This window comes from Vibrio tapetis subsp. quintayensis (genome assembly GCF_030409945.1).
Lineage (GTDB): Bacteria > Pseudomonadota > Gammaproteobacteria > Enterobacterales > Vibrionaceae > Vibrio > Vibrio quintayensis.
Genome location: NZ_JAUFQV010000014.1, coordinates 1 through 57671, shown reverse-complemented (window position 1 = coordinate 57671; position 57671 = coordinate 1). Strand labels below are relative to the sequence as shown.

53 protein-coding genes (1 of these 53 running past the window's edge) are annotated in these 57671 nt (G+C 44.1%); 36 read left to right on the top strand and 17 right to left on the bottom strand.

Annotated elements, in window-relative coordinates; all coding sequences use genetic code 11:
• Window positions 1–989: the 3' portion of a molecular chaperone DnaK gene (gene dnaK / locus QWZ04_RS06970; protein WP_290326372.1), read on the top strand. The gene continues 922 nt to the left of window position 1, outside the view; only the last 989 of its 1911 coding nucleotides appear in the window; its start codon lies beyond the left edge, outside the window; the stop codon is at window positions 987–989.
• Window positions 990–1327: 338 nt separating this feature from the next.
• Window positions 1328–2473: a molecular chaperone DnaJ gene (dnaJ, locus tag QWZ04_RS06965; RefSeq protein WP_290326369.1), complete on the top strand. Its 1146-nt coding sequence runs from the start codon at window positions 1328–1330 to the stop codon at window positions 2471–2473.
• Between the two features lie 89 nt (window positions 2474–2562).
• Here dnaJ and QWZ04_RS06960 read toward each other — a convergent pair whose 3' ends face one another.
• A complete protein-coding gene (locus QWZ04_RS06960; RefSeq protein WP_290326367.1) occupies window positions 2563–2973 on the bottom strand; it encodes a type IV pilin protein in 411 nt (136 codons plus the stop codon).
• A gap of 102 nt (window positions 2974–3075) precedes the next feature.
• On the opposite strand from QWZ04_RS06960, the gene QWZ04_RS06955 reads away from it, so the two are divergent.
• From QWZ04_RS06955 to QWZ04_RS06935, 5 genes are all read left to right on the top strand, one after another.
• Window positions 3076–3576, top strand: a complete 501-nt coding sequence (locus tag QWZ04_RS06955; RefSeq protein WP_290326365.1) for a GspH/FimT family pseudopilin — start codon at window positions 3076–3078, stop codon at window positions 3574–3576.
• Window positions 3563–4147 carry a pilus assembly protein PilW gene (locus QWZ04_RS06950; protein ID WP_290326363.1) on the top strand — a complete coding sequence of 195 codons (585 nt, stop codon included), beginning with the start codon at window positions 3563–3565 and terminating at the stop codon, window positions 4145–4147. The genes QWZ04_RS06955 and QWZ04_RS06950 overlap by 14 nt, the downstream gene beginning before the upstream one ends.
• Window positions 4144–5352 carry a hypothetical protein gene (locus tag QWZ04_RS06945; RefSeq protein WP_290326361.1) on the top strand — a complete coding sequence of 403 codons (1209 nt, stop codon included), beginning with the start codon at window positions 4144–4146 and terminating at the stop codon, window positions 5350–5352. Before QWZ04_RS06950 ends, QWZ04_RS06945 begins: the two co-directional genes overlap by 4 nt.
• The gene (locus QWZ04_RS06940) at window positions 5342–5770 is read left to right on the top strand and encodes a type IV pilus modification PilV family protein (RefSeq protein ID WP_290326359.1); all 429 of its coding nucleotides are present in this window, start codon (window positions 5342–5344) and stop codon (window positions 5768–5770) included. The genes QWZ04_RS06945 and QWZ04_RS06940 overlap by 11 nt, the downstream gene beginning before the upstream one ends.
• Before the next feature lie 309 nt (window positions 5771–6079).
• Window positions 6080–7639 (top strand): AbgT family transporter, encoded by a 1560-nt coding sequence (locus tag QWZ04_RS06935; protein ID WP_290326357.1) that lies wholly within the window; start codon window positions 6080–6082, stop codon window positions 7637–7639.
• An 87-nt stretch (window positions 7640–7726) separates the two neighbouring features.
• Here QWZ04_RS06935 and fghA read toward each other — a convergent pair whose 3' ends face one another.
• Complete coding sequence (gene fghA, locus QWZ04_RS06930) at window positions 7727–8572, bottom strand: S-formylglutathione hydrolase (RefSeq protein ID WP_290326355.1); 846 nt, start codon at window positions 8570–8572, stop codon at window positions 7727–7729.
• Window positions 8573–8667: 95 nt separating this feature from the next.
• Complete coding sequence (locus QWZ04_RS06925; protein ID WP_290326353.1) at window positions 8668–9798, bottom strand: S-(hydroxymethyl)glutathione dehydrogenase/class III alcohol dehydrogenase; 1131 nt, start codon at window positions 9796–9798, stop codon at window positions 8668–8670.
• Window positions 9799–10025: 227 nt separating this feature from the next.
• Here QWZ04_RS06925 and QWZ04_RS06920 point away from each other — a divergent pair, with 227 nt between their 5' ends.
• Window positions 10026–10892: a LysR substrate-binding domain-containing protein gene (locus QWZ04_RS06920; protein WP_290326351.1), complete on the top strand. Its 867-nt coding sequence runs from the start codon at window positions 10026–10028 to the stop codon at window positions 10890–10892.
• Between the two features lie 84 nt (window positions 10893–10976).
• Window positions 10977–11516, top strand: a complete 540-nt coding sequence (gene tadA / locus QWZ04_RS06915; protein WP_290326348.1) for a tRNA adenosine(34) deaminase TadA — start codon at window positions 10977–10979, stop codon at window positions 11514–11516.
• 133 nt (window positions 11517–11649) lie between these two features.
• Here tadA and QWZ04_RS06910 read toward each other — a convergent pair whose 3' ends face one another.
• Entirely contained in the window at window positions 11650–11787 is a 138-nt protein-coding gene (locus QWZ04_RS06910; protein WP_290326346.1) for a hypothetical protein, read from the bottom strand.
• Between the two features lie 471 nt (window positions 11788–12258).
• Window positions 12259–13746 carry a membrane-bound lytic murein transglycosylase MltF gene (mltF, locus tag QWZ04_RS06905; protein WP_290326519.1) on the bottom strand — a complete coding sequence of 496 codons (1488 nt, stop codon included), beginning with the start codon at window positions 13744–13746 and terminating at the stop codon, window positions 12259–12261.
• 304 nt (window positions 13747–14050) lie between these two features.
• Between mltF and purL the strand changes: the two genes are divergently transcribed.
• A complete protein-coding gene (purL, locus tag QWZ04_RS06900) occupies window positions 14051–17962 on the top strand; it encodes a phosphoribosylformylglycinamidine synthase (RefSeq protein WP_290326344.1) in 3912 nt (1303 codons plus the stop codon).
• Between the two features lie 222 nt (window positions 17963–18184).
• Complete coding sequence (locus tag QWZ04_RS06895) at window positions 18185–18490, top strand: DUF3622 domain-containing protein (RefSeq protein WP_290326342.1); 306 nt, start codon at window positions 18185–18187, stop codon at window positions 18488–18490.
• 173 nt (window positions 18491–18663) lie between these two features.
• Here QWZ04_RS06895 and QWZ04_RS06890 read toward each other — a convergent pair whose 3' ends face one another.
• Complete coding sequence (locus tag QWZ04_RS06890; protein WP_290326340.1) at window positions 18664–20136, bottom strand: aminoacyl-histidine dipeptidase; 1473 nt, start codon at window positions 20134–20136, stop codon at window positions 18664–18666.
• 1088 nt (window positions 20137–21224) lie between these two features.
• On the opposite strand from QWZ04_RS06890, the gene QWZ04_RS06885 reads away from it, so the two are divergent.
• From QWZ04_RS06885 to pgpA, 14 genes are all read left to right on the top strand, one after another.
• Window positions 21225–22520 (top strand): NCS2 family permease, encoded by a 1296-nt coding sequence (locus tag QWZ04_RS06885; RefSeq protein WP_290326338.1) that lies wholly within the window; start codon window positions 21225–21227, stop codon window positions 22518–22520.
• A gap of 26 nt (window positions 22521–22546) precedes the next feature.
• The gene (gpt, locus tag QWZ04_RS06880) at window positions 22547–23005 is read left to right on the top strand and encodes a xanthine phosphoribosyltransferase (RefSeq protein ID WP_290326336.1); all 459 of its coding nucleotides are present in this window, start codon (window positions 22547–22549) and stop codon (window positions 23003–23005) included.
• 93 nt (window positions 23006–23098) lie between these two features.
• Window positions 23099–24346 carry an esterase FrsA gene (gene frsA / locus QWZ04_RS06875; protein WP_290326334.1) on the top strand — a complete coding sequence of 416 codons (1248 nt, stop codon included), beginning with the start codon at window positions 23099–23101 and terminating at the stop codon, window positions 24344–24346.
• Window positions 24347–24455: 109 nt separating this feature from the next.
• Window positions 24456–24848 (top strand): sigma factor-binding protein Crl, encoded by a 393-nt coding sequence (crl, locus tag QWZ04_RS06870; protein WP_290326332.1) that lies wholly within the window; start codon window positions 24456–24458, stop codon window positions 24846–24848.
• A gap of 118 nt (window positions 24849–24966) precedes the next feature.
• Window positions 24967–26100: a glutamate 5-kinase gene (proB, locus tag QWZ04_RS06865; protein ID WP_290326330.1), complete on the top strand. Its 1134-nt coding sequence runs from the start codon at window positions 24967–24969 to the stop codon at window positions 26098–26100.
• 44 nt (window positions 26101–26144) lie between these two features.
• The gene (locus QWZ04_RS06860; RefSeq protein WP_290326328.1) at window positions 26145–27395 is read left to right on the top strand and encodes a glutamate-5-semialdehyde dehydrogenase; all 1251 of its coding nucleotides are present in this window, start codon (window positions 26145–26147) and stop codon (window positions 27393–27395) included.
• A 154-nt stretch (window positions 27396–27549) separates the two neighbouring features.
• Window positions 27550–27999: a transcriptional regulator NrdR gene (gene nrdR, locus QWZ04_RS06855; protein ID WP_102522869.1), complete on the top strand. Its 450-nt coding sequence runs from the start codon at window positions 27550–27552 to the stop codon at window positions 27997–27999.
• Window positions 27999–29111, top strand: a complete 1113-nt coding sequence (gene ribD / locus QWZ04_RS06850) for a bifunctional diaminohydroxyphosphoribosylaminopyrimidine deaminase/5-amino-6-(5-phosphoribosylamino)uracil reductase RibD (protein WP_290326325.1) — start codon at window positions 27999–28001, stop codon at window positions 29109–29111. Before nrdR ends, ribD begins: the two co-directional genes overlap by 1 nt.
• Window positions 29112–29117: 6 nt before the next feature.
• Window positions 29118–29768, top strand: coding sequence for a riboflavin synthase (locus QWZ04_RS06845; RefSeq protein ID WP_290326324.1), 651 nt, complete (start codon window positions 29118–29120; stop codon window positions 29766–29768).
• A gap of 86 nt (window positions 29769–29854) precedes the next feature.
• Window positions 29855–30967: a bifunctional 3,4-dihydroxy-2-butanone-4-phosphate synthase/GTP cyclohydrolase II gene (gene ribBA, locus QWZ04_RS06840; RefSeq protein ID WP_290326322.1), complete on the top strand. Its 1113-nt coding sequence runs from the start codon at window positions 29855–29857 to the stop codon at window positions 30965–30967.
• A 241-nt stretch (window positions 30968–31208) separates the two neighbouring features.
• Complete coding sequence (gene ribH / locus QWZ04_RS06835; RefSeq protein ID WP_102522865.1) at window positions 31209–31679, top strand: 6,7-dimethyl-8-ribityllumazine synthase; 471 nt, start codon at window positions 31209–31211, stop codon at window positions 31677–31679.
• The gene (gene nusB, locus QWZ04_RS06830) at window positions 31679–32149 is read left to right on the top strand and encodes a transcription antitermination factor NusB (RefSeq protein WP_102522864.1); all 471 of its coding nucleotides are present in this window, start codon (window positions 31679–31681) and stop codon (window positions 32147–32149) included. Before ribH ends, nusB begins: the two co-directional genes overlap by 1 nt.
• Before the next feature lie 84 nt (window positions 32150–32233).
• Window positions 32234–33205: a thiamine-phosphate kinase gene (thiL, locus tag QWZ04_RS06825; RefSeq protein WP_290326317.1), complete on the top strand. Its 972-nt coding sequence runs from the start codon at window positions 32234–32236 to the stop codon at window positions 33203–33205.
• 3 nt (window positions 33206–33208) lie between these two features.
• The gene (pgpA, locus tag QWZ04_RS06820; RefSeq protein WP_290326315.1) at window positions 33209–33712 is read left to right on the top strand and encodes a phosphatidylglycerophosphatase A; all 504 of its coding nucleotides are present in this window, start codon (window positions 33209–33211) and stop codon (window positions 33710–33712) included.
• 113 nt (window positions 33713–33825) lie between these two features.
• On the opposite strand, the gene dxs is transcribed toward pgpA, so the two are convergent.
• From dxs to xseB, 3 genes are read right to left on the bottom strand one after another with little or no spacing between them, the layout of a single operon-like run.
• Entirely contained in the window at window positions 33826–35709 is a 1884-nt protein-coding gene (dxs, locus tag QWZ04_RS06815) for a 1-deoxy-D-xylulose-5-phosphate synthase (protein WP_290326313.1), read from the bottom strand.
• 23 nt (window positions 35710–35732) lie between these two features.
• Window positions 35733–36617 (bottom strand): (2E,6E)-farnesyl diphosphate synthase, encoded by an 885-nt coding sequence (gene ispA, locus QWZ04_RS06810; RefSeq protein WP_290326312.1) that lies wholly within the window; start codon window positions 36615–36617, stop codon window positions 35733–35735.
• 3 nt (window positions 36618–36620) lie between these two features.
• Window positions 36621–36884: an exodeoxyribonuclease VII small subunit gene (gene xseB, locus QWZ04_RS06805; RefSeq protein WP_290326311.1), complete on the bottom strand. Its 264-nt coding sequence runs from the start codon at window positions 36882–36884 to the stop codon at window positions 36621–36623.
• A 344-nt stretch (window positions 36885–37228) separates the two neighbouring features.
• Here xseB and pomA point away from each other — a divergent pair, with 344 nt between their 5' ends.
• The 7 genes from pomA to rlmM all read left to right on the top strand — a co-directional run bounded on the left by pomA (window position 37229) and on the right by rlmM (window position 44209).
• A complete protein-coding gene (pomA, locus tag QWZ04_RS06800) occupies window positions 37229–37993 on the top strand; it encodes a flagellar motor protein PomA (RefSeq protein ID WP_290326309.1) in 765 nt (254 codons plus the stop codon).
• Between the two features lie 10 nt (window positions 37994–38003).
• A complete protein-coding gene (locus QWZ04_RS06795) occupies window positions 38004–38960 on the top strand; it encodes a flagellar motor protein MotB (RefSeq protein WP_290326307.1) in 957 nt (318 codons plus the stop codon).
• A 138-nt stretch (window positions 38961–39098) separates the two neighbouring features.
• Entirely contained in the window at window positions 39099–40547 is a 1449-nt protein-coding gene (gene thiI / locus QWZ04_RS06790) for a tRNA uracil 4-sulfurtransferase ThiI (protein ID WP_290326304.1), read from the top strand.
• Between the two features lie 603 nt (window positions 40548–41150).
• Window positions 41151–42053 carry a transcriptional regulator GcvA gene (locus tag QWZ04_RS06785; protein ID WP_290326302.1) on the top strand — a complete coding sequence of 301 codons (903 nt, stop codon included), beginning with the start codon at window positions 41151–41153 and terminating at the stop codon, window positions 42051–42053.
• Entirely contained in the window at window positions 42053–42733 is a 681-nt protein-coding gene (locus QWZ04_RS06780) for an alpha/beta family hydrolase (protein WP_290326300.1), read from the top strand. The genes QWZ04_RS06785 and QWZ04_RS06780 overlap by 1 nt, the downstream gene beginning before the upstream one ends.
• Window positions 42723–43121, top strand: coding sequence for a DUF423 domain-containing protein (locus QWZ04_RS06775; protein ID WP_290326298.1), 399 nt, complete (start codon window positions 42723–42725; stop codon window positions 43119–43121). The genes QWZ04_RS06780 and QWZ04_RS06775 overlap by 11 nt, the downstream gene beginning before the upstream one ends.
• Window positions 43118–44209 (top strand): 23S rRNA (cytidine(2498)-2'-O)-methyltransferase RlmM, encoded by a 1092-nt coding sequence (gene rlmM, locus QWZ04_RS06770; protein WP_290326296.1) that lies wholly within the window; start codon window positions 43118–43120, stop codon window positions 44207–44209. Before QWZ04_RS06775 ends, rlmM begins: the two co-directional genes overlap by 4 nt.
• A gap of 138 nt (window positions 44210–44347) precedes the next feature.
• On the opposite strand, the gene QWZ04_RS06765 is transcribed toward rlmM, so the two are convergent.
• On the bottom strand, window positions 44348–45097 hold the full coding sequence (locus QWZ04_RS06765) for a DNA/RNA non-specific endonuclease (protein ID WP_290326295.1): 750 nt from the start codon (window positions 45095–45097) through the stop codon (window positions 44348–44350).
• A gap of 289 nt (window positions 45098–45386) precedes the next feature.
• Between QWZ04_RS06765 and QWZ04_RS06760 the strand changes: the two genes are divergently transcribed.
• Window positions 45387–47087, top strand: coding sequence for a methyl-accepting chemotaxis protein (locus QWZ04_RS06760; protein WP_290326293.1), 1701 nt, complete (start codon window positions 45387–45389; stop codon window positions 47085–47087).
• A gap of 110 nt (window positions 47088–47197) precedes the next feature.
• Here the strand turns inward: QWZ04_RS06760 and xni are convergent, their stop codons facing one another.
• From xni to queF, 5 genes are all read right to left on the bottom strand, one after another.
• Complete coding sequence (gene xni, locus QWZ04_RS06755; RefSeq protein ID WP_290326291.1) at window positions 47198–47968, bottom strand: flap endonuclease Xni; 771 nt, start codon at window positions 47966–47968, stop codon at window positions 47198–47200.
• Between the two features lie 102 nt (window positions 47969–48070).
• Complete coding sequence (gene ppnN / locus QWZ04_RS06750; protein ID WP_290326289.1) at window positions 48071–49429, bottom strand: nucleotide 5'-monophosphate nucleosidase PpnN; 1359 nt, start codon at window positions 49427–49429, stop codon at window positions 48071–48073.
• 156 nt (window positions 49430–49585) lie between these two features.
• On the bottom strand, window positions 49586–51148 hold the full coding sequence (locus tag QWZ04_RS06745) for a GGDEF domain-containing protein (protein ID WP_290326517.1): 1563 nt from the start codon (window positions 51146–51148) through the stop codon (window positions 49586–49588).
• A gap of 109 nt (window positions 51149–51257) precedes the next feature.
• Complete coding sequence (locus QWZ04_RS06740) at window positions 51258–53528, bottom strand: tetratricopeptide repeat protein (protein ID WP_290326287.1); 2271 nt, start codon at window positions 53526–53528, stop codon at window positions 51258–51260.
• A 28-nt stretch (window positions 53529–53556) separates the two neighbouring features.
• The gene (gene queF, locus QWZ04_RS06735) at window positions 53557–54402 is read right to left on the bottom strand and encodes an NADPH-dependent 7-cyano-7-deazaguanine reductase QueF (protein ID WP_290326285.1); all 846 of its coding nucleotides are present in this window, start codon (window positions 54400–54402) and stop codon (window positions 53557–53559) included.
• 111 nt (window positions 54403–54513) lie between these two features.
• On the opposite strand from queF, the gene syd reads away from it, so the two are divergent.
• The 3 genes from syd to QWZ04_RS06720 all read left to right on the top strand — a co-directional run bounded on the left by syd (window position 54514) and on the right by QWZ04_RS06720 (window position 56333).
• Window positions 54514–55065, top strand: a complete 552-nt coding sequence (gene syd / locus QWZ04_RS06730) for a SecY-interacting protein (protein WP_290326283.1) — start codon at window positions 54514–54516, stop codon at window positions 55063–55065.
• 3 nt (window positions 55066–55068) lie between these two features.
• A complete protein-coding gene (locus QWZ04_RS06725; protein WP_290326281.1) occupies window positions 55069–55842 on the top strand; it encodes a Zn-ribbon-containing protein in 774 nt (257 codons plus the stop codon).
• 77 nt (window positions 55843–55919) lie between these two features.
• Window positions 55920–56333 (top strand): globin domain-containing protein, encoded by a 414-nt coding sequence (locus tag QWZ04_RS06720; protein WP_290326279.1) that lies wholly within the window; start codon window positions 55920–55922, stop codon window positions 56331–56333.
• A gap of 142 nt (window positions 56334–56475) precedes the next feature.
• Here QWZ04_RS06720 and QWZ04_RS06715 read toward each other — a convergent pair whose 3' ends face one another.
• Both QWZ04_RS06715 and QWZ04_RS06710 read right to left on the bottom strand, forming a co-directional pair.
• Window positions 56476–56931 (bottom strand): YaiI/YqxD family protein, encoded by a 456-nt coding sequence (locus QWZ04_RS06715; RefSeq protein ID WP_290326277.1) that lies wholly within the window; start codon window positions 56929–56931, stop codon window positions 56476–56478.
• 1 nt (window position 56932) lies between these two features.
• A complete protein-coding gene (locus QWZ04_RS06710) occupies window positions 56933–57208 on the bottom strand; it encodes a hypothetical protein (protein WP_290326275.1) in 276 nt (91 codons plus the stop codon).
• Between the last annotated feature and the right edge of the window lie 463 nt (window positions 57209–57671).

Here is a 57671-nt window from a genome sequence, read left to right as displayed (position 1 = left end):
TTGAAGACCTAGTTCAACGTTCTCTTGAGCCTCTAAAAGTTGCTCTAGCGGATTCTGAACTGTCTGTTGGCGAAATCACTGACGTTATCCTAGTTGGTGGTCAAACACGTATGCCTATGGTTCAAGCTAAAGTAGCTGAATTCTTCGGTAAAGAAGCTCGTAAAGACGTTAACCCTGATGAAGCAGTAGCGATGGGCGCGGCCGTTCAAGGTGGTGTTCTTGCTGGTGAAGTGAAAGACGTTCTTCTACTAGACGTTACGCCACTTTCTCTAGGTATCGAAACTATGGGCGGTGTAATGACGGCTCTAGTTGAGAAAAACACAACGGTTCCTACTAAAGCGAACCAAGTGTTCTCTACTGCTGAAGATAACCAAAACGCGGTAACTATCCACGTTCTTCAAGGTGAGCGTAAGCAAGCTAGCTACAACAAGTCTCTAGGTCAATTTAACCTAGAAGGCATTCAAGCTGCACCACGTGGTATGCCACAAATCGAAGTAACTTTCGACCTAGATGCGGATGGTATCCTTCACGTATCTGCGAAAGACAAGTCAACAGGTAAAGAGCAGAAGATCACTATCCAAGCTTCTGGCGGCCTAAGCGACGAAGATATCGAAAAAATGGTTCAAGAAGCAGAAGCTAACAAAGACGCGGACAAAAAGTTCGAAGAGCTAGTGACTACTCGTAACCAAGCTGACCAAATGATCCACGGTACTCGTAAGCAAATGGATGAAGCTGGTGAAGCACTTCCTGCTGAAGAGAAAGAGAAAATTGAAGCAGCAATCAAAGAACTTGAAGATGTGAAGAGTGGCGACGACAAAGAAGCTATCGACACAAAAGTTCAAGCGCTTATGACTGCAGCTCAAAAGCTGATGGAAATGGCACAGCAACAAGCTCAACAAGCTGAAGGCGCTGAAGCAGGCGAACAACCTAAGCAAGACGACGATGTTGTTGATGCTGAGTTTGAAGAAGTGAAAGAAGACAAGAAATAATTTTTCGTCGCTATAACGAGTCATTTCTGCGTCGAAGGTGCTCACTTACACTTGTAAGCTCCGTGCCTTCTTCTTGAACTGAATCGTTCTAGCTTAGAAAAATCGATCTTTCGATTATAGTCTTGCGGGCGTTCGAGGAAACTCAAACGCCCGCAATCTTGTAAATAACGAATCAATCTAGATGAGTGAAGTGCGAAGTACTAAATACGAAGTTCTAAGTAGTAGAGCTTTTAATACTTCGCTTTTCGCACTTAGCCTTTAGTACTTTTCTCATCTAGATTGATACAAACACGCGAGTGAAGTGTTTCACTTGTAGAAAAAAATTGGTGATTTAGAACATGTCAAAACGTGATTTTTACGAAGTATTAGGCGTTGCCCGCGATGCATCAGAGCGCGATATTAAAAAGGCGTACAAACGTCTTGCGATGAAATTTCACCCAGACCGTAATCAGGGTGATGAATCTTCAGCGGAGAAGTTTAAAGAAGTAAAAGAAGCGTACGAAATTCTAACTGATGGCCAGAAAAAAGCCGCGTACGACCAATACGGGCATGCTGCTTTTGAACAAGGCGGCGGTTTTGGTGGTGGTCACGGTGGCCATGGTCAGGGCGACTTCGGCGATATTTTTGGCGATGTTTTTGGTGATATTTTTGGTGGCGGTCGCCGTGGTGGTGGTCAATCTCGTGCTCAACGTGGTGCGGATTTACGCTACAACATGGAACTATCATTAGAAGAAGCCGTACGCGGTTGTTCTAAAGAAATTGAAGTACCAACTCTTGTTGAGTGTGATACTTGTGACGGCAGTGGCGCTAAAAAAGGTTCATCTGCGACGACATGTGGTACGTGTCATGGTCATGGTCAAGTTCAAATGCGTCAAGGTTTCTTCGCTGTACAGCAGACGTGTCCTACCTGTCATGGTAAAGGCAAAATCATTAAAGATCCTTGTAACTCATGCCACGGTCAAGGCCGTAAGCAGAAGACTAAGACGCTTAATGTTAAGATCCCTGCTGGCGTAGATACTGGCGATCGCATTCGTCTTTCTGGTGAAGGTGAAGCCGGAGAAATGGGCGCACCAGCGGGTGACTTGTATGTTCAAGTTCACGTCCGTGAACACCACATTTTTGAGCGTGACGGCAGCAACTTGTACTGTGAAGTACCAGTAAGCTTTGCTCAAGCGGCACTTGGTGGTGAAGTTGAAGTCCCAACACTAGATGGCCGTGTAAGCCTGAAAGTACCGTCTGAAACCCAAACTGGTCGTATGTTCCGCATGCGTGGCAAGGGCGTTAAGGGAGTTCGTGGCGGCGCAATGGGTGACTTAATTGTTAAATTGGTTATCGAAACACCAGTGAAACTAAGTGCTCGTCAGAAAGAGCTACTTAAAGAGTTTGAAGAAACCTGTGGTGGTGAAGCGGGTAATAAACATAACCCGAAATCAGATGGTTTCTTTAAAGGCGTGAAGAAGTTCTTCGATGACCTAACTAGCTAATCAAAATTTATGTTAATTAAAAAACCGAGCTAATTTTAGCTCGGTTTTTTTTTGGAAAAAGAATACCGAATTTACTTCACTTTTTAACTTTACCAACACGCCTCAGGCCGTTTTTCCCCGTTTGCTTTTAACGTTAAGCTCCCGCATTGATCGTTACTTTGCCCCTTGGTTGATTGTGGCGTCGCGACGATGGTGTACCCCCCAGCACTGGTCACAGCAAAGTGGTATCTATCGGTACTCGTTTCGCAAAGTAAGCATTGGCTACCGGATATGATGTGGTTCCATTGATAACTGGTATCGAAATGGTTTTCCAGTTCAAGCTGGATTTTTATCAGATCGGTCATCGCTTGGTGGCGGTGCCCTTTGTAAACGTACTGGCTATAAGATGGATAAGCGATCATCGAGATGATCCCTACGATGGCTAGGGCAATCAGGGTTTCGAGTAATGTCATTCCTTTTTGTTGTATTGCGGTTTTCATACATACATTTATTCGAATCATTTCCAACACTTCCATCAAACATAGGTCTTCATTTTTATGGGGTGTTAGCATTCGCGCAAGTGCATTTTTGTTTATGTGGAATGTTTCATAAGGTTATGGGAAATGACTCGCGGTTTTACGCTTATTGAAGTGCTGGTAATGCTCATTATTATGGGGGCATTAACTGCTGGGGTCGCCCCACAGTATAGGCAGATAGTAGAGAAAAATGAGATGAAAGGATTTGCAAACGATTTGTATTCTTTCTTCGCTCAGTCTCGATCTGAAGCTGTATTTAGAAATCGTGACCTTTATTGTTTTTTCAAGCGTTCAGGCAATCGAAATGATGAGTGGACACTGAGCTTACATCTGGAGGATTTAGCAACGAGTGACACGATCAGTCAATTATCTGGGAAGTCATACAAGCGATTGTTTGTTAATAGTAATTTTACTAATGATAGGTTCAAAGTCGGTGGTGTGACGGGTAAGGTTCAACAAAATGGCAATTTTGAATTTGGTTTGTCTGAGAACGATTTGAAAGGACTCAAGTTAGTGGCTCATTCAGTTACTGGCCGTATTAGGTTATGCGGGGTAAGCCAAAATGGGTATGGCTATGACAAGTGCTAAGCATTCACGGCAAGTTGGCAGTTCGTTAATTGAGTTCCTCATTGCTTCGTCGTTGAGTTTGATTGCCATTTCGAGCATCGGCAGCGTCTATTTAGCAGGTGCCAAATATGCGAACCAACGCAGTCAAGAGCTGGTGGTACTACAGAGCATGCGAAATACGTTGAGTTACATGGCGAGGGATGCTCAACGAGCTGGGTTTCGTCCTTTGTCAGCGGCCCATGTGACCATTTTATCGGGTGCAAGCCGTGTTTGGCACACAACATCTTCATCTATTGCTTACAGCTATTTTGACGGTCATGACTTTGAAAACGTTTTTTTTAAGTTTGTCGATGAGTCCGTGAAAGTCTGTACTTCCAACAGAGCTCAAGTAGAAAGTGTTGATAGCTGTAATGTGTATTTTCACTTTATGGATCAAAACAAAATAAAAGTGACCGATTTCTCTATTGAGCAGGCTGATCTAGGTAGTTCTGTCAGTTCTGCATTCTTATCCATTTCTCTTTCTGCCTCGTTACGAGATGGCAGTTACCCACACACAATGACAACGTCGATTAAGCAAAGGAACTGGCAATGAAACGTCAGCAAGGAATATCTAGCTTAATGGTAGTGAGCTTATTGCTCGTCGCGGTGTTGATGTTGTCACTCGCCAGTTATCGGCACGTATTCCTGCAAATAAAAATGGCCAAAAACCAAGTTCAGTCTGCGCAGCAACGTTGGCTGGCAGAGGGCGGGCTAGAGTGTGCATTTGCTCAAATGATAGCAGGAGAATGGAATCAAAATAGTTGGCATCAATGTGGAGGAGCCGCCGATATATCCGTCAATAAAGCCGATGTCAGTGAAGGCGTCTACCAATTAACGTCGATTTTCAAGAACCAGAGAGTGAATAAGAATGTGTCCGTGGGAGGAGGGGTAAAAGGGGCGATTCAATCGAGCGCAAACATTGCTATGCATGCATCTTTAGCCATTTCAACACCGGAGCCCGGAAAGCTGACGTCTGCGGGTTGGGAGTGTACGGCCATTACCTATCGAGACAAGTTGCATGTACCCGCAGGCTTGGTTAATCAAGGCGTGATCCACGGTGATGTGCCATGGGTGGGATTTGATGCTCAAGGGAAAGATTGCGTATCTACCCACCTGACTAATGGAACAAGTTTTCGCTCCGATATCGTCAAAAATGCGAACGTTAAACCTTTCGAAAGCTATTTTAATGTCCCAGTTAATGAATTTGCCTCTGTACGTGATGGCGGCAAATTTAAGCGTTTAGAGGGCCGTGGGGCGCCTAAAGTACTAGCTAATTGTGGCAAAAAAATCACAGACCAAATTAATGCGGGACACGAGTTCGTTTGGGTGGAGGGGGGCTGTGAAATTGAGGCTTCAGATTACTCTGCCATTACCGCAGCCTCTCAAAATACAGATGGAGTTTTATTGGTGGTTCATGATGGACCAATGTCGCTAATGGGAGGAGGGGCGATATTCAAAGGCAGTATGGTCCATTTCAACACCAATTATTCCCCTAAACTATCCGACTGGGCTGGTTTTGAAGCCTATACATATTTAAATCATACTCCTTCTTTATTCGCTCAAGCACATATTGCGAGCGCGTCATTCTACCAGCACGGCGCATTCAATTTCAGTGGCAGTCAATTGTTTGATTCTCCCGAACATTTTTCACTTTTTTATGCTTCTTACAACATGCGTTTCAACCGAGATGTTATAGAACACGCTCGCTCGAAATTGGTAAAACCAAGATGGCAAAAGGGGAGTTGGCGTGATTTCTAAGACACACTATAAAAATAAGAAGCAGTGTGGCTTCAGCCTTATTGAGGTGCTAATTTCGTTTCTGTTGTTGGGCGTAGGTGTATTGGGCTTACTAAAAATGCAAAACACATTAGCTGTGCAATCTGAATATGCAAGCCGCAGTTTGGTCGCATTAGATTTAGCGCAAAGTAAAATGCACTGGTTTCGAACCCGGTCTATCAGTGGCGCGAATAACACCATAGCATTCAGTTCAATTGCCGATAATAGCGTAATCACCCTTGACGGCTATCATGTACGTTGGGAAGTGGAAGCGGGTTTAGGTAGTACTCTGCAGTCAATTAAGCGAGTTCGCGTCATTTCGTCATGGCAAGATCGGTTTGATGTAACGCAGCAAGTGACGCTCGAAACTATGATATCTCAGCATAGTGAATTTCAATAAATGTAACAAATTGTAAGTTTGTGGTTCTTGTTGTGTCATGGTTATTTTGTATGCTTTAGCGTGTTAAAATAAGTACCGATCGGCCCAGTTAACTTTTTTGTATATCGTATTATATGTGCTAGTTAAATTGTTGTTTTTATGTTGTTGCTAAATTATGAACAAAGAAAAAACTTTTGACTGGTATTGGATATTTGGATGGTTTTTTGTGCTTTTCTGATCGGTATTAATTAGAATATGTCATTGACGAATTGAGCAATAAGAAAAATATAAACCTGCTCTTACATTACAACATCGAAAATGAGGTTACTAATGAGTAACGAAGCTGTAAAGCAAGCACAAAGTGAAAAGCTGTCAATGATGGACAGGTTTTTAAACGGTATAGAACGAGCGGGTAATAAAATACCCGATCCTGCAATCTTGTTTTTTTGGGCACTTGTCATAGTTTGGGTTGCATCAGCATTACTTTCTAATGTTTCTTTTGATCTGATCAACCCTCGTACTGGCGAAGCTCTTATTGTTCAGAACCTGCTAACAGGTGAAGCGCTTGCGAGTTTCCTCGCGAATATGGTGACAACGTTTACCAGTTTTGCTCCTTTAGGTATTGTTCTGGTTGCTATGTTAGGTGTTGGTGTTGCTGACTCATCAGGCTTCATCACAACTGGCCTTAAGAAGATGCTTAACTTCACACCAGCAAAACTGCTAACGCCGATGCTGATTTTAGTAGCGATCGTATCGCATACCGCAGCGGATGCCGGCTACGTATTGGTTATTCCACTAGGTGGTATCATATTCCACGCGGCGGGTCGTCACCCATTAGCGGGTATTGCTGCAGCATTTGCGGGTGTTTCTGGTGGTTTCTCTGCTAACTTCATCCCGTCAGGTATTGATCCACTTCTAGCTGGCTTTACTCAAACGGCTGCTCAAGTACTTGACCCGACTTACGTTATTAACCCGTTAGCAAATATTTTCTTTACCGGTTTATCTTCAATTTTGATTGTTGGTATTGGTTGGTACGTAACAGAGAAAATCATTGAACCGCGTTTAGCGAAAACGCCAGTTGATGAAGATGCTGAAGTAGCACCGGATCTTGGTACGTTCACCGCAATTGAATCAAAAGCATTCCGTTATGCGGGTTGGGCAATGGTTGCGGGTATTGGTTTATTGATTGCAGCACTGATGCCTGAAACGTCAGCACTTCGTTCGCCAGAGGGTGAATTAACGTCGTTCAGCGCGCCTGTTATGAAGTCGATTGTTCCGCTGATCTTCATTTTGTTCATTATCCCGGGCATCGTCTATGGCCGAGTTGCGGGTACGTTCAAAAACAGCAATGACATCATTAAAGCAATGTCTGAAACAATGGCAACGATGGGCGCATACATTGTAATGTCGTTCTTCTGTGCTCAGTTCCTATCAGCATTCGCTCAATCTAACATTGGCACTATGCTTGCTCTGTACGGCGCTGAAGGTTTGAAGGCGATGGATCTTCCAGGTCAAGCAACGGTTGTCGGTATGATTCTACTTACTGCTTGCGTTAACCTGTTGGTTGGCTCTGCATCGGCTAAATGGGCATTGATTGGTCCAATCCTAGTGCCTATGTTAATGGCTGTCGGCATTTCTCCTGAGCTATCTCAGGCAGCTTACCGTGTCGGTGATTCTGTCTCTAACATCATTTCACCACTAATGGTGTTCTTCCCTCTGGTTGTTGTTTACTGTCAGCGCTACGTGAAGTCGACGGGTATTGGTACGCTTGCTTCATTAATGATGCCATTCTCGATTGCTATGTTAATCGGTTGGACCATCTTCCTACTAGGTTACTGGGCTCTAGGTATTCCACTAGGCATCCAAGCTCCGTACACATACACTATGTAGCGTGAAGCTTTAACCTAAAAAACCTCGCAGTGATGCGAGGTTTTTTTGTATGCACGGAAAGATCCATCTAAAAAATAAGCCGTAGGATTAATCGTTCAGATGTTGATGATGAAAACGTAAGTGCTCTTCAATGAAACTGCTGATGAAAAAGTAACTATGATCGTAACCAGGTTGCATTCTTAAGGTGATATCACTACCTGATTGCTTAGCCGCATCAACAATAAATTGTGGTTTAAGTTGGTCGAGCAAAAAGTTATCTCTGTCACCTTGATCGATTAGGATCGGCAAGTTGGTGCGTGATGACTTGATAAGCTCACAACTATCATATTGCTTCCATGTTTCTTGGTTTGAGCCAAGGTAGTTTTGAAACGCTTTTTGTCCCCAAGGCACATGCGTTGGGTGAACAATTGGGCTGAATGCAGAAATAGATCGATAGTGGTCTGAATTTCTTAGACCTATAGTCAGTGCACCATGACCACCCATGCTGTGCCCCGCAATCGATCGTACATTGCTTACCGGGAAATGGGCTTCGATTAGCTTCGGTAGCTCATCAACCACATAGCTGTACATCTGATAATGATCACTCCAAGGCTTTTGTGTCGCATTGACATAAAATCCAGCGCCAAGCCCTAAATCGTAGCTGCCGTCTGGGTCGTCGGCAACCCCTTCACCTCGAGGGCTAGTATCTGGCGCGACAATAGCAATACCTAGCTCTGCTGCCGCTTTAAAAGCGCCGGACTTTTGCATGAAATTTTCATCAGTGCAGGTCAATCCTGACAACCAATAAAGTACGGGAACAGGGGTGTCACTACTGGCGTTGGGCGGAAGGTAAATCGCAAATCGCATATCACAATTGAGAGACTGAGCTGTGTGGCTATATTGTTTATGCCAACCGCCAAAGGCTTTGGTTTGGCTAATATTGGTAATGGTCATTTGTACCTGCCGCTTAAATATTACGTTGAATTCCCATTTAACGCTGTTGAGCATTAAATGGGAACGTTCAGGTGTGCCGCTATGTTAAACGACGATTACTTGTCGAAATGAATAACAGTTCGAATACTTTCACCTTTGTGCATTAGGTCGAAAGATTCATTAATGGTTTCCAGTGGCATTGTGTGTGTGATGAATTCTTGTAGACCAAACTCACCTGCCATGTAACGGTTTACGATTTCTGGTAATTCAGAGCGGCCTTTAACACCACCAAAAGCACTACCACGCCATACTCGACCCGTTACCAGTTGGAATGGTCGGGTTGAAATTTCTTGGCCGGCACCAGCAACACCAATAATCACCGATTCGCCCCAACCTTTATGGCAACATTCTAGTGCGCTTCGCATGACGTCAACGTTGCCAATACACTCGAACGAGAAATCCACCCCGCCATCGGTCATTTCGACAATAACGTCTTGGATTGGTTTATCGAAGTTTTTAGGGTTAATGCAATCTGTCGCACCAAGCTTCGTCGCTAGTTCGTATTTGCTTTCATTGATATCCACACCAATGATGCGGCTTGCGCCCGCCATTTGAGCACCAATAATCGCAGACAGACCGATACCGCCTAAGCCGAAGATAGCAACAGTGTCGCCTTTTTGTACTTTCGCCGTATTAAGTACAGCGCCCATACCGGTTGTTACGCCACAACCCAATAGGCAAATTTCTTCAAGGGGTGCTTCTTTGTTTACTTTCGCCAGCGATATTTCAGGTAATACTGTGTACTCAGAGAAAGTAGAGCAACCCATATAGTGGTAGATAGGCTGGCCGTCTTTGTAAAAACGAGTGGTGCCATCGGGCATCAAGCCTTTGCCTTGTGTTTCACGAACCGCTTGGCAAAGGTTCGTTTTGCCTGATTTACAGAACTTACATTCGCCACATTCTGCTGTATAAAGAGGAATAACATGGTCGCCGACAGAAACACTGGTTACGCCTTCGCCGATCATTTCCACAATACCACCGCCTTCATGGCCTAGAATTGAAGGGAAAATGCCTTCAGGATCTTCGCCAGACAGCGTGAATGCATCGGTATGGCAAACACCCGTCGCAACGATTTTAACTAACACTTCACCTGCTCTTGGCAGCATGACATCCACTTCTTCCACTGATAAAGGTTGGTTTGGACCCCAAGCAATGGCCGCACGTGATTTGATAAATTGGTCAGTCATATTGATGCCTTAATTCCTAATGTGAATAGAATGATTGGCTACCCATTCAGTAAATTTACTGGAGTGCCAAGTGAGCCGTCAGTTGTTTACGAATAACTGGGTGACTCAATATAGGATGAAGTTTAGTACTTTTTTCAGATTTGATAATCCAACTAAATAGAAAATAACTATTACATATATGTAATAATAGTAATGACGGTGAATGTTTTTGATGTGTGAGGGCAATAATGGATAAGTGGGAAGGGGTGATTGAATTTGTTGCAGTGGCCGAAGTAGCTAGCTTTACTGAAGCCGCAAATCGTCTTTCAACCTCTGTCGCTCAGGTGAGCCGTAAAGTGGGTCGTTTGGAGCAGCGTTTATCGAGTAAGTTGCTTAACAGAACAACCCGTAAGGTGACATTAACGGAAGTTGGGCAAACCTATTATCAGCATTGCCGGCATTTGGTCGATGGCTTAGACGCCGCAGAAAGAGCCGTTACGGATCTTCGAACAAGCCTAAGTGGTAAAATTAAAATTACCGCGCCAGTAACGTATGGGGAACAAAAACTGACACGGCATTTGAATCAGTTTCTACTGCAACATCCAGACGTTAGTTTGGAAGTGGTGCTGTCGAACAGAAAGTTGGATCTGTTGGAACACGGCTTTGACCTGGCTATTCGGTTGGGTAACCTTGATGATTCCAGTGCGATAGCGAAACGCTTGTCGTCTAGGCAAATGCACGTGTGTGCCAGCCCTGAGTATTTGCAACGTTACGGTGAGCCGCATTCCTTGTTAGAGCTTAATCATCATCAATGTTTGCAGGGTAGCAATGCCTATTGGCGCTTTATCGAAAATGGTGAGAAGCGACAGTTAAAAGTCCAAGGCCGAATGCAATGCAATAGTGGCAAGGCGTTGGTAGAGTCAGCATTGCAAGGGCTAGGTATTGTGCAGTTGCCAAATTATTATCTTGAAGAGCACCTAGCGAACGGTGAACTAGTAGAATTGCTGACCCAATATAAAGATGAGCAAGAAGGGATTTGGGCGCTGTACCCACATAATCGATTTTTAACTGCTAAGGTAAGAAGCTTAGTGGATTACCTGTCCGACGCCTTGTGAAAGCCGCAAGGCTGCAGAACTCAATGCAAGTGAATAACGAGATTGCTATAATCCGACTTAAACCAAATTCGATGAGATAAAGCCGTGAGTGAGCAACCTTTACCAAGTTTTAGTGCCCAAGATGAAGCTTACATGCGCCGAGCAATGGAGCTGGCCGAACACGCAGAGTCTGAAGGTGAAGTTCCCATTGGTGCATTATTGGTGAAAGACGATCAAATTATTGCGGAAGGGTGGAACCAGTCTATATCTACTCACGATGCGAGCGCGCACGCTGAAATGCAGGTATTGAGAAAAGCAGGGCAGGTACTGCAAAACTATCGTTTATTGGATACCACTTTGTACGTGACGTTAGAACCTTGCCCAATGTGTGCAGGGGCTTTATTACATAGCCGAGTTAAAAGAGTCGTTTATGGTGCTAGCGATCCAAAAGCGGGGGCTGCGGGCAGTGTACTCAATTTATTTGAAAGCCAAGCGTCTTATCATTATGCCGAAGTTGAATCTGGATTGTGTGAGCAAGCATGCCGAGAGCAGCTACAGGCATTTTTTAAAAGACGTCGGAAAGAAAAGAAAGCGCTGAAACAAGCGAGTAAGTTGGAATTGGATCAAAATAACCGTTCTGTGTGAACGTCATGTAACGGGAAACATTTACTGAGCGATAGAGGGGCAGGTGTTTGAAATTGCGAAGTTTGAAGCCTAGAGATTTTTCAGATGAAAGATTATAAAGGCAAACACCGGGCGGCGTTTGCCAATTGGGTTGTTACTCTTCTAGAGTCATTGCAAAGCCACGAGAACGCCAAATAACTTTCTTTTTGTTATTTGATAGCATGCGCTTACGACGATTAGAAGATACTGATTGTTGTTTTAGTCGGTTTGCCGACCTTTTCTTAGAGAACATAAAATTCCCCTTATCATTATCACCTTAAAAGCTAAGCCTCTGAGTTGGGGCCTACAGTCAGGTGTTATCTAGTTAACTAACTGGCCTTAAACTTTGAACAATTAATTACCTCTGAGCTTCTCCTGCTCCAATTGTAGAGTGTAACTAACGTTCTAATTGATACCTGAAATTGTACAAGTATAAGCTTAATGCCAAGCCTTCTTTCACTTGAAAGTGAACCTTAGTTATAGGCGGTATTTGTTACCGTTCTATGAATTCATCTTAGAAGTGATGATGCTTTTTTAATTCAATTTTAGTGAGTCAAATGGGCATCATGTGACATAACGTTTTTGGTCACAAATTTAATGTATGGCTTTACTGGTTACTTTGCAAGAGGTGATGCATGGCACATATTGTGGAAGTGTGAGGCATGCCACCTATTTAAAGGTGGCATGTCTAATTTAAGCTTAAAACTCGTGTTATTAGAGTGGACTATTTACTTGGTTTTGCAGCCTCGGCACTGGATGTCTCAGCATCAGGCGAAGCAGCTGCACTGGCGGCAGAGATAGGGATATCGATCACTTGAAGATCATCCATTGATATCTGCTGATCAATAATGCGCTTTTTATCGATATGGCCAATGATTGACTGGTAATAACGGCGAATGTTTTCAACATAATTCCGAGCTTCATCGCCACGCGCGTAACCATAACGAGTCGTACTGTAGTACTTTTTCTTTTTCAGAAGCGGCAGTCTGTCTTTCACATCAGCCCAAGAATCTGGGTCTGCACCTTGAGCTTTTGTTAGGCGTCTTGCATCCATCATATGGCCATAACCGACATTGTATGATGCGAGCGCAAACCAAATTTTTTCATGCTCAGAGATAGAGTCGGGCACTCGGGCCACGATTCGGCGTAGGTATTCTGCGCCACCTCGAACCGATTGCTCAGGATCGAGTCTATTCGTCACGCCAACAATTTTGGCAGTAGGCAACGTAAGCATCATCATGCCACGTACACCTGTTGGCGATTTAGCGACAGGGTTCCAGTGAGACTCTTGATATGCCAGTGCCGCAATTAAACGCCAATCAAAATCTTTGGCGTATTTTTTAAATAGCGGTTCCCATTTTGGCAACGTCTTATCAAGCGCACGAATGAAAGCACGTGTGTCCACGAAGTCAAAGCTTTCAACATGGCCAAAGTATTTCTCTTCCAACTTAGCAAGCTTGCCAGACTGCTTTAGATTGCCAAAAAACTCGATCAAAAGGGCATAAAGGCCTTCGTCATCAGAGCGGCGCATAAACCAAGAAATAGGCTGATCTTCGGTAACTTCAAAAGCGACGGCTAAAGAGGGATAAATACGTTGAGCCAGTGAAAGCTCGACAGAGTCAGCCATGGTGAGGGGTAACTCTCCTTTAGAGACCTTTAGCATAAGATCATTGACGTCGGAATTATCGTCGGTACGAAAAATGATACCGGGCTCGTCTTGCTGCATTTTCGCAAGGCTATTTTCGAAGTGTGAGCCTTTGACTACCACTAAAGGAATTTGCCTCTCGACCAGTTGGTTTAGGTTACGAGGGCGCCATTGGCCTTTCTTGTATACAACTTGTTGGCTTACGTAGTAGTAAGTTGGGCCTGCTCGAAATTGCGTTAGGCGCTGAGGGGTGTGGCTTAATCCAGCAGCAATCATGTCTATTTCGCCCCTCTCTAGCGCAGGAAATAACTCAGCTAGGCGATAGGCAGGTTTCATTTCAAGTTTTACATCTAGGCTTTTAGCAAAGCGAGTCGCGAGCTCGTAATCCAGACCAGTAGGGCCATCTGGGCCGATGTAATAGGAAAGTTGATTGTTAAGCGTACCCACGCGCAGTGTGCCGCGTTCACGGATTTGGTCTAGCTCACTTTTGGGATCAGACTCGATCTGACAACCAGACAGTCCAGCGGCAACCGCTAGCCAAAAAGTAAGGGAGAATAGCCAAGAAATCGGGGCTTTTGTCTTCAATTCTAAATACTCATACTAAATCAGAGGCTTCTTTATACCAAAGCCGTAATCGGTGGCATAGCACCATTAAATAAAACAGTGAAAAGCCGCTTAAAAAAGGCGTATTTTCAATAGAAAGCAAAAAAAAGACGCAAACGGTTGCTTTTGATGGTTACGTCACAAAAAAATTAATCTATAATACGCCCGCAAACGTAGAGGAGAAATTGGCATAAGTTTGGGTGTTAATCCTAACTAATTGAATTTATTCCAATATCACCTTAATCAATTGCAAAAGAGACCTAAGCACATGAAAATTATGCGTGGCTCCCCAGCTCTATCTGAGTTTCGAGTTAACAAGCTTATCGAGCTTTGTCGTGAATTAAGCCTACCTGTATCTGGTATTTATGCTGAGTTTATGCATTTTGCTGACGTGTCGGCTGACTTAGATGCGTCTGAAGTTGAGAAGCTTGAAAAGCTACTGACTTACGGACCAACCATCCAAGAGCACGAGCCTGAAGGTCTTTTACTTCTTGTGACGCCTCGTCCTGGCACGATTTCTCCGTGGTCTTCAAAATCAACTGATATTGCTAATAATTGTGGTCTAGATAAAGTGAAACGTCTAGAACGCGGTACGGCATTTTATGTTGAAACTGAACAAGCGCTAACGGAACTTCAAATCGTTGAACTCAAAGCTGTTCTACACGATCGCATGATGGAAGTTGTTTTCAATGATGAGAACCAAGCCAATGCATTGTTCGCCGTTGCTGAGCCAGCACCGGTTGCAGACGTCGACCTGCTTACTGGCGGCCGTAAGGCGCTAGAGAAAGCAAACGTAACTTTAGGTTTGGCACTTGCTGAAGATGAAATTGATTACTTAGTTGATAGCTTTGTAAACAAGTTGGGTCGTAACCCAACAGATATTGAACTTATGATGTTTGCTCAAGCTAACTCAGAGCATTGTCGTCACAAGATCTTCAACGCTGATTGGACGATTGATGGTGTTAAACAAGAGAAGTCTCTGTTTAAGATGATCAAAAACACGTTCGAAACGACGCCAGAACATGTGTTATCAGCATACAAAGATAACGCAGCGGTAATGACAGGTTCAACTGTTGGCCGTTTCTTCCCAGACCCGAAAACGCGTGAATACAACTATCACCAAGAAAAAACACACATCTTGATGAAAGTAGAAACGCACAACCACCCAACGGCAATTTCTCCTTGGCCGGGCGCTTCTACAGGTTCAGGCGGTGAAATTCGTGATGAAGGTGCAACTGGTATTGGTGGCAAACCAAAAGCAGGTTTGGTGGGTTTCTCGGTATCTAACCTTAAAATCCCTAACTTCGTACAGCCATGGGAAACGGATTTTGGTAAGCCAAGCCGTATCGTGACTGCCCTTGATATTATGCTCGAAGGCCCGCTAGGTGGTGCAGCATTCAATAACGAGTTTGGCCGTCCAAACCTATTAGGTTACTTCCGTACTTACGAAGAAAAAGTTAACTCGCACAACGGTGAAGAAGTACGTGGTTACCATAAGCCAATCATGCTGGCTGGTGGCCTGGGTAATATCCGTGATGATCATGTTCAGAAGAAAGAGATCCCAGTAGGCGCAAGCTTAGTTGTTCTTGGTGGTCCAGCAATGAACATAGGCCTTGGTGGCGGTGCCGCTTCTTCAATGGATTCTGGTTCTTCTTCTGAAGATCTAGATTTTGCTTCTGTACAGCGTGAAAACCCAGAAATGGAGCGTCGTTGTCAGGAAGTGATCGACCGTTGTTGGCAGCTAGGTGACGATAACCCAATCGCATTTATCCACGATGTGGGCGCGGGTGGTATCTCTAACGCATTACCAGAGCTTGTCGATGACGGCGAGCGTGGCGGTATCTTCAACCTACGTGACGTACCAAATGATGAGCCGGGCATGAGCCCACTTGAAATTTGGTGTAACGAATCTCAAGAACGTTACGTAATGGCGATTGCCGATAAAGACATGCCAGCATTCGACGCGATTTGTAAGCGTGAGCGCGCACCATACGCAGTGGTTGGTAAGGCAACAGAAGAACGTAATCTTAAGTTAGAAGATTCACATTTCGACAATACGCCTATCGACATGCCAATGGATATTCTTTTAGGCAAAACGCCGAAGATGCACCGTGATGCGAAAACGTTGAAAGCGAATAACCCAGCGATTGACCGCAGTGGCATTGAAATGAACGATGCGATTGACCGTGTTCTTCGTTTACCGACCGTTGCAGAGAAAACGTTCCTTATCACCATTGGTGACCGCTCTGTTACTGGTCTTGTTGCTCGTGACCAAATGGTTGGCCCTTGGCAGGTTCCGGTTGCTAACTGTGCTGTAACGGCAGCAAGCTACGACACATACCACGGTGAAGCAATGTCTCTGGGTGAGCGTACGCCAGTTGCACTATTAGACTTTGGCGCATCGGCTCGCCTCGCGGTGGGTGAAGCGATCACAAATATCGCAGCAACAAATATCGGTGACATTAAACACATTAAACTGTCGGCTAACTGGATGTCTCCAGCGGGTCACCCAGGTGAAGACGCAGGTCTTTACGAAGCGGTGAAAGCTGTCGGCGAAGAGCTTTGTCCTGCTCTAGGTCTTACTATTCCGGTAGGTAAAGACTCAATGTCTATGAAGACCAAGTGGGAACAAGATGGCGAGCAGAAAGAAGTGACTTCTCCGCTTTCTCTTGTTATTACCGCGTTTGCGCGTGTTGAAGATGTTCGTAAGACGATCACTCCTCAACTTCGTACAGACAAAGGAGATTCAAGCTTAGTTCTTATCGACCTTGGTAACGGCAAAAACCGCATGGGTGCAACCGCACTTGCTCAAGTTTACAAGCAGCTTGGTGATAAACCAGCAGACGTAGACAACGCAGAGCAATTGAAAGGTTTCTACGAAGGTGTTCAGGCGCTAGTCGCTAACGACAAAGTGATTGCTTACCACGATAAAGGCGATGGCGGTCTATTCGTTACTTTGGCTGAAATGGCGTTTGCTGGTCACTGTGGTGTTAACGCGAACATTTCCGAACTGTCTCCATCTGAAAATGGTGGTGATTCACTTGCTGCTCTGTTCAATGAAGAGCTAGGTGCGGTTATTCAGGTTCGTAACAGCGACCTTGATGAAGTACTTTCAACTCTGGCAGCGAACGGCCTAGAGTCTTGCTCTCACGTTGTTGGTAGTGTTGTTGATTCAGATGAGTTAGTGATTACGTCTGGCGACCAAGTGGTTGTTGAGCGTAACCGTACTGAGCTACGTACTATCTGGGCGGAAACCACACACAAGATGCAGTCAATGCGTGACAACCCTACGTGTGCAGACCAAGAACACGAAGCGAAGAAAGATAATTCAGACCCAGGCCTGAACGTGAAGCTAAGCTATGATGTGAACGAAGACATCGCAGCTCCTTACATCGCGAAAGGCGCTAAGCCTAAAATGGCTATCTTGCGTGAGCAAGGTGTTAACTCTCACGTAGAAATGGCCGCAGCCTTTGACCGTGCTGGTTTTGAAGCAACAGACATTCACATGAGCGACATCCTGACAGGTTCTGCTGTACTTGAAGAGTACAATGGCCTAGTAGCATGTGGTGGCTTCTCTTACGGTGACGTATTGGGTGCAGGTGAAGGTTGGGCGAAGTCTGTTCTATTTAACGAACAAGCTCGCAATCAATTTGAAGGATTCTTCAAGCGTGAAGATACGTTCTCTCTAGGTGTATGTAACGGTTGTCAGATGTTATCTAACTTACGTGAACTTATCCCTGGTGCTGAGTATTGGCCTCGATTCGTACGCAACGAATCAGAGCGCTTTGAAGCTCGTTTCAGCTTGGTAGAAGTACAGAAGTCAGATTCTGTATTCTTCAACGGCATGGAAGGTTCTCGTATGCCAATCGCAGTTTCTCACGGTGAAGGCCGCGTAGAAGTTCGTGATAACGAGCACCTAACAGCGATTGAAAATTCAGGTACAGTTGCACTTCGTTACGTTGATAATCAAGGTAACGCTACTCAACAATACCCAAATAACCCGAATGGTTCGCCAAACGCTATCACAGGTCTTACAACGACTGATGGCCGTACCACAATCATGATGCCTCACCCAGAGCGTGTATTCCGTACGGTTGCAAACTCTTGGGCTCCAGAAACTTGGGGTGAAAATGGTGCTTGGATGCGTATGTTCCAAAATGCGCGTAAGAACATCGGTTAATTAAAGTTCTGCTAAGAAAATGACAAAAGCCGCTGATGTTTCAGCGGCTTTTTACTGAGTGCTCTTTTTTATGTAAAAGAAAAATAGGCTTAGAAATGTACGAGCAATTTAGACATATTTGTGTTCTAATGCGCGGCTTGCAAGGGACTGGTATAAATTGCGCAAGGCCAACACCGAACGGTTATGCCATGCGATCCCTTATTAATTCTTAGGAATGTGAAAATGGCTAACAGCAAAAAATTTGATTTCCAAGTAGTAGAAAAACGTAACGGCTGGTCTGCAGAGATCATTCGTCAAGTTTCTGCTCGACGCACAACAGTCTCTAAACGTGAAACTGGTTTTGACACAGAAGCACTAGCAATTGAGTGGGCTGAAAAAGAGCTAGCTCAATTTGTTCAACACCAAGCTGAACGTAATGTTCGCAAAGGCGAGCAACGCAAAGAAAGAGAAGCAGCAGTAGAAGCTAAAATTGCAGCTGCTGAGCAAAGAGCGGCAGAGCGTAATCTTGAGTCTGACGACGAAGAATAATTTTCGCCCGCTATGAACAATAAAAAAACCGCTGAAGTCTCACTTCAGCGGTTTTTTAATATTAGGTAACAGGTAACAGGTAACAGGTAACAGGTAACAGGTAAGTCATTGATGAGTTCAGGATTAGAGTCAAAAATGCCGTAACCCGTAACCCGTAACCCGTAACCTATAATTTATTTCTTCTCTGGAATCGCTTCTAGCAATGCGACCATTTGCTCCCAGAAAAGCGCAACCGTATCAATTTTCACTTTCTCATCTGGCGAGTGAGGGAACTTGATGGTTGGGCCGAAAGAAACCATGTCCATTTCTGGGTATGGTTCTTTGAATAGACCGCATTCTAGACCAGCATGGATAACCATGATATTTGGTTTATGGCCGTAGATGCCTTCATACATATCACGGAAAATTACCATGATCTCGGAATCAGCATCTGGTTTCCAGCCTGGGTAAGCGCCACCAAATTTAATGTTTGCACCCGCAAGTTGAGCGACAGACGTTAGCATGCCTTCTACTTGGCTACGGCCAGAATCAATCAACGAACGAATTAAGCAAAGTACGGTTACTTTATCTGAATCGGTCGTAATAACGCCAACGTTCAGAGACGTTTCTACCACACCTTCAACGTCGTCACTCATGCGGATCACGCCGTTAGGGCAAGCATTTAATGCTGCAATAAAACGAGATTGAGAGTCGGCATTGAAAGCGGCTTCAGTTGTGTCTGCCACTTCGTTGAAAGAAACAATATCCGTTTCAATTTTACCAAGTTCAGTACTTAGCAAAGAAGTATAGAATTGGAACAATTCAGCCAGCTTCGTTTCGTTCTCAGCAGGAACGGCAACCGTTGCAAAAGCTTCACGAGGGATCGCGTTACGTAGGCTACCACCACGGAATTCAACCAAACGTAAATCAAGCTCAGCAGCGTGACCGGCTAAAAAGCGAGCAACTAATTTGTTTGCGTTGCCACGACCAGTGTGAATATCACAACCAGAGTGACCGCCTTTAAGGCCTTTTAGAGTCAGTTGACGAACAACAAACTCTGCAGGAATGGCTTCACGAGTAATATCAAACGTCATTTCGCCGTCGATGCCGCCTGCGCAACCCATGTAAACTTCGCCTTCTTGCTCTGAATCGGTGTTCAGCAAGATATCGCCTTCAAGCCAACCTGCTTCTAGGCCGAACGCGCCTGTCATGCCCGCTTCTTCGTCAATAGTTAGAAGAACCTCAAGCGGGCCGTGCTTAATGTCGTTAGAAGCAAGAACTGCTAAACATGATGCCATGCCCATGCCGTTATCTGCACCCAGAGTAGTACCTTTAGCTGTTACCCATTCACCATCAATGAAAGGCTGAATTGGATCTTTAGCAAAGTCATGGTCAGTGTCTTCGTTCTTTTGTGGCACCATATCGATATGAGCTTGAAGAACAACGCCTTTTTTGTTTTCCATACCTGCGGTTGCTGGCTTCTTGATGAAGACGTTACCGGTAGGATCACGGCGTACGTCTAAACCTTGTTCTTTTGCCCATGAGATAATGTATTGAGCAAGTGCCTCTTCATGTTTTGAAGGGTGGGGGATAGAACAGATTTTATCAAAGAATTGCCATAGCGGTGCTGGCGACAATTGGCTGATTTCAGAGTGGAATTCAGACACGGATGACTCCTTAACTGGTTATTTTGCCGAATATGCAGGGTGTAAACTAATAAATGTTAGTCAAATATACTGCGTAATTGGTTCCTTTCAGAGGCGAACAGCATACCACTGACTGCATGGGAGCAGTAGTGATACTCTTTCTTAATCGCAATAAAGTCGTAACAAATAATAGACATCCTGTCAGCTTTTAAGTCCATTACTCATAAGAGGCAAACGCTTTCTCTATAATTACAATTCAAAAATGACGAAACTGTAATTAAGTTACACAATAAAGTTGATTTGGATCAGTTTTCAATAAAAAGTGTGAAGTTGAGCATATTAGTTGTTGTAATTAATTTTCTTGGTGGTATATTAATCATCAACTTCGAAAGCGAAGAAAAAATGCTCAAAGGATGAGTCCGTTATACCGCCTCCATGGAACCGAGAATCAAACTTAACTATATTGATTGAAAAAGGTGATTATTATGAATGGTATGTCTTCTGCAAGTTTCTGGTCTTCTTCATACGTATGTGTGACAAACGCCGTTAACTTCAAAAATTTTACGGGTTTTGGTTACTAAGCAGTAAGCAGTAATCTGGACTTGTGAATTGAACTTTATGTTCACCCCAATTATTGGAATTTTTTTACGGCCATTTGGCTGACAATATTCTACCGCCACTCAGACTTTGAGTGGCGTTTTTTTTGCCTGTAACTTAGTGTCACCCTTCAATAAGTCACATGAATACCATCTAACTGCCTGTCATTGCCTATCAAGAGATATTTTTCATATTCAACCGCACTATTTGGACCAAGAATAACGACGTGTCTTGAATAAATAGCAAAAATAACGCATTTATCTGTGAAATTTTTTTTGCCTTTTAATCTTTGATTAATAGTGGTTTTTTATGAGTAATAAAAAAACGTGTCGTTAACGTATTCAGTTTAAGTCCGAAAATACGAGTAAAAGCTCAATTGTTACTAGAAATTGCCATTTGATAACTTTATAATTCGCGCCAATCGTTTACGCAATCGATTGTCTTTTCGCCAATCTAGATAAGTAATACCCACTACTTACCTAGATTGGTTTTTAACTTTTAGGAAATGGATCATGCTTGAGAAGCTTTTTAAACTAAATGAAAACGGAACGACTATCCGTACTGAAATTATCGCGGGCATTACGACCTTTTTGACCATGGCTTACATCATTTTTGTAAACCCTGCGATTTTGTCTGATACGGGTATGGATCGTGATGCTGTGTTTGTCGCTACTTGTTTGGCTGCGGCGATTGGTTGTTTTGTTATGGGTATTGTCGCTAACTACCCAATTGCGCAAGCGCCAGGTATGGGCTTGAATGCATTTTTTACCTATTCCGTTGTTTTGGGTATGGGGCATACGTGGCAGGTAGCACTGGCTGCGGTATTTGTTTCAGGCCTGCTCTTTGTTCTTTTAAGTATTTTTAAAATCCGTGAGTGGCTGATCAACTCGATCCCAATGTCATTAAGAACGGGCATCTCTGCTGGTATCGGTCTTTTCCTTGCGCTTATCGCTTTGAAAAATGCAGGCATTGTAGTTGGTAACCCTGCTACGTTGGTTTCTCTTGGTTCAATTACATCGCTACCAGCTGTTTTAGCTGCGGTCGGTTTCTTCCTAACCATTGCACTTGTTCATCGCGGAATGAAAGGAGCGGTGATGATCGCTATTCTTTCAGTTACCGCTTTAGGTATTTTGTTTGGTGATGTTCAATATCACGGCATCATGTCTACGCCACCAAGCCTTGCTCCGACGTTCATGCAATTAGACTTCTCTGCGATTTTTGAAGTTGGTATGATTTCGGTTATCTTTGCTTTCTTGTTCGTGGATCTATTTGATACGGCTGGCACGTTAGTTGGTGTTGCTCAAAAAGCGGACTTCATCGGTAAAGATGGCAAAATCCCTCGTCTTAATCGAGCATTGCTAGCGGATTCGACGGCAACTTCGATTGGCGCACTGCTGGGCACATCAAATACGACATCTTATGTTGAAAGTGTTTCAGGTGTGGCTGCGGGTGGTCGTACTGGTTTAACTGCGGTCGTAGTTGGCATTTTATTCCTACTTGCATTATTCTTCTCGCCATTAGCTGGTATGATCCCAGCATACGCGACGACAGGTGCACTATTTTATGTCGCTATTTTGATGCTTTCTGGTTTGGTGAGCATTGATTGGCGAGACCTAACAGAAGCAGCACCGGTCGTTGTAACCTGTCTTCTTATGCCTTTAACGTTCTCCATCGCTGATGGTATTTCGTTAGGCTTTATTGCATACGCTGCGATCAAGCTATTTAGTGGCAAGGGACGTGAAGTATCATCGAGTGTTTGGGTGATGGCTGCAATTTTCACCTTAAAATTTGTCTTAACCGCAGGTTAATTTGACCGAAACAGGTTTCAATCATTATGAGCAATAAATTTATCATCACTTGGGACAATATGCAGACATATTGTCGTCAGCTTGCAGAAAAACAAATGCCAGCAGAACAGTGGAAAGGCATTATCGGTGTTAGCCGTGGTGGTTTGGTTCCTGCTGCAATTTTGGCTCGTGAGCTAGGTATTCGTTACGTTGATACAATTTGTATCTCAAGCTACGACCACGATCATCAACGTGATATGACTGTACTAAAAGCACCTGAAGGTGACGGTGAAGGTTTCTTGATCGTAGATGATTTGGCAGACAGCGGTGATACTGCTCGTAAAGTTCGCCAGATGTACCCAAAAGCAAAATTAATCACCGTATGCGCGAAGCCTGCTGGTGTTGATCTTGTTGACGAGTACATTGTCGACATCCCACAAGATACGTGGATCGAGCAACCTTGGGATATGGCTGTGACATTTGTTGACCCTATCAACAAAAAGTAACACGCTACTGAAATCCGATTTTTTGAAAATGACCCTACCATGGGTCATTTTTTTTATTACTATATAAGTAATTTCAGTACGATCGAGTGTCTCATGACCGAAGAAACCAGCAAAAACCTATCTGAAAACCTATTTGTAAAGCACAAGCAAGCCAAAGAAACTTCAGGGCTAACTCAATACATGCCAAGTAGTCTTGATATGCTAGAAGAGAAGAAGCGCGATGAGGGTTACGCTTGGTATCGAAACCTTAGACGTTTGCAATGGATTTGGCAGGGCATTGATCCAATAGAACAGGAAGGCGTTTTGGCGCGAATTGCTGGTTCAGCGCATTCTCGAAGTGATGATGAATGGCTTGATACCGTCATGGGTTACCATTCAGGCAATTGGGCTTACGAATGGACTAAGTTGGGGATGTTGCACCAGAAACGTGGCAACGAAATAGAAGGGGAAGAGGGAGCCGATCAACTGTTTAACGCAGCTTTGTGCTTTAGCATTGCAGGCTATCCACACCTAAAAAATGATAATTTGGCTTTACAGGCGCAAACGCTAGCGAATGGCGCGTATGTAGAGGGCGCAAAAAGAACCAAATACGTCGTTAAGCAAATTGAAGTCCCTTACAGAAACAAGAAAATTCTTGCGAACCTCCATCTTTCACAAACAGACAAGCCTCAGCCAGTTGTGATCGTGAGTGCTGGTTTAGACAGCTTGCAGACGGATATGTGGAAGCTGTTTCGCGATTACTTGGCGCCGAAAAACATCGCCATGCTAACGGTAGACATGCCGTCTGTTGGTCACAGTGCTCATTGGAATTTAAGCGAAGATTCGTCGTGTTTACACCAAGCCGTATTAAACCATTTACCTTCTCTTCCTTGGGTTGATCACTTTAAAGTGGGCTTGTTGGGGCTTAGGTTTGGAGGCAATGCCATGGTGCGTTTGTCTTTTTTAGAGCAAGATAAGATAAAAGGCTGTGTAACATTAGGCGCGCCAATTCACGATATATTAGCATCGCCGGTTAAGCTGAAAAAAATGCCCAAAATGTATTTGGATGTTTTGGCTTCCCGTTTGGGAAAAACCACCGTTGATATTAATAGCCTCGCAGGCCAAATGGGAGCATGGTCGCTTAAAGCACAAGGGTTTTTAAGCAGCCGTCGAACTAAAGTGCCTATTTTGGCGATGGGTTTGGAAAATGATCCGATCTGCCCCCATAGCGATAACCAAATGGTTGCAATCTTTAGTGAATATGGCAAGGCAAAGAAAATTCCAGCAAAGAGTATCACTCAAGGATATGAGCAATCCCTCGATTTAGCGATAAAATGGCTGGAAGATGAATTATTTAGGTGACATTTGTTAAAAATTAGTTAAGCATCAATGTTGTACGGAATTTAATCCCTATGATACTTAGGGCTCAGAGCCTTGGTGTGAATTCTAATAATTGAAATGGAGATTCAATATGTCAGATGTGACCGCGAGTCCAACCCATTACCGTTTGCTATCTACCTTAAAAGCCATTGGTCCTTATTTGAGAGAGCCGTTGTCTGAAGACGGTCATTACCTATTCGATTGTCTGTCTGTTTGCGTGAGCGATAAGAAATCCCCTGAAGAGCGTGAGTTTTGGGGCTGGTGGATGGAGCTTGATAAACAAGAACCAAATTTTGTTGCGACATATCACTTGGGTTTATACAACGAAGAAGGCAATTGGGTCGATAAAAAAATCCCAGCCAAAGCGTTACCTGAAGTACAACGGACACTGGATAGCTTTGATGAGAAGCTGCGATTAGAATTACAAAAGAAGTTTGAATTAACCCACGAACTTCACCCAGACTCAGTTAAAATTACCGAATAATTGCTTTTCTCAGGCTAATTGAATTAAAAGGCGCATTTATGCGCCTTTTCTGCTTGTGAAATGGCGCCTTCATTGTTACAACATTGGTCTATTTGTTTTTAAACTATCGAACATGACAATGAATCAAACCCAAGGGAAATTGGCTAAATCACAAACCATCGTGGTGAAGTTAGGTACAAGTGTATTGACCGGCGGGACACTCGAGATCAATAGACCACATATGGTCGAATTGGTACGTCAGTGTGCTGCATTGAAACAGCAAGGCCACTCGGTCATTCTGGTTTCTTCTGGCGCAATTGCGGCAGGGCGAGAGCACCTTGGGTACCCCACACTCCCCAATTCAATGGCGAGCAAACAACTGCTTGCAGCTGTCGGCCAAAGCCGCCTGATTCAAACATGGGAATCACTGTTTGACTTGTTTGGCATTAAAATCGGTCAAATGCTGTTAACACGTGCTGATTTGGATGATCGTGAGCGTTTCTTAAATGCCCGCGATACCATTAATGCGCTGGTAGAAAACGGCATTATTCCTATTGTTAACGAGAATGATGCGGTAGCAACGTCTGAAATTAAAGTGGGTGATAACGACAACTTATCCGCTTTAGTGGGCATATTATGTGGTGCAGATAAACTACTGCTTCTTACTGATCAACCGGGTTTATTTACCGCTGATCCGAGAAAAGATCCCAATGCAGAGTTGATTCGTGAAGTACGAACCATTGATGAAACCCTACGTAAAATCGCGGGTGACAGCGGCACTACTCTGGGCACTGGCGGCATGGCAACTAAGCTGCAAGCAGCAGACATTGCACGCCGAGCTGGTATTGAAGTGATCATTGCGGCTGGCAGTAGTGAAAACGTGATATTTGATACCTTGAGTGAAGAGCCTCCAGGTACGCGTTTCCTCCCGTTAGCCGAAGCCCTAGAAAACCGTAAACGCTGGATACTCGCAGGCCCTGCAGCATCTGGAGATATAGTGATTGATGACGGCGCCGCTAATGCGGTGATTGGGCGCGGTAGTAGCCTATTGGCAAAAGGCGTGGTTAAAGTTCAAGGGACTTTTGCACGTGGCGAAGTGGCGCGAGTTTGCAACACTAAGGGTGAATTGGTTGCTCGTGGCATCACCAGCTACTCCAGTACAGATTTAGATAAAATTATAGGTAAGCACAGTAAGGATATTAGTGCGGTACTTGGTTATGAATACGGCTCGGAAGTCATCCATCGTGATGATTTAGTCGTTATCCAAGAATAGAAACTAGGCTCTGACCAAGCATATAAATTTTAAGGAGAAACACCGTGGATTTAACGAATATGGGCATGGCAGCCAAAGAGGCTGCCTTCCACCTAGCGACCGCATCGACTGCACAAAAAAATCAGGCTTTGGCTATTATTGCCGATGAACTTGAAGCGAACAGTGCCGCTATTTTATCAGCTAATGAAAAAGACATTCAACTTGGTCGCAAAGCTGGTCTAACGGAAGCACTACTAGACAGATTACTGCTAAATGAAGAACGCCTAGCAGGGATCGCAAGTGATGTACGTAACGTCATTAATTTGAATGATCCGGTTGGCAGTGAAATTGACAGTAAAATACTAGAAAATGGCATGTCTTTGGCTCGTCGTCGAGTACCGTTAGGTGTTGTTGGCGTTATTTACGAAGCTCGCCCTAATGTAACCATTGATATCGCTGCACTGTGTTTAAAGACGGGTAACGCAAGCATCTTGCGTGGCGGAAAAGAGACCTTCCATTCGAACATGGAACTGGTAAAAGTGATTCAATCCGCACTCGAAAAAGCACAGTTGCCAGCTTCTGCGGTCCAGTATATTGAAAAACCTGATCGCGAGTTGGTATCTCAACTACTTAAACTCGATCAATACGTAGATATGATCATCCCCCGTGGTGGTGCTGGTTTACATCGTATGTGTAAAGAGAACAGCACAATTCCTGTGATCATTGGCGGGTTCGGTATCAGCCATATCTTTGTTGATGAAAGTGCCGAACTTGAAAAATCTCTCGATGTAGTGATTAACGCAAAAGCACAACGACCATCCGCATGTAACGCGTTGGATACTCTTTTGGTTCACCAAGCCGTTGCGGAGCAGTTTTTGCCAATGCTTGCCAACAAGCTGAACGGTAAAGTGGAACTTGTTGCAGAGCCAAAAGCCAAAGCTGTGTTGGCAAATGATAATACGGTACGCGACGCAGTCGAGGGTGACTTTGACACAGAATGGTTAAGCTACACACTCGGCGTTAAAGTCGTGGCAGATATTACTGAAGCCATCACTCATATGCGTGTTCATAACGCGAGTCATTCCGATGCCATTATGACCAATAGCTTGGAAAGTGCAGAGCGCTTTATTAACTCGGTGGATTCAGCGGCCGTGTACGTCAATGCCTCTACTCGCTTCACCGATGGAGCGCAGTTTGGCTTGGGTGCAGAAGTGGCTGTATCAACTCAAAAATTACATGCAAGAGGCCCTATGGGGCTTGAAGAATTAACGAGTTATAAATGGGTTGGTAAAGCCAATTACTTAGTTCGAAGCTAATTTTGGTCGTTTTTGGCCTTAATTTGCTGACATGAAGCACTATATGGTTAACAAAACGATCATCAAGTTTATGAAAGGGCTCTTTTGAGCCCTTTTTTGTTTTCCTTCCGATTCTCGTTTCCGTTACACTTAAAGTAATAATTTGGGAGGTGATATGCATTGTCCATTCTGTTCAGAAAATGACACGAAAGTAATTGATTCCAGGCTGGTCGCTGATGGTCATCAAGTCCGTCGTCGCCGTCAATGCTTAGCATGCAGCGAGCGTTTTACTACCTTTGAAAGTGCTGAGTTAGTGATGCCTAAAGTGATAAAAACCAATGGCAATCGCGAACCATTTAATGAAGATAAAATGGTAGGTGGCTTCCAGCGAGCATTAGAAAAACGCCCAGTAAGCGCCGATGCTATCGAGCTTGCTATCAGCACAATTAAATCTCAACTTCGAGCGACCGGTGAGCGCGAAGTCCCAAGTGAGATGGTTGGAAATCTAGTGATGGATCAGCTTAAAGAACTCGATAAAGTTGCTTATATTCGCTTTGCTTCTGTTTATCGCAGCTTTGAAGACATTCGTGAATTTGGCGAAGAAATTGCTAAATTGGAAGACTGATGACTTTTACTCCCTTTGATTTCAAAATGATGTCTCGTGCTTTGTTACTGGCAAAGCGTGGCATCTATACGACGGCTCCAAACCCTAATGTTGGTTGTGTGATTACACGCAACGAGACCATCGTCGGTGAGGGTTTTCACATGCGCGCGGGTGAGCCTCACGCTGAAGTGCATGCATTGCGTCAAGCCCAAGAGCAAGCCAAAGGGGCGACAGCCTACGTCACGCTTGAACCTTGCTCCCATTATGGCCGGACACCGCCTTGCGCCAAAGGGTTGATTGAAGCCGGTGTAACAAAAGTTATATGTGCCATGCAAGACCCTAATCCTCAAGTTGCTGGCCGTGGTATTCAAATGCTCCGAGACGCAGGCATAGAGGTCCAAGTTGGTTTGCTTGAACAAGATGCTATCGACCTCAATCGGGGCTTTATCAAACGCATGTCAGCTGGAACTCCTTTCGTGCAACTCAAGTTGGCGGCCAGTTTAGATGGTCAAACGGCCTTGCATAATGGAGTGAGCCAATGGATAACCTCAGCGCAAGCTCGCCAAGACGTTCAACAATATCGAGCACAAGCAGGCGCGATTTTATCAACTAGCAAAACGGTGATTGATGATAACGCCTCTCTAAACGTTCGTTGGAGTGACCTCCCACAAAGTGTTCAAGCCAATTACGCTGAAGCTGACACTAGACAACCGCTGCGCGCCATATTAGATCGGCAGAACCAACTGACTTCAGAACTTAAGCTGTTCAACACTGACGGTGAAGTCGTTACGATTGCTGAAACTGGCGATTTATCGGTCGCGTTGAATGGTGACGGCAAGTTGTGTATTCGTAGCGCTATAGAACAGCTTGCTGAGCAACACAATGTGAATCATATTTGGGTGGAAGCCGGGGCAACCCTAGCAGCCAGTATGATCAAAGAGAACCTAGTGGATGAACTGATCGTTTACCTTGCTCCCAAACTCATGGGCAGCGATGGCCGTGGCTTAATTCATTTACTTGGCATAGAAGAAATGAGTAAAGCGATCGACCTAAACATTAGTGACTTGCGTATGGTCGGCAAAGATATTCGAATTACCGCGCAGGTGAAACAACACTTGCCAGAAACAGAGTAGAAAAACATGTTTACAGGAATCGTAGAAGCGGTAGGAACCTTAGCTGCCATCACACCAAAAGGTGAAGACATTAGCGTCACCGTTGAAGTCGGCAAGCTTGATATGGCGGATGTAAAGCTGGGTGATAGTATTGCAACCAATGGCGTTTGCTTAACCGTGGTTGATTATAGCGAAACGCGTTATACCGCCGACTTATCCGTAGAGACACTCAAAAAAACCGGGTTTGTTGATTATCAAGCTGGCGATAAAGTGAATCTAGAAAAAGCCATGTTGCCGACTACTCGATTTGGTGGCCATATTGTATCGGGTCATGTTGACGGTGTGGGTGAAATTGTAGAACGAAACCCTGTTGGTCGCTCTATCGAATTTTGGGTTGAAATGCCTGCAGAAATCAGTAAATACGTGGCAGAGAAAGGGTCAGTTACGGTTGACGGCATTAGCCTAACGGTAAATGAACTACGTAAAAATGCGTTTAAGTTAACGATCGTACCGCACACTACAGAAGAAACGACAATAGACAATTTCCATGTGGGCCGTAAAGTAAACCTAGAAGTTGATGTTCTGGCTCGCTATATGGAACGGCTACTACAAGGTGCTCGAGAAGATGATAAACCGAGCATGACTATGGAATTCTTACAACAAAACGGTTTTGCGTAGATACTAAGTACTTAGTGTAAAACACAAGACTCTAAATGGTTCTAACTTCGGGTTTAGAACTTCGCCTTTTATTGCAGGAGCATTCAATGCCAATCAGTACCCCACAAGAAATAATAGAAGATATTCGATTAGGTAAAATGGTCGTTCTGATGGACGATGAAGATCGCGAAAACGAAGGCGATTTGATCATGGCTGCAGAGTGTGTGACGCCTGAAGCGATCAACTTTATGGCCATGTACGGACGCGGCCTGATTTGTTTGACGATGACGAAAGAACGTTGTGAAAATCTTGGCTTACCGCCAATGGTTCAAGACAATAATGCGCAATATACCACTAACTTTACCGTTTCTATTGAAGCGGCTGAGGGCGTAACGACGGGTATTTCAGCGGCTGACCGAGCAATTACCGTTCAAGCTGCTGTCGCGAAAGAAGCGAAAGCGGCAGACTTAGTTCAACCTGGCCATATCTTCCCATTAGCAGCGCAAGAAGGCGGTGTATTAACACGCGCAGGACACACGGAAGCTGGGTGTGATTTGGCTCGTTTGGCTGGGCTTGAGCCTGCGTCTGTTATTGTTGAAATTCTTAATGATGACGGCACCATGGCAAGGCGCCCAGATTTAGAAGTGTTTGCAGAAAAACATGACATTAAGTTAGGCACCATTGCTGACCTAATCGAATATCGTAACAACACTGAGACAACCATCGAGCGAGTTGCTGAGTGCAAATTACCTACCGAATTTGGCGAGTTTCAACTGGTCACATACCGTGACACCATTGATAACCAAATTCATTATGCAATGAAGAAAGCGCAGGCTGATGAAACCAAAGCGCCATTAGTTCGTGTGCATTTACAAGATACATTCACCGACTTACTGCATTCAGACCGAAGTGCCGAGCGTAGCTGGACACTGCAAACGGCGATGAAACGCATTAGTGAAGAGGGTGGCGTGTTAGTGATCCTTGGAAACGAAGAAACCACTGAATCTTTAGTTCATAAAGTGAAAACGTTTGAACAACAAGACAAGGGTGAAGCGCCAACCATGGCCAAGAAGCAGGGTACGTCACGCCGTGTCGGTGTGGGTTCTCAAATCCTAGCGGATCTTGGAGTTCATGATATGCGTTTACTGTCTTCAAGTACTAAGCGCTACCATGCGCTCGGTGGGTTTGGCTTGAACGTTGTTGAGTACGTTTGTAAGTAAAATGCAAACCGAGGTCGATGATCAATCATAGACGGTGACCGAGCGCCAAACTCATTGATATTTAAAGAGCAAAAGCAGAAGTGTTTTTGCTCTTTTGTTTATTTTAGAGGCTTGGTTGCGGTTGCAGAATAATTGGTCAGTTTTCTTTTCTGTAGTTTGGTAATTTCCATTAGATATTGCTCACACTTTTGTGTTAGAATCCGCCGATTCTCACTTGATGAAAATAGTTAAAGGAAGGCTTATGAAAGTGATCGAGGGTGGCTTCCCAGCGCCAAATGCAAAAATTGCTATCGTTATTTCTCGTTTCAACAGTTTTATTAACGAAAGCTTGTTATCTGGTGCAATCGATACTTTAAAGCGTCACGGCCAAGTTAACGAAGACAATATTACCGTTGTTCGTTGTCCTGGTGCTGTGGAGCTACCACTAACTGCTCAGCGTGTAGCTAAAACTGGTAAGTTTGACGCTATCATTTCTTTGGGTTCAGTTATTCGTGGCGGCACACCACATTTTGACTATGTTTGCAGTGAATGTAATAAAGGTTTGGCACAAGTTTCTCTGGAATACAGTCTTCCAGTGGCATTCGGTGTGTTGACCGTAGATACTATTGATCAAGCTATCGAGCGCGCAGGAACCAAGGCTGGTAACAAAGGTGCAGAGGCTGCACTAAGCGCGCTAGAGATGATTAACGTTCTTTCAGAAATTGATTCCTAATGGGGGCCAGTGTGAAACCAGCCGCACGTAGAAACGCACGTCAATTTGCCTTACAAGCAATTTACTCATGGCAAGTTACAAAAGAAAATGTTGCTACTATTGAAGAGCAATTTTTATCTGGTGGTAAATATGATGAAGAAGATCATCAAGCTAATGAACCAGCACTAGCAGCACCAGAAACAGACGTCGCGTACTTCCGTGATCTACTGACGGGTGTCGTGCTAAGCCACACTGAGTTAGACAGTAAATTACGTCCATTCCTATCTCGTCCAATGCAAGATTTGGATAAGATGGAGCTAGCTCTTCTTCGTCTAGCTATGTACGAAATGACGCGTCGTGAAGATGTACCTTACAAAGTTGTGATTAATGAGGCTATCGAACTTGCAAAAGTTTTTGCCGCTGAAGACAGTCACAAATTCGTGAACGGTGTGCTTGATAAAGCCGCACCGCACGTACGTAAAAAAAAGTAAGCGTCACAATATAGTTAAGAAGGTCAGCCATTAAGCTGGCCTTTTTTGTATAATGGCAAAAATAATAATGATAAAGAGTGAACCATGGCCGGTGAATTCAATTTAATTACCCAGTACTTCGTTAATCGTCAGACCCAGCGCAAGGATGTTCAATTATCACTTGGGGACGACAGCGCACTTGTTACTTCTCCTGATAATGTTCAAATCGCGATCAGTACCGATACCTTGGTTGCGGGCACTCATTTTTTGGAAAATGCGAACCCTGCATGGGTAGCCCATAAAGCGTTAGCTTCTAATTTAAGCGACTTAGCGGCGATGGGCGCATCACCTGCTTGGGTTTCTTTGGCTTTAACTCTTCCTGAACCCGATGAACTCTGGTTAGCCCCGTTTACTGAATCCTTTTTCGAGTTAGCCAACTATTTCAATATTCAGTTAATTGGTGGCGATACAACCAAAGGCCCATTAAGTATGACTCTGACTGTGCAAGGTTTTGTACCGGAAGGTCAAGCATTGCGACGTGACGGTGCCAAAGTTGGGGATTGGCTATACGTTACCGGTACATTAGGTGACGCAGCTGCGGGGCTTGAAGTTGTGCTTGATGACAGTAAGCGAAATAAAGAGCATGCAGAAACTCTAGAGTATCGACATTACCATGCAAGCCCGCGTTTACTTGCAGGGCAAGCTCTGCGCAATGTGGCTTCTTCTTGTTTGGACATCAGTGATGGTTTAGTTTCTGATTTAGGCCATATCATGAAAGCATCCACCGTTGGTGCTGTCATTGATGTTGATGCCATGCCTATTTCTGATGAATTGCTTGAGTATTGCGGTGACCGTGACAGTGCATTACGAATGGCCTTGTCCAGTGGCGAAGAGTACGAACTTTGCTTTACTGTGCCTGAAGAGCACAAAGGTCAAATGGACACATTACTAGCTCCTACGGGCACCAAGGCGACGTGTGTTGGTCAGATTCGTTCAGGTGACCAATTGCAATTAGAGAGAAACGGTAAAGCTTTGGACTGGCAACTTTCCGGATACGACCACTTTAAAGGTATATAGAACATGGCAAACCCATTAGCACTTATCTCACTTAAAAACCCTTGGCACTTGTTAGCGACCGGGTTTGGCAGCGGGTTATCCCCTTTAATTCCAGGTACTATGGGTACCTTAGCGTCTATTCCATTTTATTTATTGTTAGTCCAGTTACCTCTTCCAGCATACCTGTTGGCGGTCCTTGTTTCATGTGTTATCGGCATCAAAATCTGCCAAGTAACTTCTGATGATATGGGCGTGCACGATCATGGTTCCATTGTTTGGGATGAGTTTGCCGGCTTTTGGATCACTATGAGTGTAGTGCCTATGCTGAACCTTTCCCCTACGGATTGGAAATGGTTACTGACAGGCTTCGTTCTGTTTCGCTTCTTTGATATGGTAAAACCTTGGCCTATTGGCTGGCTTGATAAAAGAGTGCATGGCGGGTTTGGCATCATGGTGGATGACATTGTCGCCGGCGTGATGGCTGGCGTGAGTTTATGGCTGATTGGACGTTATGCAGGTTGGATTTAAGTGCTAAAGGCGAAGTACTAAAAGCGAAGTAGTGTGATTTAATAATCTAGTACTTCGCTTCTAGTTCATAATAAAAAAGCACCTTTCGGTGCTTTTTTGTATTTGGAATATCGTTATTTTGCTAGATAAGTATGAATCGATTTTTCAATACCAACAGAGTCTAAACCAAGTTCCGCGTGCATTTCTTCTTGGGTACCTTGTGCGACAAACTTGTCCGGTAAACCAAGGTTGAGTACTGGTTTCAGTAGTTTCTCTTGCATCAAGAACTCAAGAACGCCAGCGCCAGCGCCTCCAGCAATCGCATTTTCTTCAAGGGTTACGAATACATCATGCTTAGCAACTAGCTCGCGAATAAGATCTTCATCAAGTGGCTTCACAAAACGCATATCTGCAACTGTAGCATCAAGTTGTTCGGCGGCTTCGAGTGCACTTGGTAGGAAAGTACCAAAGTTCAAAATAGCAACCTTATTACCATCTTGCTTGGCACTACTTTCACGCATAATGCGACCTTTGCCGATTTCTAGCGCGGTAAACTCAGACTCGATGGCGGTGCCCATACCGTTACCGCGAGGGTAACGAACGGCGCTCGGGCCTGTATGTTGATGCCCAGTGTAGAGCATTTGGCGACATTCATTTTCGTCACTCGGTGCCATGATAACCATATTTGGTATGCAACGCATAAAGCTAAGATCAAACGCCCCTTGGTGTGTCTGGCCGTCTGCGCCAACCAAACCTGCACGGTCAATGGCGAACATAACAGGCATGTCCATAATGGCAACATCGTGGATTAACTGATCATAGCCACGTTGTAGGAATGTGGAGTAAATCGCTACAATCGGTTTATCGCCAGCAATTGCCATTCCAGTGGCTAGGGTGACGGCGTGTTGCTCTGCAATTGCCACATCAAAATACTGATCTGGGTATTCTTTTGAAAAACGCACCATGCCAGAACCCTCACGCATGGCTGGAGTGATCGCCATCAGTTTTGGGTCTTGAGCAGCCATATCACACAGGAAGTCACCGAAAATTTTCGAGAAAGTGGGTTTGGTTCCACTGCTTTTTGGCAAGCTTGTATGAGTTGGGTCGAATTTTGGTACGCCATGGTAACCAATTGGATCTTTTTCGGCAGGCTCGTAACCTTTGCCTTTTTTGGTCATGATGTGTAGGAACTGAGGGCCTTTTAAGCCACGCATATTTTTCAGCGTTTTGATCAATTCGTTTACGTCGTGACCATCAACAGGGCCAATATAGTTAAAGCCAAGTTCTTCAAATAAAGTGCCTGGGACAACCATGCCTTTTAAATGCTCTTCCGTTCTTCTTACCAATTCTTTAATTGGGGGAAGCCCAGAGAGTACTTTTTTACCTCCCTCACGAATGGAGGTGTAAAGGTTGCCCGACAAAACTTGTGCTAAGTGATTACTCAGTGCGCCTACGTTTTCTGAAATAGACATCTCGTTGTCGTTTAAGATCACTAGCATATCCGGATGAACGCCGCCCGCGTGGTTCATGGCTTCAAACGCCATGCCTGCAGTAATGGCACCATCACCAATCACGCTAACAACTTTACGGTCGCGGTCTTCTTTTTGCGCCGAAATCGCCAAACCTAAAGCAGCACTTATAGAAGTTGAAGAGTGGCCAACCGACAGCACGTCGTATTCACTTTCTTCGCGCCACGGGAACGGGTGTAGGCCATCTTTTTGGCGAATGGTCGACATTTTTTCGCGGCGACCAGTTAAAATTTTATGAGGATAGGCTTGGTGACCAACGTCCCAAATCAGTTGATCAAAAGGCGTGTTGTACACATAGTGCAGCGCGACCGTCAATTCAACCGTGCCTAAGCCTGATGCTAGGTGGCCACTTGACTGGCTAACTGAATTCAGTAGATAGGTACGCAGCTCTTCACAAAGAGTCGATAAACTCTCTTTAGGAAGTAGACGTAGCTCGTCGGGCGTATTGGCCAGTGCTAATGTTGGATATTTTGAGATATCTAGAGTCATAATTATCAGCGCTTATAATAGTGTTAGTTGTTGCGCTCGACCACGTATCGGGCGAATTCTTCAAGTAACTGAGTATTGTAAGGGATTGCCTCTAATGCACAAAGTGCCTCAGTTAACAATTCTTGTGCTTTTGTTTGTGCACCGTCTAATCCTAGCAACGAAGGGTAAGTACTTTTGTTGAGCTCCTGGTCTGAGCCTTGTGGCTTACCTAAGATTTCGGTGTTACCGATGATGTCTAAGATGTCGTCTTGAACTTGAAAAGCCAAACCAATGAGATCGGCGTATTTTTCTAACTTAGGTAGAATGGCTAAGCCTTTCTCACCCGCGGCTAATGCACCTAATTGAACCGAGCATTTAATAAGAGCTGCTGTTTTGTTTAGGTGAATCGTTTCAAGTTCTTCAAGTGATATGGCGCGATTTTCTGCTTCCAAATCTAAAGCTTGGCCCATGCACATGCCTTGTGCACCAGACGCTTTTGCTAAGGCTTGTACCATTTTAATGCGGGTGACTTCTGCAGATGGATTTAAGCTACCTTCAGATAGGATAGTAAACGCCAACGTTTGCAGAGCATCACCGGTCAAAATAGCGGTCGCTTCGTCAAACTCGATGTGACATGTGGCTTGCCCACGGCGCAATTCATCATCGTCCATGGCAGGTAAGTCATCATGGATCAGTGAATACGCGTGAACGCACTCTATAGCGGAAGCCGGTGTGTCGAGTTCAGATAGCTCACAACCCAGCATTTGGCCTGTAATATAAACAAGATACGGCCTTGCGCGCTTACCACCGAGCAATAGGCCATAACGCATAGCTTGAATTAAGGCTTGTTGCTGATGTGGGAATGTGTCTAACCAAAGGTTGAGCTGCTCACTACTACGCTCTTGATACGCAGATAAAATCATTGTCATGGATTATTCTTCAGACTCAGTTTCTTTTTTAGAATTTACTTCGAAAGGGGTAAGCTCTGCTTGGTCGTCATCTTGCATTAAAATGGCAACACGTTGTTCTGCTTGAGATAATTTATCTTGTCCTGAGCGAGCTAGAGTGATTCCGCGCTCGAATTTCTTTAGCGCATCTTCTAGGGCTAAGTCACCACTTTCTAATTGCTCGACGATACCATCGAGTTCTTCTAAAGCGCCTTCGAAAGACATGTTTTCAGGTTTCTTACTGGCCATATAATTTCTGCTTCTAGGACAATGCCCGCACGTTACCCTAGGCTAAGTATAGGGTCAAACGTCTGGGTGTAAATTTTAACAAGGGCGCAGTATATCAGCTTTTATAGTCATTGGTAGAATGTGTATGTTTACCGAGCCACAAGAACGAGACATTCAGACCAATAAGTGAATGTAAAGGCCAGATTTTTCGATGAAACGAATGTCTAATCGGCAGATAGATTGCTATCCTGTTTAATTGGACGTGCAATTTGTATCGAAAGCGAAAAATCGCTAAATATTCAGCTTGTTCTGCCGATAATCTGAATTGAGTGCATAGTAGAACGAAATAGCATGAGGAGTGCTTTGTGGATTTAGCAACGTTAATAGGCTTAATTGGCGCATTTGCTTTCGTTATTATGGCGATGGTTCTAGGTGGTGGTATCGGTATTTTTATCGATATCCAATCTATATTGATCGTAGTGGGCGGCTCTACATTCGTTGTATTGATGAAGTTCACCATGGGGCAATTTTTTGCTGCGACCAAAATCGCGGTAAAAGCCTTCATGTTTAAAACTGATGAGCCAGAAGACCTGATATCCAAAATTGTGGAAATGGCTGATGCGGCTCGTAAAGGCGGTTTCCTAGCACTAGAAGAAATGGAAATAACCAATTCTTTTATGCAAAAAGGCATTGATTTACTCGTAGATGGCCACGATGCCGACGTAGTTAAAGCGACGTTGCAAAAAGACATCGCACTGACCAACGAACGTCACGAATTCGGTAGTGCGACCTTTAAAGCCTACGGTGATGTAGCGCCTGCGATGGGTATGATTGGTACCCTGGTTGGGCTGGTAGCCATGCTTTCTAACATGGATGACCCAAAATCCATCGGCCCGGCAATGGCCGTTGCACTTTTAACGACCTTGTATGGTGCGATCTTGTCTAACATGGTGTTTTTCCCGATTGCTGACAAACTGAACTTACGTAAAGAGCAAGAAACCTTAAACCGCCGCCTGATCATGGATGGGGTATTAGCGATTCAAGATGGTCAAAACCCACGTGTAATCGACAGCTATTTGAAGAACTACCTAAACGAAAGCAAGCGTGCTATCGATGTTGACGGCGAATAGGGGTTAAGAAATGGATGATGAAGACAAGTGTGAATGCCCACCACCCGGCCTCCCAGCTTGGATGGGTACGTTCGCAGACTTGATGTCACTGTTGATGTGTTTCTTCGTATTGCTGCTGTCGTTTTCGGAAATGGACGTGCTTAAGTTTAAGCAAATAGCAGGTTCGATGAAGTTTGCTTTTGGTGTACAAAATCAACTTGAAGTAAAAGACATTCCAAAGGGCACCAGTGTGATTGCTCAAGAATTTCGACCGGGTAGACCTGAACCAACACCGATTGACGTGATCATGCAACAAACCATCGACATGACGCAGCAAACGCTGGAATTCCATGAAGGGGATTCTGACCGAGCGGGCGGAACCAAACGCGATGCAGGTAAGCAAACCGGAGGGCAATCTCCTGAAACCTCAACGCAGATGAACCAAAATACTGAGTCTGTGCAATCAGAGCAACAGTCTGAATCGCAATCGGAATCTCAGTCTGAAGAAATAGAAACCATCGTTGAGAGCATTAAAAAAGCACTAGAGCGAGAAATGGATGAAGGGGCGGTTGAAGTTGAAAGCCTTGGCCAACAGATCGTCATCCGAATTCGTGAACGTGGTGCATTCCCTGATGGTTCAGCTTTCTTGCAGCCAAAGTTTAGACCGCTCGTAAGACAAGTGGCCGAATTGGTCAAAGATGTTCCGGGGATTATTCGAGTTTCTGGCCACACGGATAGCTATCCACTGGATTCAGAGTTGTATCGTTCTAACTGGGACTTATCGGCTCAACGAGCGGTGTCTGTCGCCCATGAAATGGAACGAGTAAAAGGTTTTGACCATAGTCGATTGCGCGTAAGAGGCATGGCAGATACAGAGCCTCTGATGAGTAATGACACCCTTGAAGGCCGGTTGGAAAACCGCCGGGTAGAAATCAATATCATGCAAGGTAAGCCACACTACAGTGATGAAGTGTCAGCTCAGCAGTAGAGCTTTTTAGGGCGATACCAGAGAGTAATCGAGGCGAGCGTAATGGCTCGCCTTTTTTATTCTTAATAGCTCGTGTATAATTCTGCGCCTTAGAATTGCCAGATGGCAATACCATTTTCGATATAGTGAAGAAGAACTATGAAGTTTATTGTTAAACCACATCCAGAGATTTTCGTTAAAAGTGAATCTGTTCGTAAACGCTTCACTCGAATACTAGAATGTAATATTCGTATTATTATTCAAAAGCATACTGAAAATGTAGCGGTATTTAACCGTCGTGATCACATTGAAGTGACTTCTGAAAGTGACGAGTATTTTGATCAGGTATTGGCAATTTTAAAGCAAACTTCAGGTATTCATCACTCATTGGAAGTGAAGCAGTCTGACTTTAAAGATATGCATGATATCTACGAGCAAGTTCTTGAGTTAAGCCGTGATCGCATCGTGGACAAGACTTTTGTTGTTCGTGCCAAGCGTCGTGGTAAGCACGATTTTTCTTCTATTGAGTTAGAGCGTTATGTTGGTGGTGGCTTAAACCAAGCAGTAGAAACTGCTCGTGTTAAATTAAACCGCCCTGAAGTAACGGTTAATATTGAAATCGCGAACGATAAACTGAATCAAGTGATTGCTCGTCACAAAGGTTTGGGTGGTTTCCCTCTTGGTACTCAAGAAGACGTACTTAGCCTTATCTCTGGTGGTTTTGACTCTGGTGTGTCTAGCTACTTACACATCAAGCGCGGTTCAAAAACGCATTACTGTTTCTTTAACTTAGGTGGCCCTGCACACGAAATTGGCGTGAAGCAAGTTTCGCACTACCTATGGAACAAATACGGTTCTTCTGCAAAAGTGAAATTCATCTCGGTCGATTTTGAGCCGGTTGTCGCAGAGATCTTAGAAAAAGTAGAAGACGGCCAAATGGGCGTGATTCTTAAGCGTATGTTTATGCGTGCTGGTGGCATGATTGCTGAAAAGTTTGGTATTCAAGCGCTCGTGACTGGTGAGGCATTGGGTCAAGTATCGAGCCAAACGCTGACCAATCTACGTCATATCGACCGAGTAACGGATACCCTGATCCTTCGTCCACTGATTAACTGGGATAAAGAAGACATCATCGACTTATCTCGTGAAATTGGGACTGAAGACTTTGCGAAAATCATGCCTGAATACTGTGGTGTGATTTCACGTAAGCCAACGGTTAAAGCAGTAAAAGCGAAACTTGAAGCAGAAGAAGAAAACTTTGATTTTGCGATACTCGATCAAGTGGTTGAAAATGCCCGCGTGATGGACATTCGTGACATTGAAAAAGAAAGCAAAGAGCAGGCGCCTGAAGTTGAACAAGTTGATGCTGTAGAGCAACATGCGGTTGTTTTGGACATTCGTAGTTCGGAAGAAGAAGAAGCGAACCCTCTTGAAATTGATGGAGTAGAAATTGCTCACATTCCTTTCTTTAAGCTTGCGACAAAGTTTGGCGACTTGGATCAATCTAAGAACTACTTACTTTACTGTGACCGTGGCGTTATGAGCCGTTTACAGGCGTTGTACTTGCAAGAGCAAGGCTATAGTAACGTGAAGGTTTACAGACCTTAAGAGCAGGTTACAGGCGATAGGCCGTTGCGCTACAGGTTCTAGAATGAAAGCCGCTCGTCGTAAAGATGGGCGGTTTTTTTATGGGGGTAAAGAAAGAGTACAGAGACGGACTTCGCCCTGAGATTACAGAAAACCAGAAACTAGAGCGTTTCACTCCTATAAGAGTAAAAGAAAACAGCCCTTGCTCTTATAGTTTCTCGTTTCTAGCCTCTACAAGGAAGCTTACGACTATTCTGTAACCTGTAACCTGTAACCTGTAATCGGTATTCTAATGAGCGTTGCATATTCTCTTTCCTTCACCCATAAAAAAACACCGCCATATAGGCGGTGTTAAAATTTGACTGACAGGTCAAAAAAAAATACAGGAAGTATGCCGCAGGTAGGTTAAACCTAAGACATGGTGGCAGACGAATCTACCAACTCGAATTTCGAGTTAATGCAAACACAACATCGCAACAAATTAACCAATTGATCATCAGGGATAATCAAGCCGTTCAGGCTAACTGCTGCGGGGTGAAATATAGAATTTCTCTGGCCGAGAGGCAATCGACAATTTATAATGTTTCAGATTATAAAAACTAATGCTTATAAAAAAGGTGAAACATGTCTAGACGTCTTCCCCCTTTAAACTCTCTTAAAGTGTTTGAAGCTGCCGCGCGTCACTTGAGTTTTACTCGTGCAGCAGAAGAGTTATTTGTGACTCAAGCTGCGGTCAGCCACCAAATTAAAACCTTAGAAGACTTTCTTGGGCTGAAATTATTTCGCCGTCGAAATCGCTCATTATTATTGACCGAAGAAGGGCAAAGCTACTTCCTAGATATAAAAGATGTGTTCACCTCTTTGTCTGAAGCGACCGATAAAGTATTGGAGCGTAGTGAAAAAGGTGCGTTAACCATCAGTTTACCACCCAGTTTTGCCATTCAGTGGCTGGTGCCGCGCCTTGCCGATTTTAATGAGCAAGAACCCGACATTGATGTTCGCATTAAAGCGGTTGATATGGACGAAGGTTCTTTGACAGATGACGTTGACGTTGCTATCTATTATGGTCGTGGAAATTGGCCGGGGCTGCGAGCGGATAAATTGTATCAAGAATACCTGATACCAGTATGTTCACCGCAGCTTCTACTTGGCCAAAAACCATTAGAATCATTAGGGGACTTAAAACAACATACCTTGTTACATGATACCTCTCGTAAAGAGTGGAAACAGTTCGTAAAAGAGCATGCGATTGACGAGGTTAACGTGAATCATGGTCCAATATTCAGCCACACAACCATGGTGTTGCAGGCGGCGGTTCACGGACAAGGCGTTGCTTTAGGCAACAATGTATTGGCAAAGCCAGAAATGGACGCAGGGCGTCTAGTTTGCCCGTTTGATGAAGTGCTCGTTACTAAGAATGCGTTTTACGTTGTTTGCCATGAACAACAAGCGGATACCGGCAGAATTGCCACTTTCCGTGATTGGATGTTAGCAAAAGCGGCTAAAGAGCAGCAGGAGCTAATTTAATGAGCAATAGCAATGAAGTCGCCGAAGAATTAGCGGAACAGAACAACCAACGTATTGATGGTGTAGGGACGATTACTTTTTTGTTTGCACATGGAGCAGGGGCCGGCATGGATCATGAATTTATGGTTTCTGTTGCAAAGGGCTTAAGTAAGCATGGCATACGTGTGATCCGCTTTAATTTTCCTTATATGGAAAGACGCATGGCTGAGGGGACAAAACGCCCACCCGATAGAGCGCCTAAGTTACTTGAGGCTTTTGAGCATCAAATCGAGCAGATCTCTGGGCCGCTAGTGATTGGGGGGAAGTCAATGGGGGGGCGTATGGCGAGCCATTTAGCGGATCATCCTCGTGTTCTTGGCGTCGCGTGTTTAGGCTTTCCTTTTCATCCACCGGGTAAGCCTGAAAAATACAAAGGCGAGCATTTAGCGACCATCAACAAGCCTTGCCTTATTCTGCAAGGGGAGCGTGATACCTTCGGTAAGAAAGAAGAATTCGATACGTTTGATTTATCACCTAGTATTGAAACCTTGTTTATTCCAGACGGTGATCATGGCTTTAAACCTCGTAAGCGTTCAGGTTACACCGAAATGGGTAATATCGAGTTAGCCATTAATGCGATCGCTGGATTTATTAAAACGGTCAGTCATGAAGTGCCTGAGGATGAAGCGAATGAAGAGTAACCACCTTATTGTTTTAGCGGGTATTTCTGGATCTATCGCTGTGGCTTTGGGCGCTTTTGCCGCTCATGGTCTAAAAACAGTGTTATCGCCCTATTTACTCGGTGTATTTGAAACTGGTGTTCACTACCAGTTTCTTCACACGGTTATGGTGATTGCTTGTGCAATACTTATTCGGTTCGATATTGGTAAAAAAGCGCAAAAAGGACTGTCATCTGCAGCCATTTGCTTTATTATCGGCATCCTTTGTTTTAGCGGTAGCCTATACGCCCTTGCCCTTACTGGGATCAAGTGGTTTGGACCCATCACTCCGTTAGGTGGTGTGTTTTTCATTATTGGTTGGGTTCTACTCGCTGTTTCTGCGTTTAAAATGAATGAGGTAAGTCAGTGAAACACTTAATGCTTTATTGCCGCCAAGGCTTTGAAAAAGAGTGTGCTGGAGAGATCCAAGACAAAGCAAGCCAACTTGAAGTATTTGGCTTTCCACGTGTAGTGAAAAACTCAGGCTATGTATTGTTTGAGTGCTACCAAGCTGGGGAAGCAGCTAAGTTGGTGAAAGAATTGGATTTCAAGGCGCTGATTTTTGCTCGTCAAATGTTTGTGGTTGCCGCAGAATTTAAAGATTTGCCAACAGAAGATCGTATTTCTCCTATTTTGGTCTCTTTGTCTGAAATTGAAGCCATGCCAATGTGTGGCGATTTAGTAGTTGAAACACCGGATACCAATGAAGCTAAAGAGCTGCTTAAGTTTTGCCGTAAATTTACCGTGCCGCTTCGTCAAGCGATGCGTGGTAAAGGCCTTCTGTTCAAAAAAGAAAACGCGAAAAAGCCTCAAGCACACGTGTGTTTCGTGGCTCCTGGTCATTGTTATGTAGGTTACTCACTGCCACAAAATAACTCTGCATTTTTCATGGGCATTCCTCGTTTGAAATTCCCAGCCGACGCACCAAGTCGTTCAACTCTTAAACTTGAAGAAGCATTTCATGTGTTTATTCCACGTGAAGAGTGGAACACACGTCTTGCTTCTGGCATGTGGGCGGTAGATTTGGGTGCTTGCCCAGGTGGCTGGACTTACCAATTGGTTAAGCGTTCTATGTTTGTTCATGCGATTGATAATGGCATGATGGCTGACAGCTTGATGGATACAGGCCAAGTTAAACACCACATGGAAGATGGCTTCAAGTTTGAACCACCAAGAAAGAACGTCACTTGGTTGGTGTGTGACATGATCGAAAAGCCGTCTCGTGTTGCTCAACTAATGGGGGAATGGATCATTTCTGGTTGGGCTCAAGAAGCGATATTCAACCTTAAGCTTCCGATGAAAGGTCGCTATGATGAGGTGCTTGGAGATATTGAAAACTTGAAGAAATTCTTAATTGAACACAAGGTTCAGTTTAAGCTTCAAGCTAAGCATCTGTACCATGACCGTGAAGAGATTACCGTTCACGTACAAAGCTTGTCGAATATTTCTCCGCATTAACTTTTCGGAATTCGCTTCTCAGTATTAATGAGCGGTTTAGTTAGACTCAATAAGAGCAATAATGGGTATCCATTATTGCTCTTTTTTATGGTTAACTGTGAGTTAACACGCACTAAATGTCGCTTTCGCTGCCACCTCTTACTCGTTCACGGGCCACATTTCCCAGAGTTGAGACTCCATACTCTGTTCAGTTGAATCACTGATTAAACTGAAAAAGTCCAAGCCTGTTTGTTGTTCAACGGCATCAATGGTTGTGACGAAACCGGCTAGCTCGCTGCCTGATACATCTCTGTGTGGAACAATAAAGGCAATGGCTTCATCATAATTCGGATCGAGAATCACCTTGTAATAAGCGCTCGGGATCACCACATTATTGCCAATCGATTCCTCGTTGCCAGTAAATATAGGGCCAGTGACAACGTAGAGTTCATTGTAAGTGGTGGCTAAGTCGCGAACGTGCTCTTCGAGTAATCGCCAACCAACGCGGTTAAAACCAGGCAACTGTGGCGACATGTTACTAAGCAAGAAACTTTGCTGCATGGATTGTTTGCTGAAATCCATCGCAGCCGACGGCGCTAAGTGGCCTCGGTCGTAACCTGATTTGCTGTAATCTGCAAGAGTGGATTGAGCATAAGTTGGCAGTTCAGCATCGACTTTAAAATTGTTACTGCGTTTATAGAAAGCTTCCACGCTGTCCTTGGTTAAGTGGTACGCCACCCAGTCGGCATTCTTTGTTTGGTAATTATACCCAACTGCATATCCATCTCGGCAGAGTACTTGATCACTGTTATTAGACGGTAAACCTTTCTCTAGGTGTTGACCACATGTCTCGGCAAAAACCGAAAAAGAGGCAAGCAAACTAAGGGTAAGCAATATTGTTTTTTTCATTGTTGTTTCTCGCTTTTGGAGTGAAACAATGAAAGTAATGAGATCTGTTAATAAAGATGTGAGTTAGGTTGAATTATAACCAGTACGCAGTAAGGTATTGATAAGGTTATTATTTAATTTGTTAAGGGAAACGTAAACGCAACATAAATGTTGAACAATGACGCAGCTCAGGTTTTGAATGTTGGAACTAGAATAAATATTGCCAACATAGCTCAAATTTCCATCGTATATTTTTCCGTTCTCTAATTATGCAACTACACTTTTTTTGTTGGCTAATGGAGGCACATGGATGAATTTCTTTAAAAATAATCTAATAATGAAGTTATTCGCACCAATTGGTGTGGTGTTTATTGTTATGGGCATAGCAATTACGCAGTATTTTTCGGCTCAGGTGACCAGTAACGCAAAAAGTTCTGTTTTACCTACGGCGGTTGGTATGGTGCAACAATTTAAAACGGTACGAGGCTATTACACTAAAAATGTTATCAAAAAGGTGTTGGCGGAATCGAGTTTACAGCCTCACTTTGAACATAAGAATAATCCGAATCGCATCCCGCTCCCTGCCACGTTAATTCATGATTTAAGTGACGAATTCTCCAAGCAAGGTACTGTTCTAAGGCTTTACAGTGAGTTCCCATTCCCTAATCGAGCAAGCCGTCAATTGGATCCTTTCGCTACCAATGCATGGAAAGCGCTCAAAAACGATCCTAAAGCGGTGTTCAGCGAAATTGAAACTATTAATGGGGACCAAGTGCTGCGCGTTGCCTTGGCCGATACAATGTCGGCACAAGGCTGTGTCGATTGCCACAATAGCCATCCAGATACGCCAAAAGCCGATTGGCGGTTAGGGGATTTACGGGGCGTGCTGGAAGTTCAAATTCCCATCACCAGTCAGTTAGCAGCAGGGCAAGATTTAGTAAACAAATTGATTATGGCGATGGGGGCATCGCTATTGATTGCAGCGGCTATTTTATTTTTTCGATTTAGAACTGTCGTTTGGTTGCGATTAAACCAAGTTTCTCATGCATTGCAGAGCATCACACAAGGAGAGGGAGGCCTAAATAGAAAACTTGAGGTCGGCGATGAAGATGAAATTGGTGCGATCGCTAAATCGTTTAATGAGTTTGTCGCAAGCTTGAATCGATCATTGAAACAAGTAACGGATGAAACACAGGCTTTACAACTGACCAGTGCACCGATCGCCGAAATAGCAGAAAGATACGGGAAAGGGGCATCTGAACAACAGCATGAATCTAATCAAGTGGCTACCGCAATGAACGAGGTGGTGTTGACGGCGCAAGAAGTGGCGCGTTTGTCGACGGAAACCGCACAAAATGCCCAGCAGGCTCAAGAGTTGGCTCAGTCTGGTCACGATATTGTCAGTGATAATTTAGCCAGTGTAGTGCAGCTAGTCGGTGACTTACAGACCGCATCAGAAGCCATCGACCGCATAGAAAATGACAGTCAAAATATCGGTGGCGTATTGGATGTGATTCGCAGCATTGCTGAGCAAACCAACCTATTGGCCTTAAATGCAGCGATTGAGGCGGCTAGGGCGGGTGAGCAAGGAAGAGGTTTTGCAGTTGTGGCTGATGAGGTGAGAACGCTTGCTAGCCGTACTCAAGCGTCAACGGATGATATCCAGAAAATGATCAGCCAGTTGCAAGAGGGGTCAAAGATGGCGGTTGATGCCATTGCTAAGAGCCGAGAAAGCATGGATCAAAACAAAGGTAATGCTGAGCAGGTGAAGCAAGTGATCGACGATATTTATCAGGCAATGCAAGGAATTGCAACGCTTAACGCTCAAATCGAAACCGCCGCGGATGAGCAAACATCGGTGAATGATGAAATTAATCGAAACATCACTAATATTGCGATGGTGTCTCAATCGAATGTAAAAGATGTTCAGGGTTTACAGTTGTCGATTGAAGAGATCAATAAAGCCATTGATAGTGTGAATGGTAACCTGCACCGATTTACTGAGCATTAAGGCATCAATACGAAGCCAAACCACTAAGTTGACGTGTTCGACTAATGGTTTGGTTTCTAGGTAGTCGACCTCACATCAGATGGTTATAAGTGTGGTATTAATAGCGACCGTTAGGCGTTATCAAAACGAATGTCTTGTAAATTGAATCCCAACTCAATGTCTGTTTTTAGCGCGGAAATAGCTCGGCAAGTGCGTGCTGATTCAATATGCTCATCAAATTTTTTACGGTACTTAGGCGCGAGTTCGTCGCTACTAGCCGCTAGTTCAATCGTTTCGAATTGCGTTAGGATTTCTTTTGCCGCTTTGGGCCCAACACCTGGAATTCCAGGAACTTGACTGGAGCTCACTCCGGTTAAGCCCCAGTAATCAGCCAACTGTTCCGGCTTCACGCCAAATTCTTTTTCAATGAAAGGCGCGTCTAACCAGCGATGTTGAAAGTAATCGCGGATTTGAAGTGTTGGGGAGAGTAGTTGGCAATAGCCTTTGTCGGTTGAAATGATTGTGACGGTTTCACCGTGGCTTGCTACCTTGGTTGCCAGCGTTGCGACCAAGTCGTCGGCTTCATCTCCCTCAGAAAGCAAAGAGTCGATACCTAATTGCCACCACGCATCTTGAATTCGCTCTAATCCGTGCATTAACGGCTCTGGCATCGGCTTTCTGTTTTGTTTATAGCTTGGGAGTAGTTCGGCTCGCCAGCCTCTATCTTGCTCGTGGTGATCAAATACAGCGATGATATGAGTCGGCTCACTTTCGGCAATAATACGATTTAGCGTTTTGCATGTTGTGTCTATGGTACGAGTAATATCCGTTGGATCAGGTTGTACAGCGTGTACACGACGTATGAGATTGAGCGCATCAATAATAACGAGATGAATAGACATAACAAACAAATAAAAAAGGGTTAAGGCCCCTAGTATAAAGGAATGTGTAGCGGATTCGTAGCCGCTTTGCTCGATAACAAAGCGGCGGAGTGAATCGCTATGTTATTGATCGGCAATCTTATAGCAAGGGATGTACTCAGATCCCGGTAATTTCATGCGTTGCTGGGTCACAAAATCGTTGAGCAGTGCATCCATTTTCTTCATCAACACGGTATCACCGTCAATAATGAATGGCCCTTTACGTTTGATCTCTTTAATGCCCTCCGCTTTGACGTTCCCTGCAACAATACCTGAAAATGCTTGGCGCAGTTTAGCTGCGAGCACTTCTGGAGGCTGGTTTAGGTGTAAGTCGAGATCGGCCATGTTTTCATGAGTTGGCTCGAACGGAAGTTGGAATTCAGGCTCAATCTTAAGTGACCAATTGTAGCTGTAGGCATCCCCTGTAGCTTTACGCTGATCGCGAACGTCATCCATCGCAGATTTGATGATTCGTGCTGCTTTTGCGGGGTCATCAATCACGATTTGGTATCGACTTTGCGCTTTTTCACCTAAGGTTTCACCAATAAATTTATCGATTGAGCGGAAATAAGCCTCACTTTCTTTAGGCCCAGTTAGCACGATAGGCATGGGTTGATCTGCGTTGTCTGGATGCAACATGATGCCAAGAATGTATAACAGTTCTTCTGCGGTTCCTGGGCCTCCAGGGAAGATAACAATACCATGGGCCATTCGAACAAAGGCTTCTAAGCGTTTCTCGATGTCAGGCATGATAATGAGCTCGTTAACGATTGGGTTTGGTGGCTCAGCCGCAATGATTGATGGTTCGGTTAGACCAATGTAGCGTTGATTATCATAACGTTGTTTAGCGTGACCAATCGCAGCGCCTTTCATCGGCCCCTCCATTGCGCCCGGCCCACAGCCAGTACAAATATTTAAATCACGTAATCCAAGTTCATGACCCACTTCTCGTGTGTATTGATACTCGATAGGGTTAATGGAGTGACCACCCCAACATACGACTAAATTAGGATCGATACCAGGGTGTAAAACTCCTGCGTTACGTAAAATACCAAACACTAGGTTGGTAATGTGGGTGGCATTGGTAAGGTTTAATCGTTGGTTGTCTGCCAAGTGCATATTGACGTATACGATGTCACGTAACACTGAAAATAGATGTTCTTGGATACCTCTAATGATCGTGCCATCCACAAATGCGTGTTCTGGGGCGTTATTGAGCTCGAGCTTAATGCCACGCTCTCGGCGCATCACGCTGACATCAAATGATTGGTATTTTTCGAGTAACTCTTCTGAGTTGTCTGTGTGACTGCCTGAATTAAGAACCGCGAGTGTGCAATTGCGATACAGTTGATATAAGTCGCTAGAAGCGGTTTTCTTAAGGCGTTCAACTTCAATTTGAGATAGTAAATCCATACTACCAGCAGGGCTGATATGAGTAATCATGTTCTTCTCCACGGGTAGGAAGTTATTGTTTTATATTGGCTACCCTTTTATTCACCTTACACAGGAATGATGAATTTCGCCACTTAGTAAGAAAGAAAAGAGAGGTGAGATAGAGAGCAAATAGAGAACAAGAAAAACAGGGAAATAAGGAGGGGATTATTGCCAGATGAGTTGATCTGTACCGTTTTTCTTCGCATTTGATAGGTTCAGATTGAGGCGTTCAAGTACTTCTTCTGGAGTATCGGAATCACGGAATGTGCAGCTTGCAATTGACGTTGTGATCTGAATTTGCTGATCACGGAATTTGAACGGAAGCCTGCCTATTTGAGCTTGTAGGCGAGCGAATAACGTTCGGCTTTCGTTGTCTACTTGGTCAGGCAGTAATACAACAAATTCTTCGCCCGAAAAACGTGCGACGGTGTCGGTATCTTTGATAATATTTTTTATGGTACGTGCAATGATTTTTAGTGCTTTATCACCGGCGGTATAACCAAAACTGTCGTTCAGCGCTTTGAAGTTATCGATATCAATGAGGACAACTCGCAACGAGTGTTGAGAGCGGATCCAGCGGCGGTATTCAATTTCTAGTTTGTCCGTCAGTGCAGCACGGTTGTATACCTTGGTGAGAGGATCGAGCAACATGCGTTGAGCTTGATCTTGCAGGCGTCTACGATAGTCCTGTGTTAGCTCAAATACCGATTCAAGCTGGTTGTTTTCGTAGTTGATGCGTTCAATCAGTTGTTGTTCGCGTTTTTCAACGTGCTCTAAGCGCTCTGTTAAAGAGCTGATTTTATCCAGCAATGGGTTGATGGTTGATTTCAAGCTGTCTATATCGGTTTCTGTTTCGATCGTTTGTTTGCTTTGAGACACCAAGTCGCCAATTTCTTTGTGCATGCCTTTTCGGTGGTCGGCATATGATTGGCTCTGCTCTAAGCTTTTATTGGCGTGTTTGAGCACACCAGCCAAAGAGCCATTCACTTGATCAAGAAATTGCTCCGAAGATTTGCGCTCAAAGTGGGTGCCTTGGATCACCAACTTTAGAATTTGTAAAATGAGTTCAAATAGATCCGTCGGCGAGGATCCAACCAGCAACTTTGCTCGAATGTCCGAGAGGAGATCGCCAGATTCACCATCAAAATCGAGTTCTGTAATGAGGTTTTGCAATTCATCGGCAAGACGGTTTAGCTGGTCGTTATCGACGTTTTGTTCAACGTTCAGGTTATTACGAGAGTTAGATGCCATGATTTTAGTGGCACGCTCGTAAAGGGTTAACAGGCGAATGGCTTGGTCGATTTCTTTGGTTAACTTGCTGCTAGGGAAGTGCAATAAGTTGCGTAGATCTCGTTTTAATTGTGCAGGAAGGCCGGGGATACGCTGAAGCGTCTCACCACTGTGTTTGATTCGTTCATTGAGATGAACCGTTTGCCGTTCCATAGTCACCGTATTTTGTTTTAGCTTCCTTTCTAATATAACAAGTTTCGGGATGAGCTTAGATATATCTTTTTGCTGCTCCAAGTCTTGTTTTATAGAAGTAAGGCTTTTATCCAGATCATTGTTTTGGCCGTGACATGCGTCGCTTAGGTTTGCAACGATGCGTTTCAGCACATTCTGTTCTCTTTTGAACTTAAATAAAGAATCACGCTGTGACAGTCGCGACTGATCTAATTTACATTTTAGATCGTGCAGCTCCAGCCGTAACTCTTCCTCAAGAGAATTCAAATCACTCATAAAATACGTTGCCAAATACACTTCGATGGCGGATACAGTTTCTTGATAATAACAAAAAACTTAACAACGTCACTTTATTAAATGACTAAGTGCTCAATAATTACTCGGCCAGTGTCAAATTTTTGATGTCTTCCTCATTTTGGTAGGAAGATTGTACTTTTATTAAGCCTTGATTGAGTGCTTGCTTACATGCCGTGCGAATATCGTCGGTAGCAAAACTGGCTGCTGGCGCATTTTCTATGGCACGTAGATACACCCACTGGCTACCGTCAATATTCCGATTCTTTTCTATACTTCGAGCCATATAAGTCGACATTAACAGGATATCAATCAGCTCCTGATCATTGATTGCTGTATAAGCTCGAGGTAAGAATGGATAATCTGCCATACCTACGCGTACTTTGCGTGATATTTTTCTATTGGGCTCAAAATCTGAGATCCAGCTGCCAATTCTGTCAAACATGTCTTGCGGATTAGTATTAGGATCAGTGTTAGGTTCTACGTACAAAAACATGCCGTCAGAAAAATGATACAAACGGGCCGGTTCAGATATTTTAGAACTGATGAAGTCACCAAATGCACGTTCTAGGTTTAATCCAGCTTGATACCCTTGCTCTAAATAGGTGTGACGTAAGAAAGGAAAGTCAAACATGGCGAATCGGAGTCGATCGCTAAACGGTTCATTGATCAGCTCACCCATTTGCCACTGTTCATAGTTCGCGCTGCTTCGCTTGAGGGAGCCGGGCAGCTTGTTATTGAGCTTTTTCAGGTTCTGCAAGCCTGAACGTGTATGCGTGAACAAGTCTTTAGACAATGAGGTCACTTGCTCGGTTAGATTGCTGATGAGGTAACCACGGCGTATGGAAAGAATGATAAAAATGAGCGATAAAATAAACAAACCAAAAGCAGTTTTTTGGAATCGTTGATATTCGTTTTTGGCGACCGACAAATCCACCTCTAAGCCTTTGTAATGCAAGGATTGTTCTATGATGTCTTTTTGTTGTCTGAGGGCATTTTCGTTGATCTGACTAAGGCGTTCTTGTTGGTTAGCTGCAATGGCGGAATAATTTTTTAAAGCCAGTAATGAATCTTCAAATTGGCCTTTTTCTTCGTAGGCATTACTTAACACAAGAAATGAATTTTTCATTATTCCAAAGTTATTTATTTCTTGCCCTAAAAATTGCGCCTCTTTTGCGGTATCGATGGCTTCTTGGATTTCATTTTGTTGCAGTGCTAGGGTGGCAGTTAATAATAAAGTACGAGCTTTTAGTGGTTTTATTTCCGTATAAGTAACAAGGTTTCGGGCTTTGTCTAAATATTGCTCGGCCAACGTAAAGTTAAATAATTGTAAATAAGTGTCAGCAATGCTTAACCGTAAATCAATCACGTCGTAAACATCTCTAGCGAAATATTCGTGGTCCAATACATTAAAATAGTGAACCAGTGCGAGGTTATATTTTCCTTCAAGAAAATAAATATCCGCCATTTGTTTTAATACATCGGCGAGAACTAATGAATGTTCAAACTTGCCGTAGAAGTCTGCTGCACCGGATAAGTGCTCTAGTGCTTTGTCGAGTACCTGACGTTGCATGAACAACTGTGCCAATTGATAGTTCGCTTTTGCGAGCTGTAAGCTACTGTCTGACTCAATAGACTTCCAGTAACTGGTTAACAGCTCGGTCAGGGCGTTATCGTATCGTTTGTAACGTAAAAAGTGCTTACCAACCCGTAAATGGTATTCAATGGTAATTTCTAGATTACCCATATCGGTTAGGTATTGGTGTGCACGAGTAAAAGACTCTTCTGCCTGTGTCTGATTCCCTTGAGCTGAGTGAATTTCCGCTCGTTGCATACTTAGCTCGTAAAACAAGCCTCGTCCTAACTGGGTTGCTGTCGGTAATTCGTTTAGTTTTGCCATGACATCATCAAGGATTGGTATGGCTTTATCTGGGTTCTGAGTCTGCTTCCACAATAAATCAGCGCGCAGTAATTTCGTCTCGAGCTGAATAAAAGGCAGGTGGTATTGCTTAGCTAAGTCTTCGCCATTTTCAAGGTGAGAAAGAGCCAGTTTGGGTTTGCCTAATAAAAACTCGGCCTGAGCGAGTACGTGAAATGCATCTATGGTGCTGTTCGGAGTTCTCAACGTTGTGTCGGAGTCTTCACGAGGTAGTGACGTTGGGCCTTTAAGGCTCTTGTCCGTCAATTTTCTTTGGGTCAGAAACTTTTCAGCAATTAACTTCGATTTTTTAGGATCGATTTCAACCAGCTTGGCCGCCTCATTAAGCACGGGCGAGGTGTAAATCTTAGCCTGTACTGATGATGTGCATAACAAAAGCAAAAGGGCAAAAGGTGACCAAGCAAACCATTTCATTGATTACATACTCCGAACAATGAGGTGTTTATTGTCTAGCTAAACGCAAGTTTTGAGTTGGCATTACCGTACTCGTCGAGCGATAGGGGTTAATATCGAGGCCACCACGGCGGGTATAGCGTGCATAAACGGTCAGCGTAGTTGGCTGACAATATTGCATGATGTCAGTAAAAATACGCTCGACGCATTGTTCGTGAAATTCGTTGTGTTCACGGAATGAAACCAAGTAGCGAAGTAAAGTATCTCGATTTATTTTTGGTCCGGTGTATTCAATCATCACGCTGCCCCAATCTGGTTGATTGGTAATCAGGCAATTTGATTTTAATAAATTACTGACCAAAGATTCTGTAACGATGTTTTCTGACGTTGCGCCTTTCAGTATGGAAGCATCGAACTCGTAATCTGTGATTTCTATGTCTTGATCGTCAATGCAGGTGCCCGTCATTGGTACGATGGGTTGTTGATCGTAGTGTTGTACCGTTTGAATGCTTACTTCAACAGGTTCGCCAGCACACGCCGACAAATCTTTGATTAGGGCCGATTTTACATCAGCCCAGTGAGCAAACTTAGTTTGGTTGAAGCTATTTAAGTACAGTTTGAACGACTTAGATTCAATCAAATTAGGGCTGGTGGCAGGCAGTGTGACATCACCAACGGCGACTTGAGGTAAGCCTTTTTCATTCAACCAGGAAAGCTCGTAGAGTGTCCAAATATCCACGCCATGAAATGGCAATACGTCACCAAGGTTGATGTCATCGCGGTTTAAGCTGCGAGGAACGGCTTGCAATAAGTTTGGCTCGTATTGGCTGCTGTATTCGGTTTTTTGGCCCAATGTTAGGCCCGCTAACTCTTTTGCGTTGGAATATTTACTCATACTTGCTTAATAAATTCGATTAGAATAGGCCAAAGTTTACTGAATCCCACGTACTCTGTCATTACTAGCGTTCATTTAACGTCTGATAACAGAGGCAATAAAGAGGTCCATATGTCACAAAGTGCTACTACAGCCTTATTAGATTTTAGCCAACGTTTTTTGTCTGCTTGGCAAGACAGCGAACAGAAATTGCCACTAAACACTGAATTGGTTGGTTTAGCATCTCCGTGTATTGAATCAACACAAGAAGATAGCGTGCTTTGGAAGCCTGTAACTAAAGAGGTTCCAGCCGACTTCGCTAATGTTGAAAAAGCGATCGAACTTGATCTACATGAAGACATTAAAGCGTTCTACGGCTGCCAGTACAGCGCTGATATGGATGCAACATGGCAGGGTAAGCCATTGTCTTTGTTGCAGGTGTGGAGTGATGAAGACTTTGAACGTTTGCAGGAAAATATGCTTGGGCACCTCATTACCCAGCGCCGTTTAAAGTTAAAACCGACCATGTTTATTGGAGTTACGGAAAGTGAACTTGATGTGATATCCATTTGTAATCTTTCAGGTGAAGTCATTTTTGAGCGTTTGGGTACGGATAAGCGTGATGTATTGGCACCATCACTCAGTGAATTCTTGGCACAACTTACCGCTGTGGCTGAGCTGTAAGTTATGTATATTACTGAAATCACATTTGAAGTGTACCGTGATACCTCAATGGGTGAGGTAGAAAAAGCGATCAACTATGTATTGGACTGCCTTCGGTATAATGGCCAGTTGTTAGGCCGAGAGCTACCGGTCAGTATGAGTGGTGGCGTATTTACGGCTCGAGTTGTGTGCCCGGCGGAAGATAGTCTTCATCCTGATTACCACAGCGTGCAAGTGAAGCATGCGCTAAATAAATTGGCTGATTTTGGTTTGTTACAACCCAAAATTAAAGTTGTCGGAGAAGATATGAACTCCGATCCGAGTGACTTTTGCCAACCGCCATCGTGGCAAATTCTCTACACCAGTTTTTTGCATACTTGTTCGCCCATTCGCTGTGGTGATCACTTTCTTCCCGTCCCCCTTTACCACTTGCCGCCTATTGGTAATGGAGACCACAAGAAAATCATTAAGTGGCAAGAGGATTGGAGCGCGTGTGATCAGTTACAAATGAATGGCTCCGTTGTAGAGTGCCCGTCATTGTATGAAATCTCATCGAGTAAAAGCTTGTTGTTCAAGCGAGGCTGGGAACTATGCCGCCGCTTGAAGGAGATCAGTGGCATTCCGACTTATCTGTATATTTACCGTGTGGCAGGCACGAGCAAGGAATCAGAAAAAGCACGCAAGTGCCCCGTTTGTGATGGTGATTGGGCGGTAGAGCAGCCAATACATGGAGTGTTCGATTTCAAATGTGATGAATGTATGATTGTGAGCAATTTGTCTTGGGACTTTAAAGATTAAGTTCGAACAAGGCGGTTTACAATAAGCCGCCTGTTTTATAGTCTAGAACAAGACTATTCAAGGGATTGCATGGCTGTATGGTGTTATCAGAGCAACAAATTCATTTGGTTCAAGAGTGCTACCGTCACGTAGAGGAGTCTCCTCATCAATTTGCACAGCATTACTACGGCAAGCTGTTTGAATTAGAACCTAGATTACAGGCATTGTTTCGAAACGACTTGAACATTCAAGGCCGAAAACTAATCGCGATGCTTGAGATAGCGGTTAACGGTGTCACGGATATGGGAATGTTGGTGCCGATGTTAACGCAGCTTGCTCATCGTCATAATGATTACAACGTTAAAAAATCGCATTTTGCATTATTAAATACTGCGTTGCATTATGCTTTCGAGCAGCACTTACAAGACGCTTATACCGACGATCATCGCCACGCATGGCAAACGTTATTGGACTTCATGGTAGACACAATGAAGCCCGAAATCATCAAGTAGCGACTAACCGCAACACCACAAAAGCCTAAAACTTTGGCCCTTACCTAGCCTTTAGTTTTTATACTTAGCACTTAGCACTTAGCACTTAGCACTTAGCACTTAGCACTTAGCACTTAGCACTTAGCTTTTAGCACTTGGACTATTAGATCTTCGCTTTCGCCAATATTCTATCAAGATGATTGGCAAACTCACGTCTATCGGTTTGTGATAGCGCCGCTGGGCCGCCAGTTTGAATTCCGCTTGAGCGCATAGTATCCATAAAGTCACGAATATTGAGCCGTGCTTTGATTGTTTCTTTGGTGTAAAGCTCGCCTCTTGGGCTTAGTGCCTGCACATCTTTTTCGATCACTTCATCCGCTAAAGGGATATCTGAGGTGATCACCAAATCGCCCTTATTCGCGCGCTTTACAATTTCGTTGTCGGCAATATCAAACCCACTAGGCACTTGAATGGAGTGGATATTGTGTCTGTTGGGAACGGGAACGTTGTGGTTTGCCACGAACGTAAGTTCTATACCTGTACGTTCAGCAGCTCGTACAAGAGTATCGCGGATAACTTTAGGGCAAGCGTCTGCATCTACCCAAATATTGAAACTCATATTATTGATTTTCCAGTTTTTCAATGCGAAGCAGTAAGCTTGCAACTTGCTGTTCTAATTGCTCGATACGCTGAGCATCCGTTTGAGTCGGGTTGGCCACTTCCACTTTTGGGATGCGTTGCTTATTTTTCCAACCCTTTAATGCCATGATAATCGCGGGCATGGGTACTGGTGTGGATAAGCGAGCTTTTACCAGAGCTACCGATGGTTCTTTACCTTGATCAACCAGCGACTGAATCGCAGCGGTTAACTCTTCTGTGACATCTTTTGTCAGCATGAGTACTCCCTAGCTAAACGACAACAACGAGAAATTAAACCAGTCAAATGGATTTCGTTGTTCAGAAAAATACATAGTAAGGCTTGAGGATCTGTTTGGCTAGAGTGAAACGATGTGTTTTGAGTCACGTTTTTATTTTTCATGAATCTGGTTTTTTGTAGAGAAACGCTAGATAAATTGTAAGAGATCTCTTACAGGGGCTGTAGGAGATTGCGCTTTTGGTTATATGGTTTATTTCTAGGAGATTTTTAACTTGTTGTTTTTGTTTGGTTTGTTTGTTTTGTAGGGAGCGGGGTTAATCTCTAGTCTAAAAATGCCCATTGCTCAATTTTGGCAGATCAGTAATCTTATTGGTGTTGGCAGGATGCTGGCACGGAACAGGAATACACCACGGAATAGGTTATTTTCAGGATGAAGATTCGGTTACTCAGGATGAATAACCAGCACGGAGCAAAAAGGACAT

Coding starts and splice junctions, on each gene's coding strand:
- dnaJ (WP_290326369.1), top strand. CDS start 1,328: ATGTCAAAACGTGATTTTTACGAAGTATTAGGCGTTGCCCGCGATGCA.
- QWZ04_RS06960 (WP_290326367.1), bottom strand. CDS start 2,973: ATGATTCGAATAAATGTATGTATGAAAACCGCAATACAACAAAAAGGA.
- QWZ04_RS06955 (WP_290326365.1), top strand. CDS start 3,076: ATGACTCGCGGTTTTACGCTTATTGAAGTGCTGGTAATGCTCATTATT.
- QWZ04_RS06950 (WP_290326363.1), top strand. CDS start 3,563: ATGACAAGTGCTAAGCATTCACGGCAAGTTGGCAGTTCGTTAATTGAG.
- QWZ04_RS06945 (WP_290326361.1), top strand. CDS start 4,144: ATGAAACGTCAGCAAGGAATATCTAGCTTAATGGTAGTGAGCTTATTG.
- QWZ04_RS06935 (WP_290326357.1), top strand. CDS start 6,080: ATGAGTAACGAAGCTGTAAAGCAAGCACAAAGTGAAAAGCTGTCAATG.
- fghA (WP_290326355.1), bottom strand. CDS start 8,572: ATGACCATTACCAATATTAGCCAAACCAAAGCCTTTGGCGGTTGGCAT.
- QWZ04_RS06925 (WP_290326353.1), bottom strand. CDS start 9,798: ATGACTGACCAATTTATCAAATCACGTGCGGCCATTGCTTGGGGTCCA.
- QWZ04_RS06920 (WP_290326351.1), top strand. CDS start 10,026: ATGGATAAGTGGGAAGGGGTGATTGAATTTGTTGCAGTGGCCGAAGTA.
- QWZ04_RS06910 (WP_290326346.1), bottom strand. CDS start 11,787: ATGTTCTCTAAGAAAAGGTCGGCAAACCGACTAAAACAACAATCAGTA.
- purL (WP_290326344.1), top strand. CDS start 14,051: ATGAAAATTATGCGTGGCTCCCCAGCTCTATCTGAGTTTCGAGTTAAC.
- QWZ04_RS06895 (WP_290326342.1), top strand. CDS start 18,185: ATGGCTAACAGCAAAAAATTTGATTTCCAAGTAGTAGAAAAACGTAAC.
- QWZ04_RS06885 (WP_290326338.1), top strand. CDS start 21,225: ATGCTTGAGAAGCTTTTTAAACTAAATGAAAACGGAACGACTATCCGT.
- gpt (WP_290326336.1), top strand. CDS start 22,547: ATGAGCAATAAATTTATCATCACTTGGGACAATATGCAGACATATTGT.
- frsA (WP_290326334.1), top strand. CDS start 23,099: ATGACCGAAGAAACCAGCAAAAACCTATCTGAAAACCTATTTGTAAAG.
- crl (WP_290326332.1), top strand. CDS start 24,456: ATGTCAGATGTGACCGCGAGTCCAACCCATTACCGTTTGCTATCTACC.
- proB (WP_290326330.1), top strand. CDS start 24,967: ATGAATCAAACCCAAGGGAAATTGGCTAAATCACAAACCATCGTGGTG.
- nrdR (WP_102522869.1), top strand. CDS start 27,550: ATGCATTGTCCATTCTGTTCAGAAAATGACACGAAAGTAATTGATTCC.
- ribD (WP_290326325.1), top strand. CDS start 27,999: ATGACTTTTACTCCCTTTGATTTCAAAATGATGTCTCGTGCTTTGTTA.
- QWZ04_RS06845 (WP_290326324.1), top strand. CDS start 29,118: ATGTTTACAGGAATCGTAGAAGCGGTAGGAACCTTAGCTGCCATCACA.
- ribBA (WP_290326322.1), top strand. CDS start 29,855: ATGCCAATCAGTACCCCACAAGAAATAATAGAAGATATTCGATTAGGT.
- ribH (WP_102522865.1), top strand. CDS start 31,209: ATGAAAGTGATCGAGGGTGGCTTCCCAGCGCCAAATGCAAAAATTGCT.
- nusB (WP_102522864.1), top strand. CDS start 31,679: ATGGGGGCCAGTGTGAAACCAGCCGCACGTAGAAACGCACGTCAATTT.
- thiL (WP_290326317.1), top strand. CDS start 32,234: ATGGCCGGTGAATTCAATTTAATTACCCAGTACTTCGTTAATCGTCAG.
- pgpA (WP_290326315.1), top strand. CDS start 33,209: ATGGCAAACCCATTAGCACTTATCTCACTTAAAAACCCTTGGCACTTG.
- dxs (WP_290326313.1), bottom strand. CDS start 35,709: ATGACTCTAGATATCTCAAAATATCCAACATTAGCACTGGCCAATACG.
- ispA (WP_290326312.1), bottom strand. CDS start 36,617: ATGACAATGATTTTATCTGCGTATCAAGAGCGTAGTAGTGAGCAGCTC.
- xseB (WP_290326311.1), bottom strand. CDS start 36,884: ATGGCCAGTAAGAAACCTGAAAACATGTCTTTCGAAGGCGCTTTAGAA.
- QWZ04_RS06795 (WP_290326307.1), top strand. CDS start 38,004: ATGGATGATGAAGACAAGTGTGAATGCCCACCACCCGGCCTCCCAGCT.
- thiI (WP_290326304.1), top strand. CDS start 39,099: ATGAAGTTTATTGTTAAACCACATCCAGAGATTTTCGTTAAAAGTGAA.
- QWZ04_RS06785 (WP_290326302.1), top strand. CDS start 41,151: ATGTCTAGACGTCTTCCCCCTTTAAACTCTCTTAAAGTGTTTGAAGCT.
- QWZ04_RS06780 (WP_290326300.1), top strand. CDS start 42,053: ATGAGCAATAGCAATGAAGTCGCCGAAGAATTAGCGGAACAGAACAAC.
- QWZ04_RS06775 (WP_290326298.1), top strand. CDS start 42,723: ATGAAGAGTAACCACCTTATTGTTTTAGCGGGTATTTCTGGATCTATC.
- QWZ04_RS06765 (WP_290326295.1), bottom strand. CDS start 45,097: ATGAAAAAAACAATATTGCTTACCCTTAGTTTGCTTGCCTCTTTTTCG.
- QWZ04_RS06760 (WP_290326293.1), top strand. CDS start 45,387: ATGAATTTCTTTAAAAATAATCTAATAATGAAGTTATTCGCACCAATT.
- xni (WP_290326291.1), bottom strand. CDS start 47,968: ATGTCTATTCATCTCGTTATTATTGATGCGCTCAATCTCATACGTCGT.
- ppnN (WP_290326289.1), bottom strand. CDS start 49,429: ATGATTACTCATATCAGCCCTGCTGGTAGTATGGATTTACTATCTCAA.
- QWZ04_RS06740 (WP_290326287.1), bottom strand. CDS start 53,528: ATGAAATGGTTTGCTTGGTCACCTTTTGCCCTTTTGCTTTTGTTATGC.
- queF (WP_290326285.1), bottom strand. CDS start 54,402: ATGAGTAAATATTCCAACGCAAAAGAGTTAGCGGGCCTAACATTGGGC.
- syd (WP_290326283.1), top strand. CDS start 54,514: ATGTCACAAAGTGCTACTACAGCCTTATTAGATTTTAGCCAACGTTTT.
- QWZ04_RS06725 (WP_290326281.1), top strand. CDS start 55,069: ATGTATATTACTGAAATCACATTTGAAGTGTACCGTGATACCTCAATG.
- QWZ04_RS06720 (WP_290326279.1), top strand. CDS start 55,920: ATGGTGTTATCAGAGCAACAAATTCATTTGGTTCAAGAGTGCTACCGT.
- QWZ04_RS06715 (WP_290326277.1), bottom strand. CDS start 56,931: ATGAGTTTCAATATTTGGGTAGATGCAGACGCTTGCCCTAAAGTTATC.
- QWZ04_RS06710 (WP_290326275.1), bottom strand. CDS start 57,208: ATGCTGACAAAAGATGTCACAGAAGAGTTAACCGCTGCGATTCAGTCG.